54 protein-coding genes and 1 pseudogene (1 of these 55 only partly in view) are annotated in these 56,730 nt (G+C 68.5%); 30 read left to right on the top strand and 25 right to left on the bottom strand.

The genetic code is table 11. The annotated features are described in order from the left end of the window. From AC0685_RS35250 to AC0685_RS35235, 4 genes and pseudogenes are all read right to left on the bottom strand, one after another. A protein-coding gene (locus tag AC0685_RS35250) for a beta/gamma crystallin-related protein (protein WP_478229447.1) crosses the window boundary here: on the bottom strand, window positions 1-289 show its 5' portion. 20 nt of this gene lie to the left of the window's left edge; only the first 289 of its 309 coding nucleotides appear in the window; the start codon lies at window positions 287-289; the stop codon falls past the left edge of the window. A 171-nt stretch (window positions 290-460) separates the two neighbouring features. Next, window positions 461-946 carry an NUDIX hydrolase gene (locus AC0685_RS35245; protein WP_478229482.1) on the bottom strand — a complete coding sequence of 162 codons (486 nt, stop codon included), beginning with the start codon at window positions 944-946 and terminating at the stop codon, window positions 461-463. 237 nt (window positions 947-1,183) lie between these two features. Continuing rightward, window positions 1,184-1,343 (bottom strand): annotated as a pseudogene (locus AC0685_RS35240) (M20/M25/M40 family metallo-hydrolase); the annotation flags it as partial. A 63-nt stretch (window positions 1,344-1,406) separates the two neighbouring features. Further along, complete coding sequence (locus AC0685_RS35235; protein ID WP_478229446.1) at window positions 1,407-3,521, bottom strand: acyltransferase family protein; 2,115 nt, start codon at window positions 3,519-3,521, stop codon at window positions 1,407-1,409. Between the two features lie 219 nt (window positions 3,522-3,740). Here AC0685_RS35235 and AC0685_RS35230 point away from each other — a divergent pair, with 219 nt between their 5' ends. The 7 genes from AC0685_RS35230 to AC0685_RS35200 all read left to right on the top strand — a co-directional run bounded on the left by AC0685_RS35230 (window position 3,741) and on the right by AC0685_RS35200 (window position 12,617). After that, window positions 3,741-3,971, top strand: a complete 231-nt coding sequence (locus tag AC0685_RS35230) for a hypothetical protein (RefSeq protein WP_478229445.1) — start codon at window positions 3,741-3,743, stop codon at window positions 3,969-3,971. Window positions 3,972-4,950: 979 nt separating this feature from the next. Continuing rightward, on the top strand, window positions 4,951-7,830 hold the full coding sequence (locus AC0685_RS35225) for a type 2 lanthipeptide synthetase LanM family protein (RefSeq protein ID WP_478229444.1): 2,880 nt from the start codon (window positions 4,951-4,953) through the stop codon (window positions 7,828-7,830). 12 nt (window positions 7,831-7,842) lie between these two features. After that, on the top strand, window positions 7,843-8,037 hold the full coding sequence (locus tag AC0685_RS35220) for a hypothetical protein (protein ID WP_034318598.1): 195 nt from the start codon (window positions 7,843-7,845) through the stop codon (window positions 8,035-8,037). Between the two features lie 197 nt (window positions 8,038-8,234). Then, the gene (locus tag AC0685_RS35215; protein WP_478229443.1) at window positions 8,235-11,123 is read left to right on the top strand and encodes a helix-turn-helix transcriptional regulator; all 2,889 of its coding nucleotides are present in this window, start codon (window positions 8,235-8,237) and stop codon (window positions 11,121-11,123) included. Window positions 11,124-11,126: 3 nt separating this feature from the next. Beyond that, complete coding sequence (locus AC0685_RS35210; protein ID WP_478229442.1) at window positions 11,127-11,366, top strand: glutaredoxin family protein; 240 nt, start codon at window positions 11,127-11,129, stop codon at window positions 11,364-11,366. Further along, window positions 11,363-11,572, top strand: coding sequence for a putative acetyltransferase (locus AC0685_RS35205; protein WP_478229441.1), 210 nt, complete (start codon window positions 11,363-11,365; stop codon window positions 11,570-11,572). The genes AC0685_RS35210 and AC0685_RS35205 overlap by 4 nt, the downstream gene beginning before the upstream one ends. A gap of 58 nt (window positions 11,573-11,630) precedes the next feature. Beyond that, complete coding sequence (locus AC0685_RS35200; RefSeq protein ID WP_478229440.1) at window positions 11,631-12,617, top strand: YihY/virulence factor BrkB family protein; 987 nt, start codon at window positions 11,631-11,633, stop codon at window positions 12,615-12,617. A gap of 89 nt (window positions 12,618-12,706) precedes the next feature. Here AC0685_RS35200 and AC0685_RS35195 read toward each other — a convergent pair whose 3' ends face one another. Together AC0685_RS35195 and AC0685_RS35190 are read right to left on the bottom strand one after the other, a co-directional pair. Next, the gene (locus AC0685_RS35195) at window positions 12,707-13,588 is read right to left on the bottom strand and encodes a manganese catalase (RefSeq protein ID WP_478229439.1); all 882 of its coding nucleotides are present in this window, start codon (window positions 13,586-13,588) and stop codon (window positions 12,707-12,709) included. Between the two features lie 31 nt (window positions 13,589-13,619). After that, window positions 13,620-14,075: a DUF4383 domain-containing protein gene (locus AC0685_RS35190; protein WP_340681753.1), complete on the bottom strand. Its 456-nt coding sequence runs from the start codon at window positions 14,073-14,075 to the stop codon at window positions 13,620-13,622. Window positions 14,076-14,248: 173 nt separating this feature from the next. On the opposite strand from AC0685_RS35190, the gene AC0685_RS35185 reads away from it, so the two are divergent. After that, window positions 14,249-14,929 carry a hypothetical protein gene (locus tag AC0685_RS35185; RefSeq protein WP_478229438.1) on the top strand — a complete coding sequence of 227 codons (681 nt, stop codon included), beginning with the start codon at window positions 14,249-14,251 and terminating at the stop codon, window positions 14,927-14,929. Window positions 14,930-15,791: 862 nt separating this feature from the next. Here AC0685_RS35185 and AC0685_RS35180 read toward each other — a convergent pair. From AC0685_RS35180 to AC0685_RS35170, 3 genes are all read right to left on the bottom strand, one after another. Next, on the bottom strand, window positions 15,792-18,125 hold the full coding sequence (locus AC0685_RS35180; RefSeq protein WP_478229437.1) for a chitobiase/beta-hexosaminidase C-terminal domain-containing protein: 2,334 nt from the start codon (window positions 18,123-18,125) through the stop codon (window positions 15,792-15,794). 124 nt (window positions 18,126-18,249) lie between these two features. After that, window positions 18,250-20,613: an ATP-binding protein gene (locus tag AC0685_RS35175; protein WP_478229436.1), complete on the bottom strand. Its 2,364-nt coding sequence runs from the start codon at window positions 20,611-20,613 to the stop codon at window positions 18,250-18,252. A 77-nt stretch (window positions 20,614-20,690) separates the two neighbouring features. Beyond that, window positions 20,691-21,077 carry a hypothetical protein gene (locus AC0685_RS35170; protein WP_478229435.1) on the bottom strand — a complete coding sequence of 129 codons (387 nt, stop codon included), beginning with the start codon at window positions 21,075-21,077 and terminating at the stop codon, window positions 20,691-20,693. A gap of 248 nt (window positions 21,078-21,325) precedes the next feature. Here AC0685_RS35170 and AC0685_RS35165 point away from each other — a divergent pair, with 248 nt between their 5' ends. From AC0685_RS35165 to AC0685_RS35150, 4 genes are all read left to right on the top strand, one after another. Next, window positions 21,326-22,300: a hypothetical protein gene (locus AC0685_RS35165; RefSeq protein WP_478229434.1), complete on the top strand. Its 975-nt coding sequence runs from the start codon at window positions 21,326-21,328 to the stop codon at window positions 22,298-22,300. Window positions 22,301-22,379: 79 nt separating this feature from the next. Next, window positions 22,380-23,207: a peptidoglycan-binding protein gene (locus AC0685_RS35160; protein ID WP_478229433.1), complete on the top strand. Its 828-nt coding sequence runs from the start codon at window positions 22,380-22,382 to the stop codon at window positions 23,205-23,207. Between the two features lie 121 nt (window positions 23,208-23,328). Continuing rightward, window positions 23,329-23,952 carry a cyclodeaminase/cyclohydrolase family protein gene (locus tag AC0685_RS35155; protein ID WP_478229432.1) on the top strand — a complete coding sequence of 208 codons (624 nt, stop codon included), beginning with the start codon at window positions 23,329-23,331 and terminating at the stop codon, window positions 23,950-23,952. Next, window positions 23,949-24,782, top strand: a complete 834-nt coding sequence (locus tag AC0685_RS35150) for a bifunctional 5,10-methylenetetrahydrofolate dehydrogenase/5,10-methenyltetrahydrofolate cyclohydrolase (protein WP_478229431.1) — start codon at window positions 23,949-23,951, stop codon at window positions 24,780-24,782. Before AC0685_RS35155 ends, AC0685_RS35150 begins: the two co-directional genes overlap by 4 nt. 114 nt (window positions 24,783-24,896) lie before the next feature. On the opposite strand, the gene AC0685_RS35145 is transcribed toward AC0685_RS35150, so the two are convergent. Then, complete coding sequence (locus tag AC0685_RS35145) at window positions 24,897-25,469, bottom strand: TetR/AcrR family transcriptional regulator (RefSeq protein WP_478229430.1); 573 nt, start codon at window positions 25,467-25,469, stop codon at window positions 24,897-24,899. A gap of 50 nt (window positions 25,470-25,519) precedes the next feature. Here AC0685_RS35145 and AC0685_RS35140 point away from each other — a divergent pair, with 50 nt between their 5' ends. After that, complete coding sequence (locus AC0685_RS35140; protein ID WP_478229429.1) at window positions 25,520-26,323, top strand: class I SAM-dependent methyltransferase; 804 nt, start codon at window positions 25,520-25,522, stop codon at window positions 26,321-26,323. Window positions 26,324-26,486: 163 nt separating this feature from the next. Here the strand turns inward: AC0685_RS35140 and AC0685_RS35135 are convergent, their stop codons facing one another. Together AC0685_RS35135 and AC0685_RS35130 are read right to left on the bottom strand one after the other, a co-directional pair. Continuing rightward, window positions 26,487-27,938, bottom strand: a complete 1,452-nt coding sequence (locus AC0685_RS35135; protein WP_478229428.1) for a cellulose binding domain-containing protein — start codon at window positions 27,936-27,938, stop codon at window positions 26,487-26,489. Beyond that, the gene (locus AC0685_RS35130; RefSeq protein ID WP_478229427.1) at window positions 27,935-30,256 is read right to left on the bottom strand and encodes a cellulose binding domain-containing protein; all 2,322 of its coding nucleotides are present in this window, start codon (window positions 30,254-30,256) and stop codon (window positions 27,935-27,937) included. Before AC0685_RS35130 ends, AC0685_RS35135 begins: the two co-directional genes overlap by 4 nt. 227 nt (window positions 30,257-30,483) lie before the next feature. Between AC0685_RS35130 and AC0685_RS35125 the strand changes: the two genes are divergently transcribed. After that, on the top strand, window positions 30,484-30,696 hold the full coding sequence (locus AC0685_RS35125) for an ArsR/SmtB family transcription factor (RefSeq protein WP_478229426.1): 213 nt from the start codon (window positions 30,484-30,486) through the stop codon (window positions 30,694-30,696). Window positions 30,697-30,701: 5 nt separating this feature from the next. On the opposite strand, the gene AC0685_RS35120 is transcribed toward AC0685_RS35125, so the two are convergent. Continuing rightward, complete coding sequence (locus AC0685_RS35120; RefSeq protein WP_340681739.1) at window positions 30,702-31,067, bottom strand: RNA-binding S4 domain-containing protein; 366 nt, start codon at window positions 31,065-31,067, stop codon at window positions 30,702-30,704. Between the two features lie 95 nt (window positions 31,068-31,162). Here AC0685_RS35120 and AC0685_RS35115 point away from each other — a divergent pair, with 95 nt between their 5' ends. After that, window positions 31,163-32,782, top strand: coding sequence for a GMC oxidoreductase (locus AC0685_RS35115; RefSeq protein ID WP_478229425.1), 1,620 nt, complete (start codon window positions 31,163-31,165; stop codon window positions 32,780-32,782). Between the two features lie 58 nt (window positions 32,783-32,840). Here AC0685_RS35115 and AC0685_RS35110 read toward each other — a convergent pair whose 3' ends face one another. Together AC0685_RS35110 and AC0685_RS35105 are read right to left on the bottom strand one after the other, a co-directional pair. After that, the gene (locus tag AC0685_RS35110) at window positions 32,841-33,320 is read right to left on the bottom strand and encodes a carboxymuconolactone decarboxylase family protein (protein ID WP_340681737.1); all 480 of its coding nucleotides are present in this window, start codon (window positions 33,318-33,320) and stop codon (window positions 32,841-32,843) included. Continuing rightward, the gene (locus AC0685_RS35105; protein ID WP_478229424.1) at window positions 33,317-34,396 is read right to left on the bottom strand and encodes an NAD(P)H-dependent amine dehydrogenase family protein; all 1,080 of its coding nucleotides are present in this window, start codon (window positions 34,394-34,396) and stop codon (window positions 33,317-33,319) included. Before AC0685_RS35105 ends, AC0685_RS35110 begins: the two co-directional genes overlap by 4 nt. Before the next feature lie 368 nt (window positions 34,397-34,764). On the opposite strand from AC0685_RS35105, the gene AC0685_RS35100 reads away from it, so the two are divergent. The 3 genes from AC0685_RS35100 to AC0685_RS35090 all read left to right on the top strand — a co-directional run bounded on the left by AC0685_RS35100 (window position 34,765) and on the right by AC0685_RS35090 (window position 36,882). Beyond that, entirely contained in the window at window positions 34,765-35,910 is a 1,146-nt protein-coding gene (locus AC0685_RS35100; RefSeq protein WP_478229423.1) for a Cmx/CmrA family chloramphenicol efflux MFS transporter, read from the top strand. 30 nt (window positions 35,911-35,940) lie between these two features. After that, window positions 35,941-36,537 carry a formylglycine-generating enzyme family protein gene (locus tag AC0685_RS35095; protein WP_478229422.1) on the top strand — a complete coding sequence of 199 codons (597 nt, stop codon included), beginning with the start codon at window positions 35,941-35,943 and terminating at the stop codon, window positions 36,535-36,537. Between the two features lie 81 nt (window positions 36,538-36,618). Continuing rightward, window positions 36,619-36,882, top strand: a complete 264-nt coding sequence (locus AC0685_RS35090) for an amphi-Trp domain-containing protein (RefSeq protein WP_125677397.1) — start codon at window positions 36,619-36,621, stop codon at window positions 36,880-36,882. A 96-nt stretch (window positions 36,883-36,978) separates the two neighbouring features. Here AC0685_RS35090 and AC0685_RS35085 read toward each other — a convergent pair whose 3' ends face one another. Next, window positions 36,979-37,704: an SDR family oxidoreductase gene (locus AC0685_RS35085; protein WP_340681733.1), complete on the bottom strand. Its 726-nt coding sequence runs from the start codon at window positions 37,702-37,704 to the stop codon at window positions 36,979-36,981. 93 nt (window positions 37,705-37,797) lie between these two features. Between AC0685_RS35085 and AC0685_RS35080 the strand changes: the two genes are divergently transcribed. After that, window positions 37,798-38,472 (top strand): TetR/AcrR family transcriptional regulator, encoded by a 675-nt coding sequence (locus AC0685_RS35080; RefSeq protein WP_340681732.1) that lies wholly within the window; start codon window positions 37,798-37,800, stop codon window positions 38,470-38,472. Window position 38,473: 1 nt separating this feature from the next. Here AC0685_RS35080 and AC0685_RS35075 read toward each other — a convergent pair whose 3' ends face one another. Together AC0685_RS35075 and AC0685_RS35070 are read right to left on the bottom strand one after the other, a co-directional pair. Continuing rightward, window positions 38,474-39,322: a fructosamine kinase family protein gene (locus tag AC0685_RS35075; protein ID WP_478229421.1), complete on the bottom strand. Its 849-nt coding sequence runs from the start codon at window positions 39,320-39,322 to the stop codon at window positions 38,474-38,476. Window positions 39,323-39,408: 86 nt separating this feature from the next. Further along, the gene (locus AC0685_RS35070) at window positions 39,409-40,227 is read right to left on the bottom strand and encodes a helix-turn-helix domain-containing protein (RefSeq protein ID WP_478229420.1); all 819 of its coding nucleotides are present in this window, start codon (window positions 40,225-40,227) and stop codon (window positions 39,409-39,411) included. 57 nt (window positions 40,228-40,284) lie between these two features. On the opposite strand from AC0685_RS35070, the gene AC0685_RS35065 reads away from it, so the two are divergent. Further along, entirely contained in the window at window positions 40,285-41,148 is an 864-nt protein-coding gene (locus tag AC0685_RS35065; protein WP_478229419.1) for an alpha/beta fold hydrolase, read from the top strand. Here AC0685_RS35065 and AC0685_RS35060 read toward each other — a convergent pair. Beyond that, window positions 41,145-41,522, bottom strand: coding sequence for a hypothetical protein (locus tag AC0685_RS35060; protein WP_219151665.1), 378 nt, complete (start codon window positions 41,520-41,522; stop codon window positions 41,145-41,147). The genes AC0685_RS35065 and AC0685_RS35060 overlap by 4 nt on opposite strands. Before the next feature lie 161 nt (window positions 41,523-41,683). On the opposite strand from AC0685_RS35060, the gene AC0685_RS35055 reads away from it, so the two are divergent. After that, window positions 41,684-42,439, top strand: coding sequence for a thioesterase II family protein (locus tag AC0685_RS35055; protein ID WP_478229418.1), 756 nt, complete (start codon window positions 41,684-41,686; stop codon window positions 42,437-42,439). A gap of 98 nt (window positions 42,440-42,537) precedes the next feature. Further along, a complete protein-coding gene (locus AC0685_RS35050; protein WP_478229417.1) occupies window positions 42,538-43,554 on the top strand; it encodes an alpha/beta fold hydrolase in 1,017 nt (338 codons plus the stop codon). Here the strand turns inward: AC0685_RS35050 and xylA are convergent. Continuing rightward, window positions 43,551-44,720, bottom strand: coding sequence for a xylose isomerase (gene xylA / locus AC0685_RS35045; protein WP_478229416.1), 1,170 nt, complete (start codon window positions 44,718-44,720; stop codon window positions 43,551-43,553). The two genes, AC0685_RS35050 and xylA, sit on opposite strands and share 4 nt — an antisense overlap. A 93-nt stretch (window positions 44,721-44,813) precedes the next feature. On the opposite strand from xylA, the gene AC0685_RS35040 reads away from it, so the two are divergent. Continuing rightward, window positions 44,814-45,989 carry an ROK family transcriptional regulator gene (locus AC0685_RS35040; RefSeq protein WP_478229415.1) on the top strand — a complete coding sequence of 392 codons (1,176 nt, stop codon included), beginning with the start codon at window positions 44,814-44,816 and terminating at the stop codon, window positions 45,987-45,989. Here AC0685_RS35040 and AC0685_RS35035 read toward each other — a convergent pair. The 4 genes from AC0685_RS35035 to AC0685_RS35020 all read right to left on the bottom strand — a co-directional run bounded on the left by AC0685_RS35035 (window position 45,946) and on the right by AC0685_RS35020 (window position 47,772). Further along, on the bottom strand, window positions 45,946-46,407 hold the full coding sequence (locus tag AC0685_RS35035; protein WP_478229414.1) for a hypothetical protein: 462 nt from the start codon (window positions 46,405-46,407) through the stop codon (window positions 45,946-45,948). The genes AC0685_RS35040 and AC0685_RS35035 overlap by 44 nt on opposite strands. Window positions 46,408-46,547: 140 nt before the next feature. Continuing rightward, a complete protein-coding gene (locus AC0685_RS35030) occupies window positions 46,548-46,823 on the bottom strand; it encodes a hypothetical protein (RefSeq protein WP_478229413.1) in 276 nt (91 codons plus the stop codon). A gap of 141 nt (window positions 46,824-46,964) precedes the next feature. Then, a complete protein-coding gene (locus tag AC0685_RS35025) occupies window positions 46,965-47,195 on the bottom strand; it encodes a hypothetical protein (RefSeq protein WP_478229412.1) in 231 nt (76 codons plus the stop codon). 94 nt (window positions 47,196-47,289) lie between these two features. Further along, window positions 47,290-47,772, bottom strand: a complete 483-nt coding sequence (locus tag AC0685_RS35020) for an Lrp/AsnC family transcriptional regulator (RefSeq protein ID WP_091596826.1) — start codon at window positions 47,770-47,772, stop codon at window positions 47,290-47,292. Window positions 47,773-47,907: 135 nt separating this feature from the next. Between AC0685_RS35020 and pdhA the strand changes: the two genes are divergently transcribed. The 6 genes from pdhA (at window position 47,908) to AC0685_RS34990 (ending at window position 53,680) form a co-directional block, all read left to right on the top strand. Further along, on the top strand, window positions 47,908-48,999 hold the full coding sequence (gene pdhA, locus AC0685_RS35015) for a pyruvate dehydrogenase (acetyl-transferring) E1 component subunit alpha (RefSeq protein ID WP_478229411.1): 1,092 nt from the start codon (window positions 47,908-47,910) through the stop codon (window positions 48,997-48,999). Further along, complete coding sequence (locus tag AC0685_RS35010) at window positions 48,996-49,994, top strand: alpha-ketoacid dehydrogenase subunit beta (RefSeq protein ID WP_478229410.1); 999 nt, start codon at window positions 48,996-48,998, stop codon at window positions 49,992-49,994. Before pdhA ends, AC0685_RS35010 begins: the two co-directional genes overlap by 4 nt. Then, window positions 49,987-51,180 carry a dihydrolipoamide acetyltransferase family protein gene (locus AC0685_RS35005; RefSeq protein ID WP_478229409.1) on the top strand — a complete coding sequence of 398 codons (1,194 nt, stop codon included), beginning with the start codon at window positions 49,987-49,989 and terminating at the stop codon, window positions 51,178-51,180. Before AC0685_RS35010 ends, AC0685_RS35005 begins: the two co-directional genes overlap by 8 nt. An 81-nt stretch (window positions 51,181-51,261) precedes the next feature. Further along, entirely contained in the window at window positions 51,262-52,530 is a 1,269-nt protein-coding gene (locus AC0685_RS35000; RefSeq protein ID WP_478229408.1) for an MFS transporter, read from the top strand. Beyond that, the gene (locus tag AC0685_RS34995; protein ID WP_478229407.1) at window positions 52,484-52,834 is read left to right on the top strand and encodes a VOC family protein; all 351 of its coding nucleotides are present in this window, start codon (window positions 52,484-52,486) and stop codon (window positions 52,832-52,834) included. The genes AC0685_RS35000 and AC0685_RS34995 overlap by 47 nt, the downstream gene beginning before the upstream one ends. Before the next feature lie 72 nt (window positions 52,835-52,906). Next, entirely contained in the window at window positions 52,907-53,680 is a 774-nt protein-coding gene (locus AC0685_RS34990) for a PE-PPE domain-containing protein (RefSeq protein WP_478229406.1), read from the top strand. A gap of 96 nt (window positions 53,681-53,776) precedes the next feature. Here AC0685_RS34990 and fusA read toward each other — a convergent pair whose 3' ends face one another. Beyond that, window positions 53,777-55,816: an elongation factor G gene (gene fusA / locus AC0685_RS34985; RefSeq protein WP_478229405.1), complete on the bottom strand. Its 2,040-nt coding sequence runs from the start codon at window positions 55,814-55,816 to the stop codon at window positions 53,777-53,779. 439 nt (window positions 55,817-56,255) lie between these two features. On the opposite strand from fusA, the gene AC0685_RS34980 reads away from it, so the two are divergent. After that, on the top strand, window positions 56,256-56,730 hold a 475-nt coding region (locus AC0685_RS34980; protein WP_478229481.1), incomplete at its 3' end, for an isocitrate lyase/phosphoenolpyruvate mutase family protein.

Raw genomic sequence — 56,730 nt, 5'->3', positions numbered from 1 at the left:
TCAGACCTTTGTCTGCCTCTGCGCCGAGTGCGGGCCGCAATGACGAGACGGCGTCGTTCGCGATTCCAACATTTTGCAGCGATGGGTAATTGCCTGGCCCGAGAACGCCTAATAGATCACTGAAGTTGCCGTGCCGAAAGAAAGCCCACCTGCCATCTAGAACGACAACCGAAGAGACTTTGTCATTAAAGAACCTGTCGTCTGACGCGTTGAGATTGGGTTCCGCGACGAAGACGTGCTTATGTTCTCCATGAAAACGGACATGCTCGAACAAGATGACATGTGGCATGAAGGTCTCCTGCGCTTGAATCGTAACCGTATGCACCTGCGAGGTGAATTCTTTGCCTTTTCCAAGGGCTGGTTCATCATCATGATCGTACCTGCCTGCCCAGCTGGGAAGTGGCCCTTTCAATGGCCACCGCGCCACCCCTGGTGGCGGTCTGACAGCACGACCGGCCATTCAGCTGGCAGATGATCGGACCACGCGCCTGGCGATCTCCGCGTCCAGCGGGCTCATATCCTCGCTCACCGGTTCCGATGGCGGCCACCAACGAAAGTCCAGCGCTTCACCGTTGACGGTCAGCCGAGGCACGACCTGGAGGTGAACCCGATATACGGCTAGGAGTTCCCGACGCTCCGGCTTCGTGAGATCGAACTCGGCCACGGCGGCGAACGACAGGTCCACGCCGTGGATGCCGGTCTCCTCACCCAGCTCCCGCACCGCGGCCTCGCGCGGGCTCTCACCCGTCTCCCGCATTCCTCCCGGAAGCTCCCACTGCCTCCGCCAGCTATCGAACATCATCAGGACTGCTTCCGCGTGGATGGCGACGACCAACGACGCGGGCACAGCCATGTGCTTGACCAGACGCCCCAGCTCCTCTTCCGCGACAAAACGAAAGTCGACCAAGGCGTTGCCGGCACGATCGCGGATCGGAAGTCCAGCCATGACGCCATTCCACCGCAATACCGACAGAATGCACACCAGACGAACCAACCCCGGCAAAGTCCGCACATCGGCATGAGCGCAGGGTCTGTCAAACGAACGGTGTAACTCGGGTTGAAGGAAACTACTTGCGTCCGGCGGCCAGGCGGCCGTCGAAGGCGTGCAGGGCGGGTTTCCAGCGCGTGGTCCAGCGGGTGCGCGAGATCGGCCAGGAAATACTGCTGCCACAACAGGTGCAGCGCGGCAGGAGCGCGCCGCGCGACGGGTCGGCGCCCGGCAGCCGGACGATCACGTTATGGCGGTCCTTGCCCCCGGACTCGACGTAGGTGATCTCGTAGCCCGCGTCGGTGAGCTTCTCGGCGACGTACTCCGCCGCGGCGCGTTCACCGACCAGCGTGTCGGAGCCCGCCGACCCCCTGCCACCGCCTGGTGGACGGCGTGTGAAGACCCACTCGGGCGCCTGTCATCCCAGGCCGAGTCCCGCGGTCAGGGGTCCGTAGAGAGTACGAACGTACGAGTCCGTGAGGTGATTGTCCCGGTACACCACGACGTTACCGATGACCGCCGGGCACACGTCGCCGACGCACAGCCACGGAGTCAGGTCGACGACCGTCGTGCCCGGCACGCGTTCGGCGGCCTCCACCAACGGGTCCTTGTCCCGGCCGAAGGCGTCACCCACGGCCGTGTCGCAATTCGCGTGCCTGCCGGGGTTGCTTTCCAGGCAACGCGGGGTGTTCTTGGCGGGCTGGGGCACGTCGCGGATCACGCCGGACCGGATACCGGCGTCCGAGATACGCCGCAACAGGGACTCGTAACCGTCCACGGTCCGCGCACGCGACTCCCAACGCCATTTCAGGTCCTTGTCATAGGACTCGGGGGACATCGCGGAGGTCACCACGAGATCCGGCTTCATGGCGAGGATTCCGGCGAGTTCACGTTCGTTCTGGTCGGAGCAGACGGTGAGGCCTGCCGGTGCGACGGCGGTGAAGGGGCAGCCGTTGCGCAGCATCATCTTCACCCGCCACTCAGGATGCTCGCGCACGAATCGCGCGAACACAGTACTGAACATCGCCGCGTGCGAGTCACCGACCAGTACGAGTGTCTTCGGCGCGGTCGCCGTGCCGTAGGCGCATTCGTCACCGGTGGGCGGCCAGTTCTCGATGTCGTATGACGTGCAGTTGACGGTTTGGTCCTGCAGCGGCCAGTCCCGTCCCGCCACAGCCGGGTCAGGGGTCAGCGGGACGCCCTCCGGCGCCGGTCTCGGGTTGTCCCTGTCGAGCGCGAGGGCGCCCGGGTGGCTTTCATCGAGGCCGGTGGCCGACGCGAGGCGATCGAGTTCCGCCGAGGCGTACTGCCACGGCACCGTCGCGACGACCGTCGTGGCGGCGACCAAGGCCGCTCCGAGCAGGTAGGCGCTGCGGAGCCGGGGCGGGCGGCGCCGGAACGGCGGCCGTGCGGTCCTCCCGCCGCGGAAGGCGTCTTCGACCACGTGTTTGGACACCATGGCCAGTGCCAGGCTGAGCACGAAGGCACCCACCGCCTGCCGCCGCGTCAGTTCCGAGCTGCCCGCGAGCTGCAGGACCACCACGATGACGGGCCAGTGCCAGAGGTACAGGCTGTAGGAGATGTCGCCGAGATGGCGCAGCGGTTGGAGACCCAGCACGAAAGCGACTTCCGGGCGTGCCACGCGCTGGTCCGCGGCGACGACCCCGGCCAGCAACAAGCCGACGGTGCCCAGCGTCGGCAGGAGGGCGAGGTAGCCGGGGAACGCCATCGCGGTGGTCAGCACGAACGAACTGACCACCACCGCGACCATCCCACTCCAGCCGACAAGCAGCCGGACCCCACCCTTGAGCCGGATCCGGTGGACGGTCATCGCGGCGAGGCCGCCGAGTCCGAGCTCCCACATACGGGTGGGCGTGACGAAGTAGGCGCGACCGTGGTCGAGCTCGCTGTAGACCACGGAGAACACGAACGACGCGGCGGTGACGATGGCGACCGCGGTGACGGCGTGACGGGCGGCCTTCGGCCCGGCGCGGTGGGCCAGGCGGGCGCAGACGAGCAGGACCAGCGGGATGACGAGATAGAACTGCTCTTCGACACTGAGCGACCAGAAGTGCTGGACCGGTGACGCGGCGGCGGTGGCGTGGGCGTAGTCGGCGGATTGGGCGGCCAGCGCCCAGTTCTGGACGTTCAGCGCGGACGTGAGGACATCGCTCATGATGGCGGGCCAGCGTGAGATCGGCAGGACCAGCCAGGTCACGAGCACGGTGCTCAGCAGGACCACCGACGCGGCGGGCAAGAGGCGCCGGATGCGGCGAGCGTAGAACTCGCGCAGGCGGATGGTGCCGGTGCGGCGCAGCTCGCCGGCGAGGGTGCCGATGATGAGGTAGCCGGAGATGACGAAGAAGACGTCGACACCGACGAAGCCGCCAGGCAGCCATTCCGGCCGAAGGTGGTAGACGATCACGAAACCGACCGCCAGCGCGCGCAACCCCTGGATATCCGGACGCTGGACGCGTGGCTCGGCCGGCTCCGGTCTCAGCGGAACCGTCTCCTCGACCTGCGCGAGCGCCATCGCGACCCCCTTGCCCCCCATCGCTACGGCCGCGCGGGACAAGGCGGCCACTCAGCCAAGAGCGTAGAACACCCGGTCGACCACCTGTTTTCAGCCTCCCGAGTGAGTCGGGCAGTGCCGCCAGGACCCGGCGAAACCACCCATTCGGCAGACAAGCGAGTCCGATTCATGATTATTTGGGCACGCACGTGTTCCAAGAAGAGAACTGGGGTTACACAAGTGAAGAAGAAGATCGCGGCGACCGCCGTCGTCCTGGGCGCGCTCGCGTCGACGATCGCGTTCGCGCAGCCTGCCGGCGCGGGTGTCGATCCGAAGTATTACTACGAGTCCAGTTGGTCGACGGAGGGCGACTGCCGGATCAACGGCCACTCCGGCCAGCAGAGTGGCCGATGGTCGGCCTACTTCTGCTCCGCCTCGACCTGGTCGTGGGACCTCTACATCAAGCGGTAGCCCGCGATACTCGCTCCGGCGGCGCGGATTCGCGCCGCCGGAGACAGGGCGCGAACCCGCGGCGCTGTCAGTTCACCGTCCCGGTGACGACCACCCGGCGGCACCGGACACGTCTTCCCTTGTGCGATCGGAAGCGATCCTTTCCCACTCGCTCGTCACCCGTATCAGTGATTCTCGCCGACTCACCATTCGTGGCATGTGGATCACCGGTTCGTGTCACGCGCCCGCCCACTTGCCGTAGCGGAGGCCCAGCTTCCACATCGGCTCGCCTCGGGCTCGCTACACACAGTGTCAACGCCCGTGAAGCCCACCCCTGGCGCAAAACACGAAAGACTTACGTGTTTATCGTAGGAAGATTCACGAGTCGCCGATGGCCCGGGAAATCGTTTTTTGACAGAGCGCCAACCTGGTGAAAATCTTCGGTCGCTCCTCGCGAGAGCACAACCGAACACGAAATCCGAAACAAGGAGCCCCTCAATGCAGATGTTCACCCAGCACGTGCACCACGGCCACGACCTGATCTCGGGTCTGCTCGCGCACCTGGCCCACGTGCTCGGATGGCTGGTCTGACGCTCTGAGCAACAGGGATTGACGGGGGCCAATCTGTTGGCGCGGGTCGGCCCCTCGTGTTTGCGACCCGGTAAAGGGACACACCCGTGTCCCTTTACCGGGTTCCGGTTTTCCACCGCAGAAAAAGCTGACCGTCGATTCTCGGATTCTTCTTTCGCCCGGCCCACAGGCGGCGCGGGCCGGACCCCCAGTAACCGGCCCGCGCCCGGCACCGCGGTGATCCCCCCTGGCGACCACCGCGCCACCCGACCATGGTGCGGCCGGGACCGGACCCCGCGCATGGGGGCCGGGACCCCATATTCCGGTGAGGGCCCGCCAGGGTGCCCGGCCGTCACTCTCCGGACATCTTCGTGCGTGCGCTGAATGTGGGGGTGCCACCCCCATGTGCGTGCCCCGCCGAACTGAAACCATGACCGCCGTGACGCCCCCACCATCGGCGACGTCCCTGCCGCCGAGGTGGTGGGTGCACGGCCAGACCCCGCGCGAACGGACAGCGGACAAGCCCGCATGGGCGGATTTCGCCGAACACGCGGTCACCGCGCTTCTGCCGGAGCGTCCCCCAGCCGGTGACTGGCGTGTCGAGTTCGCCGGGGTCTTCAGGTCGCTCGTCCACACCGCTTCGCGTGACGCGATCCCGGACGACCTTCCCGGAGCCGATGTCGAAGCCCTCCGTCGGGGTTTCGCGGCCCAACTCGGCCAGCATCTGCTCAAACTCGCGATCCGCACACTGGTCCTCGAACTCCACCGCGACCGCACGGCCGGAAAACTCCGGGGAGAGACTCCCGAAGAGCGCTTCTCCGATTTCGTGCGCAGGCAAGCCACTCCGGCCGGGCTCGTCCGGTTGTTCGGCGAGTACCCGGTCCTGGCCCGGCTCGTCGCCCAGGCGTGCCTCCATGCCGCCGAGGCCCACGCCGAAACGCTAGCCAGGTTCTCGGCCGACGCCGCCTTGCTGCCCTGTTCGGTCGTCGACGGCGAACTCGGCACGCTCGTCGAGGTCGCGGGCGGGATCGGTGACTCGCACGCACGCGGGCGTTCGGTCAGGCTGCTCCGGTTCTCCAGCGGCGCCAAGGTGATCTACAAACCCCGGCCGCTGATCCTGCACGAACGGTTCACCGACATCGTCGCGCGGCTGAACAAACGACTGCCCGGGCTCGAACTGCGGACCGCGGACGCGTTACCGCGTGCGGGCTACGGCTGGCTCCGGTTCGTCGAGCACCGGCCGTGCGCCGATATCGGCGACGTCGACCGCTTCTACCGGCGGCAAGGCATCCTCCTGGCGCTCCTGTACGCGCTCGACGCCACCGACGTCCATTACGAGAACATCATCGCCTGCGGCGACCAGCCGGTGCTGATCGACATCGAGACGCTGTTCCAGCCGTCGCCCCCCGATCCGCCGTCGGGCGACCCCGCGGCGGCGATGCTGGCGCGATCGGTCCAGCGCACGCTGCTGCTCCCCCAGCTCTTCGCCGGCGAACACGGCGCCGTCGACATCTCCGGTCTCGCCGGCCGCGGCGGCAAGCTTCCCACCGACCGCGTCGAGTGGGCCGATCCGGGCACCGACCGCATGCGGCTGGTCCGGGTGCCCGGCGAACTCGCGGGCGGGAACAACCTGCCGCGGCTCGACGGCCGCGACATCACGCCCGCCGAGCACAGCGCCGCGCTGCTGGCCGGATTCCGCCTCGGCTACGACGCGATCTCCACCGGGCGGGACGAACTCGCCGAGCACCTCCGGCGCTGCGCCGAGGATCCCATCCGGGTGCTCGTCCGGCCGACGAACTTCTACTTCCGGCTGCTGGACGAGACCACCCATCCCGATCTGCTTCGCGACGCCGCCGACCGCGACCACGCGTTCGACCTGCTCGAAGAGGATTCCGCCGACGAGAAGAAGCTGCTCCGCCTCGTGCCACACGAGCGGGACGACCTCTGGGCGGGCGACGTGCCGATGTTCACCTCGAACCCCGGCTCGACGTCGCTGCTGGATTCACGCGGCGAGAGCGTCGAGGGGGTGGTCGACCGGGCGTCGCTGGACACCGTGCTGGCGAAGCTCGCCGACATGGACCCCCTCGACCAACGCGACCAGGAATGGCTGATCTCGGCCACCCTCGCCATCAGCACGGCGACCGAGGGTCATCACGGTGTCGGCGAGACCGCGGAAACGGCGACGCCGAACCAGGCGCCCGACGCGGAACGACTGCTGGTCACCGCGTGCGGTATCGCCGACCAGATCGTCGCCAACGCCTTCTCCGACGAACACCGCTCCAACTGGCTCGGGATCGAACTCGTCGACGACCGCTACTGGACCGTGCTGCCGATGGGCGCCGGGCTCGGTGAGGGCTACTGCGGTGTCGCGTTGTTCCTCGCCCAGCTCGCCGAACTGACCGGGATCGCGCGATACCGCGATCTGGCCGCGTATGCGATCAGCCCGCTCCCCGGCCTTTTCGCCACGCTCCGCGCGGACCGCGAGCTGGCCGCCACCGCCGGCTGCGGCGGCCTTCTCGGGCTCGGCGGCGTCGCGTACACGATCGCGCGGCTCAGCACGCTGGTCGGTCTTCCCACCGGCGATCTCATCGAACAGGCCGTCGACCTGATGCCCGACGCGACCCCCGAAACACCCTCCGGGTTCACGACGGGGCTGGCGGGCGGTGTCGCGTCGATGCGGTCGGTGTATGTCCAAACAGGACTGGACTCGGCACTGGCACGAGCGGACCGGTACGCCGGAGAACTGCTCGGCCGCGAACGTCCACAAGAGAAGTCGTTCGCCCGAGGTTCGGCCGGCGTCGACTGGGTACTGCGGGCGCACGATCGTTCCGGCGAAGAACCACCCGGAAGGGCGGACGATCGGGCGGAAAGCACCGGCGGATGGTGCGCCGGTCTCGCGGGTGCCACGCTCGGCCTTGCCGCTCACCTGCCCGATCCCGGACACGCCAGGGATCTCGACCGGACGGTCAAGCGGCTGGCCGACGGGGCACCGTTGAAGGATCTCAGCCTCTGCCACGGCGAGTCCGGAGTGGTGGACGTGTTGTGCGTATTGGCGGAGAACGGGCACACTGGCGCCGCCGCCGCGGTCCGCCGCCGGACCGGTCATCTGCTCGCCGCCATCGACCAGCGCGGTGCCCGCTGCGGGACACCTGGCGCGGTCCCCTCGCCAGGGCTGCTGAGCGGTCTGGCGGGAATCGGTTACGGCCTGCTGCGGCTGGGATTCGGTGACCGGGTCCCCTCCGCGCTCCTGCTCCGCCCCGACCGGCCGCATCCCGCGGCCACCGTTGTTCCGCCGGTAAATCGAGTATGAGGAGAAACCCGCATGTACGAAAGAGATCTGCCCGCCACCGAAGACGTCCTCGGCGCCGTGAACCTGCCGCGCGCCCTCGAGGTCGGCTCGCGCAACCACGCGCTGGCGGGCGGCAAGCCGCGGCTGAGCGCCAACCCGCTCGCCACCCTGTCCACGGACCCCGGTTCTCCGTCCGTCGTCAGCGTCTTCACCGGCGGCTGGATCTGAGTAGCCGCCGGTGAACCCGCGACCGCGATAGCCGGGCCTTTCGGCCGGGCGGGTTCACGCGTTCGGTCACTTTTGCGCTACATCCTCAGCTCCGCCTATCGGATCTGAGACAGGCTCACGAAGGCGGGTTTGCGCCGCCCGCCTTCGTGATCATTTATTGGCCGTGGCGGGGAAATCCGCTCGCTATAGTCACGGCGGTGGGGATCCGTTCGTCGCGGGTGATCGGCCGCGACGCCGAACTGGCCGAGCTCTCCGGAGCTCTCGATCGCGCCATCGCAGGCCGCGGCGGCGCGATCTTCCTCGTGGGCGAAGGCGGCATCGGCAAATCGCGGCTCGCCATCGAGGCCGCCTCACGAGCGGTCGCCGCCGACATCCCGGTCTTGCAAGGCCGGGCCAGTTCGATCGGCCCGCTCGTCCCGTTCCGGCCGCTGGCCCAGGCGCTGTGGTCGCATTTCCGTGGCGGCGGCCCGCCGGCGGCCGCCGAACTCGACCCGTTCATCCCCGTGCTCGCCCAGCTCGTCCCCGACTGGGGCCGGGGCGACCGGCCGCGGGAATCGGGCTCCCTGCTGGTGCTCGCCGAAGCGGTGTTCCGGCTGCTGGCCGTCACGAGCCGCGACCGCGGTGCGCTCCTGGTCCTCGACGATCTCCAGGACGCCGACGCCGAGACGCTGTTCATTCTCGAATACCTCGTCGACAACCTGCCCGCGGCGCAGGCCCTGTTCGTCGGCACCCTCCGCAACGAGCCCTCCGACGCCCTGCGCCTGGCGACCTCCGGCGCGCAGCGGATGAGCTGCGCCCTCGTCGAACTGGGCAGGCTCGGCCTCGCCGACACCCGCGCCCTCGCCGCCGCCTGCCTCGAGACCGAGCCGGGACTGCTTCCGTCGGCCGCGGCGGAACTGTTGTGGCGCAACAGTGCCGGCCTTCCGTTCATCGTCGAGGAACTGCTCCACGGCATGGTGAACGACGGACTGCTGGTCGAGGGCCGCGACGGCTGGCGCGTCATCGGCGAGCTCCGCGCCCGCGTTCCCGCCGCACTGGTCACCAGCATCGGCGTCCGGATGGAGCAACTCGGCGAGCAGGCGGGCGAGCTGCTGTCGGTCGCGGCGATCATCGGCCGCCGCTTCCCGCTGACGGTGGTCCAGACGGTCACCGGCACGAACGACCGCACCCTGCACAACCACCTGAGCGCCGCGGTCTCGGCGAACCTGGTGACCACCGACGAGACGACGCCCGGCTGGTACGCCTTCCGTCATCCGCTGACCGCGGAAGCGTTACTGGCACGCCAGTCACCGGCACGGAAGGCGGCGCTCGCGCGTCAGACCGCCGACGCCGTCGAAAAGCTGTACCCGGGGCTGCCGGGCGACCTGTGCGCGCTCGTCGCGTCGCTCCGGCTGACCGCGCTGGACGAACAGGCGGCCGGCCGTCTGTTCGCGGAAACCGGTCGCCGTGCCCTCGACGCGGGAGCCGCCGACTCGGCGGTCACGATGCTCACCAAGGCCGTCGACCTGCTCGCCGGGGCCGACGCGGGTGATCGGGCCGAGGTGCTGGAGACGCTGGTGCACGCGCTCGGGCAGACCGGTCAATTCGACCGCGCCGTCGAGCTTTCCGCCGGATTCGGCGAGATCGGCACTCTGGAACGGGCCGCGAAACTGCATACCCAGCTGGCCTGGGCCGCCTACATCGCCGGACGGCACGACGAATGCCTCGGCCAGATCGAACGCGCCCGCGCTCCACTCGGTTCGGCGATCTCGCCTGCTCAGCAGGCCGCGCTCGACGCTGTCGAAGCGAACCTCTGGCTGGACGTGCCCGGCCGGGCGGGCACGGCGGAACGGCTCGCCCGTCAGGCCTGGAAGGTGGCCGAGGCCACCGAGCAGCCGTTCGTCGTCTGCCAGGCGCTGCAGGTGCTCGGCATGCTCGCGCTGTCGCGGGACCTCACCGAATCCGAGCGCTACATGCAGCTCGCACGGCGGACCGCGGAGGACAACCATCTCCACCACCTGCGCACCCAGGCGCTGGTCCGGCTGGGCGGGCATCGCGTGCTGATGAACGGCGACGAGCAGACCCTGCTGCTCGCCCGCGCGGACGCCCAGCGCACCGGGTCGATCACCCTGCACTGCGCGGTCGATTCCGTGCGCACCATGCACGCGATCCTGCGCTGCGAATTCGGCACCGCGCACGCGCTGCTGGCGGAGAACCTCGCCGTGCTGGGCAGGCTCCGGCTGACCGCGTTGCTGCAGTACGCCCATATGACGAGGGCGATGTCCGCCGGGCACCGGGCCGACCGCCCCGCGATGGAGCAGGCGCTCGACGACTTCCGGGAGAGCGGCGGTGAGAACGCGCAGGAGATGGTGCTCAGCATCGGGCTGGCGCGGGTCTTCTGTTCACTGCTCGAAGAGGACTTCGAGCGGGTTCGCCGCGAACTCGACCAGGTCATCGAGCTGGAGGACCGGCGGCCGAGCCGGTTCCACCTCGCCGGCCAGCACGGGCTCCGGACGCTCGTCGACACCCTCGGCGGCGCGCCCTGCCCGGAGAACGGATCCGCCGTGAGCGGGATGCGGTGGAACCGGCAGTTCGTCGAATTCGCGCACGCGGTCGAGCACGGCAGGCGAGGTGACGCGGCGGCGGCAGGACAGGCGGTGGCCGCCGCGCTGGAGACGTCGGCGCCCTATCCCCTGGCCCGCCATCTCGGGCTCCGGCTCATCGCCGAACCGGCCGCCGCCGACGGCTGGGGTGATCCGGCGGGCTGGCTCAAAGAGGCCGAAGAATACTTCCACCGCAGGGACATCCCAGCGGTCGCGGCCGCCTGCCGGAGTCTCCTGCGCAAACTCGGCGCACCCGTCCGGCAGCGCCGCTCCGGGGTCGACCGGGTCCCCGGCGACCTACGAGCGTCCGGCGTCACCGTGCGCGAGTACGAGGTCCTGGTGCTGCTCGCCGAGCGGATGGGCAACAAGGACATCGGCGCCCGCCTGCACATCTCGCCGCGGACGGTCGAGAAGCACGTCGCGAGCCTGCTCGCCAAGACCGGGCTCGCCGACCGGGCGGCCCTCGCCGAACGCGCCGCCGGATCACGACCTGGCATGCTGTGATCCATGAGTGACCTCATCGTGTACGGCGCCGGCTGGTGCCCCGACGTCAAACGCAGCCGTGCCCTCCTCGATTCGAAGGGCATCGAGTACGACTACATCGACGTCGAAGCGGATTCCGGCGCCGAGGAGACCGTGCGGGCGCTGCAGAACGGTGCGCGGCGCATCCCGACCATCGTCTGGCCGGACGGCACCCACCTGGTCGAGCCGAGCGACGACGAGCTCACCGCCCACCTGAACCGGTGACCCTTCCGGACGTCCCGCCCGGCACGAGGGTCGTCGTCCGGTACCGGATCGAGGGCGGGTTCACCGACGCGCTCGGCTACCTCCGTTCCCGTGGCGACACGGAGTGCACCGTGGAGACCAAACGCGGACTCGCGACGATCCGGCTGGCGGACATCGTGCTGGCGAAGACTGTCCCGCCACCACCATCGCGGCCACGCCGGGCCTGACCACCCGTTTCGCCCCGGCACCACCGGGTAAGCCAAGGAATCCCAGCAGGAGGTTCCCGTGGCTGCCACAGCGAAAGACCCGGACGGTCCCACCGAGTTGTCCCGACGATCGTGGTGGGCGGTGCTCAAACGGACGTTCGTCCAGTTCAACCGCGACAACATGCTGGACTGGGCCGCCGCGCTCACCTACTACGGCGTGCTCTCGCTTTTTCCCGGTCTGCTCGTGCTGACCGGAATCCTCGGTCTACTCGGTCCGTCGGCCACCCAGGCCCTGGTCGAAAACGTCGGCCGGATAGCACCCGGTCAGGGCCGGGACATCCTGATCGGTGCGATCGAAGAGCTGTCCCAGACCGGCGGCCTTGCCGGACCGGCGGCGATCCTCGGCACCGCAGGCGCGTTGTGGTCCGCGTCCGGCTACATCGGCGCGTTCATGCGGGCGTCCAACGTCCTCTATTCGATGCCCGAAGGCCGCCCGATCTGGAAGACCGTGCCGTTGCGGGTCGGACTCACCATCGCCGTGCTGGTCGTGCTCGCCTTGTGCGCCGCCGGAGTGGTGGCGACCGGCGGGATCGCCCGCTACCTCGGCGACCTGATCGGCCTCGGTTCGACCGGCGTCCTCGTCTGGGACATCGCGAAATGGCCGGTGATCGTGCTGCTCGCGGGGCTGGCGTTCGCGATGCTCTACTGGGTGAGCCCCAACGTGCGGCAGCCGAAATTCCGCTGGCTGACCCCGGGCGGCCTCGTGGCCGTACTGCTCTGGGCCGCGGCCACCGCCGGGTTCGCCTTCTACGTCGGCAATTTCGGGTCGTACAACAAGGTCTACGGTTCGCTCGCCGGTGTCATCGTGTTCCTGATCTGGCTGTGGATCTCGAATATCGCCGTCCTCCTCGGCGCCGAACTGGACGCCGAACTCGCGCGTGGCAAGGAGCGCGCCGCCGGATCCCCCGCCGACGACGAACCCTTCCTCCCGCCGCGTGACACCAAGGCGATGGACGACGACGAAGCAGCCGCGGTCGCCGAAGCCGAAACGAAGACCACCGACTGATCATCTATGCGCCTGGCCGTGAAGGCCTCCTTCCCTACTTTCAGGGTAGGGAAGGAGGCCTTCACGGACTTTCCTTACTGAAGGGATGCCTAGCTCTTGCTCGACTTGGTGGCCTTCTTCTTGGCGTCCTTGACCTTCCCCTTGACGGTCCCGACCGCGTCCTGCAGCGGCGCGTACGTGCCGTAAAGCGCCGGATCGGGCTTCGGGGCGGTGCCCGGTCCGCCGAGTGGCTCGGGTTCCATCAGGTACTCGATCCCGTCCTCACCGAAGCTCCAGCCGCCCTTCGAACCGTCCGGACCGTCGGACAGGTGCCAAACGGTGTTGTTGTGCTCCTGGTTCTCCTCTTCGAACAACGCCGTCGGGGCGATGTCGCTTTCCAGGCCGTCGGCCTTGAGTTCCTCGATCGCGGCGAGCCACTGCTTCTGGTGCACCGTGTCCCGCGCGAGGTTGAACTGCAGCATCGCCTTCACACCGGGGTCGTCGGTCATGTTGTACAACCGGGCCGTCTGCAAGCGGCCCTGCGCCTCGGCCGCGACGTTCGCCCGGAAGTCGGCCAGCAGATTGCCGGACGCCACGACATAGCGGCCGTTCCAGGGATAGCCCTGGCTGTCGCTGGGCGTGGCGCCGCCACCGGAGATGATCGCCTGCTGGGGATCCATCCCGCCCAGGATCGCCGCGGTGGCCGGATCCTTCGCGGCTTCGGCCACCGTGGTGGCGGGCGCCCCTTCGAGGAGCCGGGCGACCATCGTCGCGAGCATTTCCACGTGACCGATCTCCTCGGTCGCCGTGTCCATGATCAAATCCTTGTACTTGCCCTCGATCCGGCAGTTCCAGCCCTGGAACAGGTACTGCATGGTGACGGTCATTTCACCGTAGGCGCCGCCGATGAGCTCCTGCAGCTTACGGGCGTACAAAGCGTCCGGCTTTTCCGGTTTGGCCTCGAATTGGAGCGATTTGGTATGACGGAACACTGACAACCTCCAGAGAATTCAGGGGAACGGACTAGCGCGAGTCGGCAATCGGCGCCTTCGAACCGGAGAGCGGAATGAGCCCGAGGGCGATCATCCCGACGGCGAGCCCGAGGTGCAGCCAGTTGTCGGCGGTGTTGACCGGCACGAAATTCGCCGCCGACCCGTGGTCGATCAGCAGCCCGTACAGCCAGAGCACGAGGTAGATCACCCCGCCGCCGACGAGGAACGCTTTCGCACCCGTCGCCGTCCGGGCCAGCAGAATGCCCGCGACGCCGAACGCCAGGTGGACGATGTTGTGCAGGATCGACACCTGGAACACGCCCAGCAGCAACGCGCCGGATTGGTGCCCGGCACCGCTCAGCTGCTCGTAGTTCGTCGTGATGCCGGGGATGAAGCCGAGAATGCCGACGAGCAGGAAGACCGCGCCCACGCCGAGGGCGATGAGCTGGCGCGGAGCCCGCCGAACCGTGGCCGGCGATGCAGTCATGGATTTCCTCCGATCCAGGTGGAACACGATGAGCGAACAGCACGTCGAGTACCCGGGCGGAAGCCGCTCACACCGGAAAACCGGCGTTCTCGATTCCGTGGGAATTCCCGTGTAATCCGGCTCGCCCGGGGTAGCCCCCGCGGAGCACACACGTCACCAGGAGGGTGGAAATCGTGGCCGAGGACAACGCACCGCAGGCAGGGCCGGTCGGCAGGCTTTTCCACGCCGGATTTCACGCGCTGGCGGCGCTTCGCGGCGCGAGGGCCTTCCACCCGAACGGACTACTACTCAAAGGAGAACTTCAGGCTTTGAGGCGCGATGACCTCACACTTCCGGAAGAGCCGGTCGCCGTCACCGTGCGGATGTCCAAGGGAGCCGGTCTGCCGGGGCGCGTGCCTGACGCGCTCGGGCTGGCGGTGCGGATCCCGGCCGTCGGGGGCCACCCGTGGGATCTCACGTTGACCACTTCGGGCACCGGCCTCGCCGGCCGCGTGTTGCCGCGGCCGACTCGCGCCTGGACCACCGGTCGCTACAGCACGTTGCTGCCCTATCGCACAAAGGGTGAACTGGTCTGGTTGTCGGCCCGCGCGGAGACGTCACGGCACGCCGAAGCGTCGCTGGGCGGATTGAGACGGCTGGTGGCCGAAGGGCCGGTGACCTACCTTGTCGAGACCGTCCGCGCGAACGGCCATCGGAAGCCCTGCGCGACACTGATCCTCCACGAGGTCGACGAAGACTCCCCTCGTCCCGCCTTCGATCCGATGCTCAACCCACCGCCAGGCTGGGAGCTGCGGCCCGGCTGGCTCTCCGGGCTACGCGAGCGGGCCTATGAAGGCAGCCGGAAGGGTCGCTGAGTCACCCCGCGGGCGGCTTGTCCAGCGCGGCGCCGAACACCAGTCCGCTCGGCGGCGGCTTGGGCATCCTTGCTGATCACGGATTTGAGCCTGATCGAGGACGTCTTCCGCCGCGTGGTATAGAGCGTTATACAGAAACCGTTTCAGGGAATAGACTTTGACCGTCCGCAAGGGACTTAATCGAGACCCGCCTGCCCGATTCGAGTACTTTGCACGGCTTCGCGACGGGGGCGGCGAGCGGCAAAGAGCGTTCCAACCCAAGGCCACGTAGCTTAAGTTGATCTTGGATGGGGGTCTTGATCGTAAGCGGTGAGGATTGCCGCAGGTCACGCGTTCGGCTGCCCTGGCCGACAGGAGCCGACTGTGCCCCTGAATGTCCACCAAGGACACTTTTCGCCGACTCAATGTCTGAGTGATGCCGGGAGGGGCGATTTCACGAGGGGGTCGTGAGTGGCGTTTCGGGTTAGAACCCGAAACGCCACTCACGACCAACCCGACCCACGACCAGGCGCCCCCTTCGTCGCATCAGACGCAGTGAAGGGAGCCTTCACCCCACCTGTCAACCTCGTCCAAGATCAACTTAAGCTACGTGACATTGGGTTCTAACCCTCATTACCACTTCACGACCCGTTGCAGAACTGTACATATCGGCACAAATCAGGCATTCAGTGACCGAAGAGTGTCCCAGCGGACACAAGACACGGCCGCCCTGCCGGCGTCCAGAATCACGCCGCGAGGACTTCTTTGACAAGTCCACTCCCCTGGCAGAGGAAGCCTCCTTCCCGACTACATGAAGGACCCCTTCATTGCGCCTAGCGCCGTGAAGGGGTCCTTCATGTACTTCGCGAGACGTGGCCCGGCCTTACGGGTAGCTCACCAGGTTGCTCGGCCGTGTGTCCGGTGGCGTCACCGCCCCGGCGTCGTTGATCACGTGCGTGATGGTCCCCTTGTAGTTCAACGAAACCGTCACCATGTTGTGGAACCGGACGCCGGAGCGGTTCGGCACCTCGAACGCGTGATACAGGTTCACCGAAGGGTTGTCGTTGAAGAAGCAGTAGCTGCCCAGTCCCCACGCCTCGTGGGAGGTCACATTGTCCCCCACCTTGTACGCGGCGTACCCGTTCAGCCCGTTGGGACTCTTCCAGCCTGCCTGATCCGGGACGTCGTACGGGATCTCGTTCTGGAAGAAGATCGTCCTGCCGTTCTGGCCGTTCCAGATCACCTGGTACTTCTGGTAATGCTCGACGAACAGGCCGGTGGCCAGCACGTTGTCGCCGTTGACGACCACGCCGGTGTCACCGGTGTTGATCGTCCAGCCGTAGGTGCCGGCGTTCCCGTGGTCGGCCCGCCACGCCCAGATGTGGTCGATGATCGTGTCACGGCTGTTGACGATAAGGCTGTTCGTCGCCTTCCCCGCGATCTGGCCGCCGATCCGGAAGAACACGTCCTGCAAGGTCGTCGGGTTCGCGGAGTGATTCGCCGTCGAGCCCGCCTGCCCGACCGTGAGCAGCGACTGCGAGTTGGTCGTCCCGGCGTCGAACAGGAGGCCCTTGATCCGGACGCCGTCCACGTCGGCGACCTTCATGGCATCGACACCGTTGTCCGGCACCAGAGTCGGGTAACCGATGCCGAGGACGACGGTGTTCGCCTTCGTCACGTTGAGCGTCTGGTTCAGGTGATAGACGCCCGGAGTGAAGAACAGGTTGCAGCCCTGCGAGAGCGCGGTGTTGATCGACGCCGCCGTGTCCCCTGCCTTCACCACGTAGAACTGGCTCATCGGCAGCGAGCCGCCCTGAGTGCCGCCGTTGGCCCAGCTCGGCCCGGAAGCGTTGGTGCGCAGCGAAGGCAGGAACACGCGGTACTTGCCGGAGCCGTCGAGGTACAGGTACGGGACGTCGCGGGACACCGGCGTGGTGCCGAGCGTCGTCTCCGGCGGGTTGGGGAAAGTGTTCGCGGGAGCGCCGCTCGTCCCGGAAAAGACCATGTTCCAGACCCCGCCGTCCCAGCTGCCGTAGCTGCTGTCCCGGGTGTACCACTGCTGCTGCGAGATCGACGCGGCCTGCCCGGACACCTTGCTGTCGGCCGTGTAACCACCGCTGGCGAACCCGTAGCTGGCCGGGTACAGCTGCAGCCCGCCGCGGATGTCCATCCGGCGGAACGGCGCGGCCTGCGCGACGGCCCAGCGGGTCGATCCGCTGCTCGGTACGACGGCCAGGTTCTCCGCCGAGCGCCAGAAGTTCTGCAGCGCCACGCCCTTGTCCGACTCGTTGAACGCGTCGACGGTCACGTCGCCGTTGATCACGACGTCGCCCGGGTTCTGCCCGAGGCCCGCGACCGAGGTGTAGTAGCCGACGTTGTCGTGGATGCCGTTGTACACGCCGGGCTTGAACAGGTGCGCGTACCGGCGCTCGGTGAACTGCGCGGTCAGGGTGTCCTTCTGCGCGTTGAAGTCCGCGTCGAGCCGGGACTGGATCGACGCCGCGGACATCCCCGGGTCGAAGATCCGCACGTTCGGGCCGAAGTCCGGGACCTCAGCCTGAGCCGGGCAGGTCGCCTGCGTGGATCCGATCGTGTAGCTCGCCGACGTCACCGGGGAATTCGCCGAACCGGACTTGAGTGCGATCGCGGAGATCGTCGAGGACGCGGAGACCGTGACCGGCCCGGTGTACAGAGTGGACGATGCCGTCGGCGCGGAACCGTCCACTGTGTACCGGATGGTCGCACCCGCGGTCGCGCTCGACAGGGTCACCGAGCGGGCGCTCGGGTAACTGCCGCCCGGCGGATCGAACGTCGGTGACGCGACGGTCGTGCCGCTGCCGCCGTGGGTGTACGTGAAGTGCGGGGTGTCGTACTGCGGCCCGTTCTTCTCGTAGGTGAACCAGTAGTCGAGCACCGTGCCCGCCGACAGCGAGCCGACGGTGTGCCGCCACGTGCCCCCGTTGTCGGTCATGCGGACGTTCTGCTGCCCCACTCCCGGAACGCCGGTGTAGTGGATGTCGACGTAGCGCGCGGGGGTCGCCGGCGTGAAGGAGAACTGCGCCTGGGTCGCGTTCAAGGACGCGGCGCTCTGGCTGTAGTCGGCGGCCGCGGCGGTGGCACCGCCGAGCCCGGCAGAGATCAGGAGCGCGGAAAGGCCGAGGGCGAGCGCGCCCCGGACCCCTTTCCGCCGTTTGGGCTGCACGAAGATCCGGTTCACGTCGTGACACCTCCGGCGTTGGAAATCCACGGGCGAAGCAATTCGTTGCGCGCCACAACAAAGTAGCGGTCCGCGCGATATGCCCAGATCAAGCTTCGGTAACAGTGGTGGTCCAAACCACCGACTACTCCGGACGGCCCCCTCGGACGCTGCCATTCCGCTCGCTTCGCACCGCCGTCTGGGTCACCCAGGCCGCGATCTGCGCACGGGAATCGAAGCTCAGTTTCCGCAGGATGCGCTGGACGTGGCCCTCGGCGGTGCGGCGGGAGATCACCAGCCGATCGGCGATCTCCTGGTTGGACAGGCCGTCGGTGATCAAGACCGCGACCTCGTGCTCTCGGTCGGTGAGTACCGTCTCGACCGCGGCGACGGGAGCGCTCTCCGCCACCTCGGCCTCGTCGAGCGCGAAGGCGACGGCCTCTTCCAAGGTGAACTCGCTCCCGTACCGAGACAGGACCGCGTACCGGCTGTCACCGAGCGCCTCACGGGTCGCCGCCTCACAGTCACCGTGCGGGGCGCCGAAGTACTTCGAGCCGAACATCGGGTAGCCGACCGATTGCCAGATCCGCCCCGCACAGCCGAGCAGGGTCGCCGCGCGCACCCAGTGCCGCAGCGACGACTCGATCCACGCGAGCACCTCGATCGACAGCACCATGCCGAGCAGGTCGTTGAAGGTGCGCTTGATCGTCAGGCAGTTGCGCGCGTAACCGGTCGCCAGCTCGAATTCGCCCCGGTTCAGCGCCACGAGCGCCAGTACGTAGATCGCGTAGGCGTAGGCCCATTCCTCGCCATGCGCGGCACCGATCGCGCGCGCCTCTTCGCACAGCGCCGCGGCCTCCTCCAATTCGCCGAGGAAGATCGATGCGATCGCCATCTCGATTCCGGCCAGCATCACGTTGCCGTTCATCTCGCCCAGCCGCCGATAGCGGATTCGGGCGTCCTCGAACAGGTCCTTCGCGTAGCCGACGTCGTCGCCGACCAGCGCGTTGCAACCCAGGCGGTGGGTCGCGTAGGCGAGCGCCGCCTCGTCCCCGACCCTGCCCGCTTCCGTGCGGCACTCCCCCAACAAGGTCACCGCATGCGAGACGTCACCCTGCAGGGTTGAGACGTATCCGTTGACCCACAATGCTTTCAAGCGGTCTTCGCCGCCGTCTGGGACGGCTTCGAGCGCGTGGTCGAGCCAGTGTCTCCCCTCCCCCAGCACACCGCAACCCGCCCAGTAGAACCACAACGTGCCCGCCAGCTTCAACCCGGTCCTGCCTTCGGACGGCGTGGCGAGGCAATAGTCGAGCGCGGCGCGCAGGTTCGCGTGCTCCAGTTTGGTCCGCGTGAAGATCTCCGCCTGATTCGGCCCGAACCATTCCTGCTCGCTCTGCTCGGCCTGCGCGAGGTAGTAGTCCCGATGACGGCGCAGGATCGAGTCCTCGTCACCCATGTCGCGGAGCTTCGCCCCGCCGAACTGGCGAAGCGGCTCCAGCAGCCGGTACCTCGTCCGGTCACCGTCGCGTTCGAAGAGCAGGACCGACTTGTCCACCAACCCGGCCAGGTGCCCGAGCACCGAACGAGCGGGCAGCCCGTCCCCCGCGCAGACGGATTCGGCCGCGTGCAAGCTGAACCCACCCCCGAAGACCGACGCCCGCGCCCAGAGGACCCGCTCGGCGGCTCCGCACAGGTCGTGGCTCCATTCCACCGCTGCCAGCAGTGTCTGGTGCCTGGGCAGTCCGCCGCGTTCACCCTTGGCGAGTAAGTGGAAGCTGTCCGCCAGCCGGGTCTCCAGCTCTTCGAGCGACAGCGCCCGGACCCGGACCGCGGCCAGCTCGATCGCCAACGGTATCCCCGCGAGCATCCGGCACACGTTCGCGACCAAAGCCTGGTTTTCGTCGGTGACGACGAACGCCGGCTCGACGGCGGCCGCCCGTTCGGCGAACAACGTCATCGCGGGATAGCCACGCCAAGCCTCCGAGCGCAGCGGGACCAGCGGCTCAGGCAGCGGTAACGGCGCGACCTGCCAGAGGTGCTCTCCCGGAATCCCGAGCCGTTCCCTGCTGGTGGCGAGGAAGCGGAGCCCCGGCGACACCCTCAGCAGCCGGTCCGCCGACGCCGCACAGACCTCGATCAGATGTTCGCAGTTGTCCAGGATCACCAGGATCCGGCGCTCCCTCAGGTGATCCGCGAGCACGTCCGCCTGGTCGCGGCCCGTGTCGTCGCGGACGCCCAGCGCCTCCAGTACCGTGTGAGCCATCAAGTCCGGGTCGGACAGATCCGCGAGTTCGACGAGCCAGGCACCGTCGGGGAAGGCCCGGCGCAGTTCGGCGGCGGTACGCAGGGCCAGCCTCGTCTTGCCGACCCCACCGACCCCGGTCAAGGTGACCAGCCTCGCCTTGGACAGAAGTCTCTTGACCTCGGCGATGTCCTTCTTTCGACCCACGAAACTCGTGGTCCCGGCGGGGATGTTGCCCGGCCGGCCTGCTGCGGCCGCAGTGCCCACCCCTGAACCGTACGGACGCCTGCGACCGGCGGTCAACGAGGCCTGGGGCCCGTTCGCTCGGTCAGCCCAATCCGAATTCAGCTGTCTGGCACCACATAGAGCGTCGATGCTTCGCCTCCGTGCATGGCCATCAGGCTGCTCCGGCAGGCGAAGAGCACTTCGCGGTTCGCGACCGTGTCCGGCGGGACACCACAGCCGTCGCAATAGAGTTCGACCGATCCCGGAATGGTCTCGTCGATCTCGACGTCGACCGTGCGGTCGCAGCGCCTGCACCAGCGGTGCCCGGTGACGACCAGTACGTGCAACGGATCGGAGATGCACTGGTGCACCCAGCAGCGGTGCGTGTAACAGGTCGTGCGCGTGTGTGCGCTCAGCCCGTACTCCTCCGCCACGTCCTCGGCGGCGAGGATCGCGGCCAGCCGCCGGTCGGCGATCTCGCCGTACCGATCCAGACGGCCGCCCACCCGGGGTGTCTTACGCGCCTCCTCCGAGGAGACCAGTCGGAGACGGGCTCGCGAAGGCGGTGAAACACGCAGCACCATATGGGTCTCGACCTTTCGGCATCCACTGGAAGTCTTATCAGGTTGCGCTTGTTCCGGCTGGACGACACCCGTACAACTACCTGTCTTCGTACCTGAGTGCGCGTTGACGTTCGGGTAGGCTTTGAAACCACGAAACTCGCGCTGGGGGTTACGTCAGGGGCTGAATGACCATGACAAATCCTGAAGGCACCGCTCGCCGCCACCTCACTCCGGACCGGGTGGGGAACCGCGATGTCGAGGCGCTGGAAACGCAGACGAAGGCGCTCCGTGCCGTCGACTACCAATTCGGGGGCGGGATGTGCCGCGACGCCGTCGTGGTCCGGATCCATCGCGGCCACCGGATGCTCGCGATGTCGATCTCGGAACCGTTGCGGGCCAGGCTTTTCTCCGCGGTCGCGGATCTGCACAACCTCGCCGGGTGGACCTGTTTCGACAGCGGTCACGTCGGCGCCGCGCAGCACCATCTCGATGTCGCGCTGGAGCTCGCCGCCGACGGCGAGAACGCCGAGTTGATCGCGAACATCCATTACCGGCGGGGCCGGATCGATCTGCATTACGGCGTCACGGACGAAGCCCTCGCCCGATTCGAGCTGGGCAGGCTCGCCGCGAAGCGTGCCGGTTCGAAGCTGGCCGCGAGTATCCTGAGCGCGAACCAAGGCTGGGCCTACGCCAAGAAAGGCGACGCGAACCTCGCTGTCGGACTGGTGGATCAAGCAGGTGAGGAATTCGCCGAAAAGGATGAAGCCGAGCCACCCGACTGGGCCAGGTTCTTCACCGAGGTCGACGTTTCCGCGATGGCGGGCTCGGTGCACACCGACCTGGCTTTGCGCAAGGGTGGCCGTCATGTCGGACTGGCCATCGCCGCACTCACCGACGCCGTTCGCGGCTACGGTCCGGATATGGCGCGCAGCCGTTCACTGTGCCTGGCCATGCTGGCCACGGGGCATATTCTCGACGGGGACGGCGACCAGGCGCTGTCCGTCGGCATCCAAGCGATCGAAAGCGCCGAAACGGTCAAATCGGTCCGCACGAGAGACCGGCTGCGCCCACTCGAGCGGGAAGCCGCCCAACACCCCGATGACGCCCATTGCCGGACTTTGTCCGAGGCGGTGACCTTGTTCGTCACCGGCCCGGACCAGACCTGAAGAACGTTCGTTTGTACGGCCCTTGTATTCACGCTGCCCATGCTGTCCGGACAAACCGAATCCGCTCAGGAGGCAGGAATTGTTGACCAAGGTAGCCGTGCTCGCGACAGCGACCGCGCTCTCCCTCGGCGTGGCCGCCGCACCGGCCGGCGCCGAAGTGACCGCGTTGCCCACGGCCAGCATGGAAGCGGTGCTCAAGGCCGCGCAGATCGACCCGCGCCGGGCCGACAGCGCCCTGACCCCCGGGGCCAAGGACAGCGTGCTGCTGGTGGAGCAGGCGCTCGCCGCCAAGGGACTGCTCGCCCAGCAGTACGTCGACGGCCATTTCGGGACGTCGACCATCACCGCGTACTCCAGCTACCAGAAGTCGCTGGGCTACACCGGGATCGACGCCTCCGGCCTGCCGGGCAAGACGTCGCTCGAGAAGCTGGGCGAGGGCCGGTACACCGTCACCGCGGTGGTCTCGGCGGGTAGCCGCCTGACCTACCACGGCAAGACGATGAACACGCGGACCAAGGCGATGCTGGTGAAGGCCGAGGGTCTGCTCGGCAGGCAGCTCACCATCACGCAGGGCTCGTACAACCCCGGCGGCGTCGGCGCTTCGGCCGGGACTCACGACGGTGGTGGTGCGCTCGACATCGGCGTCGAGGGCATGTCCTCGACCACGCGGACCGACGTCGCACGGAAGCTGCGTCAGGTGGGCTTCGCGGCTTGGGTCCGGACCCCGGCCCAGGGTTTCGCCTACCACATCCACGCCATCGCACTGTCCGATCCGGACCTGTCGTCGGGCGCGCAGCACCAGGCCGGTGACTACTACCTCGGCTACAACGGCCTCGCCGGCCGCGGTTCCGACGACGGCCCTGCCGTCACGCCGAAGCTCACGTGGGAGGAGTACCAGCGGTCTTGACCCCGCTGACCGGATGCCACCTTCGCCGATGTCGATCGTCGCGAAGGTGGCCTTCGGGCTGTCCGGGAACCCCCAGGTAGGCTTCGGCGCGACGGCAAAACCAGCGGGAAGGGAACATCGCGTGGAGGCTCAACCGGTCGGTCAGTGGCTCGACGAGCTGGCATCGAAGGCCTCGACGCCCGGTGGTGGCGCGGGTGCCGCGATGAACGCCGCGGTCGGTGCCGCCCTGGTCTCCATGGTGTGCAACCTGACCATCGGCAAGCCGAAGTACGCCGAGCACGAGGCCACCATGACCGAGGCGCTCGCGAAGGCCGAAGACCTCCGGACGCGCGCGCTCGGCCTCGCCGCCGACGATGCCGCCGCGTTCGACGCCGTGGTCGCCGCGTACAAGCTCCCCAAGGCCACCGACGAGGAGAAGCAGGCGCGCACCACCGCGATCCAGGCCGCGCTGGTCGGCGCCGCCGAGGTTCCGCTGCGCACGGCCGCCCTCGCCGCCGAGGTCATCGACGTCGCCGCCTCGATCCTCGAAGGCGCCAACACCAACGTCATCTCCGACATCGCGGTCGCGGCTTCGTCCGCCAAGTCCGCCCTCGAATCGGGCGTGGTCAACGTCGAGGTCAACCTCGCGTCCATGTCGGACGAGCAGCTCCGCAGGGAGGCCGAGGCCCGCCTCGCCGAGTACACCCCCGCCGCCGGGCGCGCCGACGCCCTCATCACCCAGGTTCGCGAAAGGCTCGCCCGATGACCCTGATCGACGGGCGCGCGATCGCCGCCGCCATCACCGCCGAGGTCACCGAGACCGCCGCCAAGCTCCGCGAATCGGGCACCACCCCGACGCTCGCCGTGCTCGTGCCGACCGACGACGACGCCACCGCCTGGTACGTGCGCTCGATCGAGCGTGCCGCGAAGAAGGTCGGCGTCGACTGCCGCGTGGTCCAACTCGAGAAGCCGACCGGCGAGGACGTCACCCGCGAGCTCGACAAGCTCTCCGCGGACCCGTCGGTCCACGGCATCATCTGCCAGACCCCGCTGCCCGAAGGCGTGACGCTCGACGACGTCGGCGCGCACATCGATCCGCGCAAGGACGTCGACGGCGCCAACCCGGTCAGCCTCGGCCGTCTCACCGCGGGCCTCCCGACCTACGCGCCCGCCACCGCCGCCGCGGTGCTGGAGATCCTGAAGCGCGAGCAGGTCGCTCTGTCCGGCGCCCAGGTCGCCGTCGTGGGCCGCTCGACCATCGTCGGCAAGCCCGCCGCGCTGCTGCTGCTCGGCGAGCACGCGACGGTCACCGTCTGTCACTCCCGCACCAAGGACCTCGCGGCGGTCACCAAGACCGCGGACGTCCTGGTCGTCGCCGTCGGCCGCGCGCATTTCATCGGCGCGGACCACGTCAAGCCCGGTGCCGTGGTGATCGACGTCGGCACGAACCCGACTCCCGAAGGCGGGCTCGTCGGCGACGTCGACCAAGCCGCGGTCGAGGAGATCGCGGGGGCGATCACGCCGGTCCCCGGTGGCGTCGGCCCGGTCACGACGTCGCTGCTGCTGCGGCACACCGTCACCGCCGCGCAGTCCTGATCCACCGAAAAGGCGGCGAGTCCACTGAGGACTCGCCGCCTTTTCGCGTCCTGAGGCAAGGTGGCGTGTTGCGAAAGTGGCTTTCGCAACGTCGGCAGCGGCGTCACCGCGCTGTCAAGTCCCGATCACCGTCTCCACCACCTTCCGCACCTGCGCCGTTTCCGGCGCGGGCGCGGTGCGGTCGGCATAGAGCAGGTGTGTGGCGCCGATGAGCGTGGCCGCGAGGGTCTCGACGTCGGCGTCCGCCGCGATCCTGTCCTGCGCCCGTTCCGCGTCGAGGTAGCCACCGATCATGATGGCGGCCTGGGTCAGCACCGGGACCCCGGCGGGCCACTCGCGGCGCAACCGGGCACGCAGCTCGTCGCGGAAGATCACGAGCGGGACGATCGCGACCGCGACCGACTCGAACACCGCGATGAGCGCCGAGGTGAGGTTGTCCACGACCGTTCCGGTACCGACGGCTTCCCGAAGACCCTTCTCGTCCAGCTTCTCGATCCGGTCCATCACGAACTCGGCCAGGAATCCGTCGAAGTCGTCGAAATGCCGGTGAAGGACACCTTTCGCGCAGTCCGCCTCCGTGGTCACCGCGCGGCTCGTGAGCCCGCTCGGCCCCTCCCGCAGCAGGACACGCTCCGCCGCGTCGAACAACTGCGCGCGGACGGCGCGCAGGGCTACCCCGGTCGGCATACGGCTCCCTTGCGTTGACGAGTGGGCAATCGCCCACTTAAGGTGGGCGCATGCCCACTCTACCTTCGGGGCAAGAGCCTCATCGCTATCGACAGGCCGCGGATTCCTTCGGCGCGGACGTCGAGCGCTACGACCGCACCCGGCCCGCCTATCCCCCGGAACTCATCGATCACCTCATCGCCGCCGCGCCCGGCCGCGGTGTCCTCGATGTGGGCGCAGGCACCGGAATCGAAGCGCGCCAGTTCCAGGCGGCGGGTTGTCACGTCCTTGGCGTCGAGCCGGACTCGCGGATGGCGGAGTTCGCCCGCCGGAGCGGCGTCGACGTCGAGGTCGCGAAGTTCGAGGAATGGGACCCCGCCGGACGCCGGTTCGATCTGCTCGTCTCCGGGCAGGCCTGGCACTGGGTCGACCCGGTGGCGGGCGCCGCCAAGGCCGCCGAAGTGCTACGGCCCGGCGGGCTCTTGGCCGCGTTCTGGCACGTACCCGAACCGCCGGAAAAGGTCGCGAACGCCTTGGCGGACGCTTACCGGCGGCTCGTGCCGGATTCCCCGATCGATCTCGACAGCGTGCCGAAACAACCCTCTGACCCGTACGGGCCACTCATCGTGAAGGTCGCCGACGGCCTGCGCGAAGCAGGCGGGTTCGGCGAACCGGAACGAAGCCGCCACGACTGGGCCAGGGTCTACACCCGGGACGAATGGCTGGACCAACTCCCCACGTTCGGCTCGCTCACCTGGGTCGAATCCACAGTGCGCCAAGAGATCCTCGCTGAAGTCGGCGCGGTGATCGACGGGATGGGCGGGCGGTTCACCGTGCGCTACGCCACCGTCGCGATCACCGCGGTCCGGGACTGATGAGAGGAAAGGCAGTTGTCACCCACCTGACCGGCTCGCCGGCGAATGTCACTGTGGCTTTCGCGACGCCCTCCAGCCGACGGGCCGACCGCACGCCACCTTCGCCTTACCCCTCGAAACCCGCCGGGGACGGGAGCCGTGGAGCTCCCGTCCCCGGCGTCTGTCAAGGCGTGACGGGAATGTTGGTCAGCCCGTTCACCGCCCTCGACACGGTGTTGGACGCGTGGACGACGTTGGGCCGATCCGAGCACTTCGACGTCGACGTGATCTTGATGGCGTACTGGCCGACCCCGCCGAGATCGGACTTGTTGTCCCGCCACACGTTCCCGCACCCGTTCGGGAACGACGGGGTGGTGCCGGGATTGTGCGTCTCGTAGCCGTTCGCGAACGTCCCCGGCGAAGCGAAGGTGCCGGTGTTGCCCTCGATCACGTACCCGGACCCCTTGACGTCGACCCAGGAATCGGCCGAATTCTGCCCGGAAACCCCTTGACCGTCGAAGGTGTTGCCCCGGATGACGCCGTCCACGGTGCCCTCTTTGACATCGATGGCCTCCGCGGAGACGTACGGCCCGATGTGGTTGTCGAGCACCTGGATCCGGTCGCTGCGGTCGACCCCGCCCGAGTTCCCGTGGCACGCCCAGTTCGAGTTCGCGGAGCCCAGGTAGACGCCCTCGCCGTAACCCGCCTGCACGAGACCGGTGTGGCTGATCGTCGAATCACGGATGACACTGTCCGCCGAGGAACGGCGGAAGTGCACGGCCTCCTCGTCGATCCGGTGTACTCGCACTCCCTCGATCACGGTGTGGTGCGAGTTGTCCGCGACGACGCCCTTCTTCGACTCCTGCACGGTGAAGCCCTTCAGGTGCCAGTACGGCGCACCGTAGAGCCAGAAGCCGTACCCGGAGTCCCAGCCCGCGGTCGGCGCCGGGCAGGAAGGCGCCTCACCGGACGGGCCGTCGTTGATCAGGATCGCCGTCGACGGTCCGGTCACCGTGATCGGCGCGCCCGCCGTGCCGGGTTTCGTGGCCACGAAGGAACCCCGATAGGTTCCGGCGGCCAGCCGGATGGTCCGGCCGGGGCTCGCGACGGCCAGCGCGGCCCGCAGCTCCGCCGCCGTGCTCACGTCGATCACGTCTCCCGCGGGAACACTGGTGGTCGTCGTCGGCGGTTTGCTCGTGGTCGTGGTGGTGGGCGGGGTCGTGGTGGTGCTCGGCGCCCCTCCCCCGCACGGGCTGCCGTTGATCGTGCAGCCGGTCGGCAGGCCGAGCCCCGAGGTGTTGAAGCCGAACGACGCGGTGCCGCCGGGTTTGATCGTGCCGTTGAAGCCGGCGTTGGTGACCTTGTAGTGCTGGCCGGTCCTGGTGAGCACCGAACTCCACGACGTCGTGATCGCGGTGCCTTCGGGGAGATCGAACTCGATCGTCCACTGCGTACTGTTCGCGTCGCCCGCGTTGGTCAGCGTGTACTTACCGCCGTATCCGCTGTCCCACACCGAGCTCTGGGCGAAGGCCGCGGTCAGGCTGGGCGCGGCGGCCTCGGCGGTGACGACGGCGCCGAACAGGCCCGCCGCCGACGCCGTGGCCGCGATCGCGGCGTGCAGTCGTTTCCTCGTCATTCCGTGCCTCCGCATTTGGTTCCGGCGATCGAGCACGCGACCGGGAGTCCCTGACCGGCGGCGTTGAAGCCGAACGTCGCCGTGCCGCCGGGTTTGACGCTCCCGTTGTGGGCCGCGTTCCCGAACCGGTAGTGCTGTCCGGTCCTCGCCAGCACCGAACTCCACGATCCGGTGATGGTCGTCCCGGCGGGCAGGTCGAACTCGACCGCCCATGAACCGACGGCGGCCGAACAGGTGTTGGTGACGGTGAAGCCGGCACCGTAGCCGCTGTCCCACACCGACTTACGGGTGAACGTCGCGTTCAGGCACGCACTCGGGGTCTGGGTCGTCGTGGTGGTCGGTGTCGTCGTGGTGGGGCTCTGGCTCGCCGGCGAGGACGGCGGGGTCCCGTCGACGGACTTCAGGAAGAGTGACGAAGCGGCGTCGGTCTTGGTGGCGTCGACCCCGTGCCCTCCGGTGTAGTCCCGCTGCTCGTTCTTCGCCCAGTCGGCGATCGGTGTGCCGCCGATATCGAGGTGTTTGTACGCGGTGCCGTCCCAGCCGAAGGAGTGGACGCGGTGCCGGTCGGCGTAGAAGTCGTTATACGGCCCGTTGTCCGCGACCTGCTTGGTCATGGCGTTGTTGAAGAACACGTTGCGGTAGCCGGAAGCGCCCGACCACTTGACCGCCTTCTTGCCCGCGCCCCACCAGATCGGGAACCAGTTCGAGTCGTCGGGACCGCCGCCACCCTCCTCGCCGCAGTTGGCCCGGCAGTTCCCGGAGCGGTGCGCGTACGAGACCTTGACGGTGTTGAGTTCGAACAGGTTGTTGCGTTCCCAGCCGCCGTGCAGGTTGAGGTCGGAGTCGAACGAGTTGCCGATCACCACGTTGCCCGCGGCGGACCATTGGAAGGTGAAATGCCGCAGCAGGGTCGAAGTGTTGCCGGCGTAGAGCGAATCCCAGACGCGGGAGCCGCGGAAGTAGCCGTTGCCGCCCTTGCCCTTGTTCCACGAACCGTTGAGTTCGTTGTCGACGATCTGGAGGTTCTTGGCCTCCTCGGTGACGATCGGATGTGATCCGGTCATCTCCGCGCGGACGCCGCGGACCCAGGAGTTCGCCGCCCATTTGAAGACGATCCCGTGCATCTCCGCGGCGGGCGCCATGTTCCCGTAGTTGTTGTCCGCCTCCGCGGGGTTCAGCCCCGGCATGTCCTGGGTGAAGCCGAGGTTCTCGAATCCGACTCCGAGCACCGGGTCGACCAGCGGCGCCGCCTTCGAGTCGTAGGTGGCGCCGTCGATCGGGGCCGAACCGTCCGAAGTGGAGTTCACCGGGACGTCGTACTCGAGCGGTTTGTCCAGGGTGATCGTGCGGGCGGACGTGTCGAGCGCCGCGATCGTGAAGATCTGCTGGCGCATGTGCATGTTCAGCAACGGGAACGTGGTCGGCGTCGCCTGCTGCTGCTCGTAGAACTTCAGCGAGTTGGCCGCCCTGATGTTGACCAGGTTCCCGGCGGCGAGCGCGGTCAGCGCGCCGCTGCTCGCCAAGTGGACGACCTTGTCCCCCATCCGCGCGGCGAACGCGGTGTCGCCCGGCTTGCCCCGCAGCTTCACCCCGGCCTTCCAATGGACGTTGATGGTGCCCTCGAAGATGTCCTTGCGGTTCGCGGGCGCCGAGGCGTAGTCGCTGGAGTAGGACGTGTGCACTCCCCTGGACTGGACACGGAACAGCCCGCGACCGGGCCACAGCCAGCCGCCCTTGCCCGCGCCCGAGGTCATCCCGTCCTCGTCCCAGTCGGAACCGTCCGGGGTGAGGGTGTCGTAGAGGGTGTTCGCGTCGGGTTTGTAGACGAACTTCGTGGCGTCCTTGCCCGCGCCGCGCAGGATCAGGTAGTCGGCGTCGACGTGGATCTCGTGCGTGACGTCGAATCGGCCCGCCGGGAAGGTGATCGTGCTGAGCTTGGTGTAGCTCCCGGACGGCGAGCACGCGCTCTTGATCCCGTCGATCGCCGCCTGGATACCGTTCGTGTCGTCGGCGCCGTCGTCGGGTTTGACGTTGTACTGGCTCGCCAGCTCGGCCGCGGTGACCTGGCAGGTGGCATTCGGATTCACCTCACCGGAGCCGGGCAGCGCGGCACCGCCGCGATACCCGGCTTTGGACCAGTCGTAGAGCCCCGCGACCGGCGCGCGGCGGTTCGCCGCTCCGAGGTCGAGGCCGGTCAGCGCGCCGGGTCCCGGTGCCGCGTCCGCCACCTGGGGCGGTACCTGCAGGAGTGCGGCGGTGGCGACCACGGCGGCGACCGCCGGGAGGACGGCACGACGAAGAGGACTTTTTCGGGACACCCGAAACCTCCGTGACGGACTGACGGAAGGTGTTGCGGCGTGTACACCCGGACCCCGTCTTTATAGTTCACGTCCCTGTTGCTCGTCAACGGATGTGAATCATGTCCACGTATGTGAACGGACGAAGGTCGAGATATGGATGGAGAACGCCTCCAGGTAGCGACGAACGAACGCCTCCGTTACGTCGTCCGTCACGCCTCCGGCCTGCCCGGCACCGGGGAGTTGCCTTGATCGGGCGGACGCGCGCCCGCGTCCTCGTGGCCATCGCCGACGCGGTGACGACGACCGCGCTCGCCCACCGGCTGTCCATGGCGCCCGGCGCGGTCAGTCAGCACCTGAAGGTCCTGCACGACACCGGCTTGATCACGCGCCATCGGACCGGACGCGAAGTGTTCTACGCGCGCTCGGCGCTCGGTGACACCTTGTGCGCCAACGGGTAGGCAGGTCAGCCCTCACCCGAACGGAACCGGTCGAGCACGCGGCGCTCCCGCTTCGTCGGACGCCCCGCGCCCCGCTCTCGCCGCGCGACCGGGATGGCGGCCTCGGGCGGCGGCGCCGGCGTCCGGTCGATGAAGCAGGTGGCGGCGTCGGCGGCACCGACCCTTTTCTGGATCACGCGCGTCACTTCCAGGATCCGCGTCGTGTCGTGCACCCGCGCACGCACTTCGTCACCCGCCACGACCGTGGTCGCGGGTTTGGCCGGTTTGCCGTTCACGCGGACATGGCCGCCACGGCATGCCGCCGCGGCGTCCGGGCGCGTCTTGGTCAGCCGGACGGCCCACAGCCAGCGATCAACTCGAGTGGACTCCACAGCAGTACATAGTGGCCTATCGGCCATCTTTATTGCCACCCGGCATAGCCGCAGGTATAACTTGTTCTAAATCCCTCAACGGTGAGGAAGATCACGTGAGCGACGAAACCATGCGGAGAAGCGCTTCCGGACAGTTATCCCGCCGCCTCTTTATTGCTGGAACTGGTTCTATCCTGGGAGCGGCTGCCCTCGGCGGGACCGCTTCCGCGAAAAGTTCGATCGCCGACGCCGCCCGAATCCCGGCACTCGTCATCGGTTCCGGATACGGCGGCTGTGTCGCCGCGCTCCGGCTCGCCGAGGCCGGCGTCGACGTCCATCTCGTCGAGCTCGGCATGGCCTGGGACACCCCGGGCACGGATGGCAAGATCTTCGCCAACACCACCAAACCCGACTACCGCTCCTTCTGGCTGAGGACGAGGACAAAGCAGCCGTTGAGCAACTTCCTCGGCTTCCCGCTGGACAAGGACGTCCCGCGTCACACCGGGATCCTCGACGCCGAGGACTTCAGCGGCATCACCGTCTACCAGGGCCGCGGCGTCGGTGGCGGCTCGCTCGTGAACGGCGGCATGGCCGTCACGCCGAAACGGGAGAACTTCGGCGCCGTCCTGCCCACGGTCAACGCCGACGAGATGTACGGCGTTTACTACCCGCGCGCCAACGCGGGTCTCGGCGTCGCCACCATCGACCCGAACTGGTTCGAGACCGCCGAGTGCTACCAGTACGCGCGAGTCGGCCGGAAACACGCGCAGCGGTCCGGTTTCCCGTTCCTGTTCGTCCCGGACGTGTACGACTGGGACTACATGAAGAAGGAACAGGCGGGCACGGTTCCGAGGTCGGCGCTGGCCGGAGAGATCCTCTACGGCAACAACGCCGGAAAGAAGTCGTTGCAGCAGACCTATCTCCCGCGGATCAAGGCGACGGGGCGGGTGACGATCTCGGCGCTGCACCGCGTCACCTCGGTGACGCCCGCGTCCGGCGGCGGGTACACCGTGGTGATGGAGCAGCTCGACACCGGCGGCACCGTGACGGCGACGAAGTCCGTCACCGCGGACAAGGTGTTCTTCGCCGCCGGCAGCGTCGGCACGAGCAAACTGCTGGTCAAGCTCAGGGCCACCGGTGCGCTGCCCAACCTCAGCAACGAGGTCGGAAAAGGCTGGGGCGACAACGGGAACGTCATGTGCGGACGAGCCAACCACATGTGGGACGCCACCGGGGCGTTGCAGTCGTCCATCCCCACCGCGGGTATCGACAACTGGGCGGCGGGTGGCGCGTTCGCCGAGGTCGCACCCCTGCCGACCGGCATCGAGACCTACGCTTCGTTCTACCTGTCGATCACCAAGAACCCCCACCGCGCGTCGTTCTCCTGGAACCCGAGCGCGAACAGGGTCGACCTCGACTGGCAGACCGCGTGGAAGCAGCCGTCGATCGAGATGGCGAAGACGATCTTCGACAAGATCAATTCCAAAGAGGGCACGATCTACCGGACCGACCTCTTCGGCACGTACAAGATCTGGGGCGACCACCTCACGTACCACCCGCTCGGCGGCGCGGTACTCGGCAAGGCGACCGACAATTACGGCAGGCTCCACGGATATCCGGGGCTTTACGTGATCGACGGCGCGCTGATTCCGGGGAACACCTCGGTGAACCCGTTCGTCACCATCACCGCGCTGGCGGAAAGGAACATCGAAAAGATCGTCGCCACCGATCTGTGACGACGATCTACAATAGGCCGGGGGCGGCACCCCCGGCCTATTCTTTGAACAAGCACTGTCATATCTTCGGCAGAACGCAGACGGTGTCGATCCCCAAAACGTGGTTCAGCCGTCCGAAGGCGAGCCAGGAACCGATGCTCATGCTCAACTCGACGATTTCCTTCTGGCTGTAATGCTCGGACATCCGCTTCCAGAATTCGTCGTCGATGCCGTGGTGGTCGAGCGCGTAGCGTTCGGCGTACTCGGCGGCCAGCCGGGTCCGCTCGTCGAACGCGTCGGTGGTCCGCCACTCGGTCACCGCGTCGGCGAACTCCTCCTCGACCTTCACCCCGTCACGCTCGGTCCGCCAGTCCAGGCAGAAGACGCAACCGTTGATCTGCGCGATCCGCAACCGGGCCGCCTCGAACTCGCGGAGCCCCAGTGTGGTGTGCGAGTACACCGCGAGCGAGAGTTGCGACGCCGCGACACCGATCCCGGGCACCATCTCGCCCCACACGTAGCCGATCGGGTCCTTGCCCTCGGGAATGTCGATGTTCATCGCGCGCTCCTTCCGAGCTTGCCGGTCGCCGGTCTCAGGGGGACGTCGAGTGCGTCGTAGAGGCCCGGTTTCGCGTCCACGAGCCAGTCGATGGCGCCGACCAGCCTGCCGACCGCGGTCGCGTTACCGCCGGCGGACCGGTTCTCGCCCTCGTCGGTGGCCTCGACCGAGACTTCGATCCGGGGACGGCCCTCGATGATCACCTTGTGCGCCCCGTCGCCGCTGGGCGGCATCGGCCAGTCCCGCGCGCACGACGAGTGGATCCGCGTGACGTGCTCGATGACGATCCGGGGCTCGCCGTCCACGATTCCCTGCACTTCGAAGCGGACCGCGCCCTGCGTGCCGGCTTCGAACTCGCCCATCGCCCGCGTGGTCACGGTCGTCTCCAGCGGACGGCGGTGGAGCGTCTCCCGGATCTCGTCCAGGTCGACCCCGAGACCACGGGCGATCAGCCGCACCTGCCCACCCCACACCATCGTGGGCACCGACGGGGCGAGCATCGGCGGCTCGTAGTCCATCGGCTGCCCCATCCCGACCAGGTAGCGGACGGAGTCCGGCTGGTCGTAGGTGGAGTAGTCGAAGATCTCCTGGCAGCGGACCACGTCGACGGTGGTGCCGAGCCCGCTGATCAGCAACGGCAGGATGTCGTTGCCCCATCCCGGATCCACTCCGGAGACGAACAGCGACCCGCCGCCCTCCGCGATCGCCGCGAGCACCGGCTCGCGCAGTTCTTCGGGCGCGTTGCGCTGGTCGTACAACGCGTAGAGCGCGGGCGTCACCACCACCGCCCCGGCCCGGATCGCGCGGACGATGTCGGCCAGCGCGTCGGCGGGCCGGATGTCGCCGGACGCCGCGTACACCACCGCTCGCGGACCCGCCGCCAGAATCGCTTCGACGTCATCGGTCGCCGCCACACCCAGTTCGCCGTCGATTCCCGCGAGCGCGGCCGCGTCGCGGCCGACCTTCGCGGGATCGTGCACGAGCACACCGGTGAGTTCCAGCGCCGGATGCGCGTCGACGGCCCGGATGGAGGCGCGGCCGATGTTGCCTGTACCCCAGACAACAGTGGGAATCATGAAGTCGAGATTAACCGAATCCCAGTACCGAAACAATCACGAAAACCGCAGGTCAGAGTGCATTACTCGGGTTCAATCCAGCGGGCAACGAAAGCGTTCCGGTACGCGGAACGGACATCGTTTTCCGCGGTGACAGGCAATCGGGTTGAGGGGCGGCGGCGGGCGTGTGTAGTGTGCGTTCCCGTGACGAGCCCCGAGTCGGACAGAACCCAGCCGCCGGTCATCCGGCGGCGAGTCGTCGTGTCCGGCCGTTAGGCGTCGGCCCTCTCGCTTCCCGGTGACCGGAGCGCTGTTCCGTGCGTCCGGCCGGGTTTCCTCCTGCCCCGCGCACGGCTTCCTCCTGCTCACTTTTCCTTGGGAGTCGTCTGTTGCCCCTGTTCGTCTATGTCCTCGGCCTTGCCGTCTTCGCGCAAGGCACCTCCGAATTCATGGCTTCCGGCCTCGTGCCGGGGATCGCCGGTGAACTGTCCGTCCCGGTGGGCGCGGCCGCCGCGCTGACGTCGGCCTACGCCGTCGGAATGATCGTCGGCGCGCCCGCCATGGCCGTGCTCAGCGCACACTGGCCTCGCCGCCGGGCCTTGGCCGGGTTCCTGGCCGCCTTCGTCGTGGTGCACGTCATCGGCGCCGTGACGACGAGTTTCCCGCTGCTGTTCGGCACCCGGATCGTCGCGGCGATCGTCAACGCCGGATTCCTCGCCGTGGCCATGCCCGTGGCGGTCGCCCTGGCACCTCAGGGAAAGCAGGCGCGGGCGACGGCGGTCCTGTTGGCGGGTATCACGCTGTCGTGTGTCGCCGGAGTGCCGGCGGGCGCCGTACTGGGCGACCTCGCGGGCTGGCGGTCGGCGTTCTGGGCCGTCGCCGCGTTGTGCCTTCCCGCGCTGGTGCTGGTGTTCCGTTCCGCACCGGCCGGCGCGGCGGATCCGCACGAAGTCTCGATCAGGCGCGAAGCCCGTGAACTGAAAGCAACTCCCGTGCGGCAGGCGATGCTCCTCGGCGCGTTGGTGAACGGCGCCACCTTCGCGACCTTCGCCTTCCTCGCGGTCATCGCGACGGATGTCGCCCACCTCCCCGCCAGAGCGGTTTCCGGGCTGCTGGCGGCTTTCGGCGTCGGCGCGTTCCTCGGTGTCACAGTGGCGGGCCGCACGGGAGACGGCGAACTCCGGCGCGGCCTGGTGCTCGGGTTGTGTGCGCTGCCGGTGGGCTGGGCGGTGCTGGCGATGGTCGGGACGCAGCCGATCGCCCTGTTCGTCGTGACGGCCGTCCAAGGTGGACTGTCGTTCGGCTGCGGTTCCGCACTGGTGGCCCGGGTCATGCACGTGACCCCGGGAGCTCCGACGCTGAGTGGCTCGTTCGCGACCGTCGCGCTGAACGCGGGCGCGTTCCTTGGCCCGGTGCTCGCCGGTTTCGTCACGGAGTCGACCGGCGACTACCGCTACGCCATCTGGATCAGCGCGGCGATCACCCTCCTCGCGCTTCCGCTCGTCCTGCGGCCCGCCCGCGTGCGTCATCGATGAACGCGGGGGGTGGGTACCATCGGCCGTACCATGGAGATGATCACTGTGCCCGCGGGCGAGGTGCCGCTGTCGGACCGCCGGACACAGCGGAACTGGACCGTCGATGTCGCGTCCTTTCTGCTCGCCTCGGTTCCGGTCACCCGCGAGCCCGGCCGGCTTCCTCTCGTCGACGTCTCGTGGCAGGACGCCCTCGAGTTCTGCAACGCCCTGTCCGAACGCGAAGGTCTGACTCCCGTCTACCAGCTGGATTCCCTGGTCTGGGACCGGACCGCGAACGGCTATCGGCTGCCCTCCGAAGCGGAATGGGAGCACGCCTGTCGCGCTGGCACGAGCGGTCCGCGCTACGGGCCGCTCGACGAGATCGCCTGGTACCGCGAGAACTCCGCGGAGACCGTGCACGAAGTCGGCGGCAAGGCGCCCAACGCGTGGGGCCTGCACGACATGCTCGGCAACGTCTGGGAATGGTGCTGGGACGTGTACGACGCCGAGGTGTACGGCGAATACCGGGTCCTCAAGGGCGGTGGCTGGTTCGACGAGCACTGGAGCTGCCGGGCTTCGGTACGGCGCCGCAGCCACCCGACCTTCCGTGTCGACGACGTCGGCTTCCGCCTCGCCCGGTCACTGTGACCCCGCCTCCACGACGTGATGATCACGCGATTGAATGACGGCACGGACACCCGGCCAGGGTGTCGGACACTGGAGGAAATCGTGACCGGAACCGCTCCCCGAGACGTCGAACGCGTCTACTCCACCGCCGACGTCGTCGCGAAACTGCGCCGGCTCGCCGACGCGCTCGAGTCCGAGACCTCTTTCCGCATCCAGATCGCCGGGGAACGGTTCCGTGTCCCCGCTCGTGCGCAGTTCTCGATCGAGCACGAGCGCGGTGACGGCGAGGAAGAGGTCGAGTTCCAGCTGAAGTGGAAGATCGAAGAGACCGACTCGGACGACGACTCCGAAGGAACCGTCGTCTGATCTTCTGTCCATAAAGGACTGGGGCGGGCTCGTCATTCGTCGGCGGGCCCGCCCCTTTCGCAACGCGCCACCACTGCTACCTCTGATCCAAGAAGCTCAGACGATTCCGCCGTTGGCGCGAAGGACCTGACCGTTGACCCAGCGGGCCGGGCCGGCGAGGAACGAGACGACCTCCGCGATGTCGGACGGGGTGCCGAGGCGTTCGAGCGGGGGCTGCGCCGCCATGCTCGCGATGGTCGCCTCGTCCTTGCCGTCGAGGAACAGCGCCGTGGCGGTCGGGCCGGGGGCGACCGCGTTCACGGTGATGTCGCGGCCGCGTAATTCGCGGGCGAGGACCAGAGTGATCGCCTCGACCGCACCCTTCGAGGCGGCATAGGCGGCGTATCCCGGCAGCGCGAGGCCGAGTACCGACGTGGAGAAGTTGATGATCGCGCCACCGTCGCGGACTCGGCGGGCGGCCTGCTGGTCGACCACGAAGGTGCCGCGGATGTTGGTGCGGTGCAACCGGTCCAGCCGGTCGAGGTCCAGTTCGGCCACCGGCGCCAGGTACATGGCACCGGCGGCGTGGACCACGACGTCGACTCCGCCGAAGGTCTTCTCCGCGGTGTCGAACACGGCCGCGACGGCCTGCTCGTCGGCGACGTCGGCCTGTGCCGCGATCGCCTGACCTCCGCCGTCGGTGATCGCGTCGACCGCGGCCTGCGCCTCGTCCTTGTTGCCGCCGTATACGACGACGACCGCGAACCCGTCGGACGCAAGCCGCTCGGCCGACTGCCTGCCAATGCCCCGCGAACCGCCGGTGACGATCGCTACGCGTGCCATGCAAGTGCTCCCATCAGGGGTTTCCATTGCTAACGAGATCACTGTATCAGCGATATCGAACCAGTGATACCGCGTGAGTGTTATCGTTGATACATGACGTTGACCACGAAGGACCGGTTGATCCGCGCGGCGGCGGAACTCTTGGAGGAGGGCGGACGCGAGGCGTTGTCGACGCGTGCGGTCAGCGCCGCCGCCGGAGTGCAGGCGCCGACGCTCTACCGGACCTTCGGCGACAAGGACGGTCTTCTCGATGCCGTCGCCACGTACGGCTTCAAGAGCTACCTGGAGGGAAAGCACGCTCTCGGAGAGACCGGCGACCCGGTGCGCGACCTCCGGCGAGGCTGGGACCTCCACGTCGAGTTCGGCCTGCACCAGCCCGCCTTCTACATGCTCATGTACGGCGAGCCCCGCGTTCGCGAAGCACGCAAGGAGGCCGACGCGATACTCCGCCGGATCATCGAACGCATCGCCGAGGCGGGCAGGCTGCGCGTCCCGGTCGAGCAAGCCGCGCAGCTGGTGCACGCGACCGGAATGGGGGTGATACTGTCGTTCCTCGCGAGCCCGCCGGAGCAGCGCGATCCGGACCTCATCACCGCCGCTCGCGAACACGTGATCGCGGCGATCACCACCGACAGCGCGGACAAGGCTTCGGACATCCCCAGCCGCGCCATCGCGCTCAAAGCCGCATTGGAGAAGGAACCCGGCAATGTCCTGACCTCCGCCGAGCAGGCGATGCTCGCCGAATGGCTCGACCGCCTCGCGCGCTGAATCACCGGCCGACGGCCTTCGCCGCCGCGACCGCCTGCCCGGCGTAGGACCGTCCGAAAAGGACGGTGTGGACCAGTAGCGGGAACAACTGGTGCGCGCCGATCCGGTCGGCCCAGCCGTCGGCGAGCGGGGCGACCTCCTGGTAGGCGGCGAGCACCCGGTCGAGCAGCGGGCAGCCGAACAACTGCAGCATCGCCAGATCGGTTTCACGATGGCCGCCGTGGGCGGCCGGATCGATGAGCGAGGCCTCGACGGCTCCCCACAGCACGTTGCCGTTCCACAGGTCACCGTGCAGGCGCGCCGGAGGTTCGGACACCTCGGGGAGCCGTGCGCAAGCCTGCTCGATGGCAGCGGCTTCGTCACCGTTCAGGATGCCCTCGTCGACCGCGCGACGGACGTAGGGCAGGACCCGGTGCTCGGCGTACCACGTCGGCCAGTCCTCGCCCGGCGTGTTCTCCATCGGGGCCAGGCCGATCCACGCGTCGGCGGGCCCGTCCGGCGGCGCCGCGCCGAACGCCGGCGCACCGGCCGCGTGCAACTCCGCGAGCCCACGCCCCAGCCGCTCCGCCGCGTGATGCGTCGGCCGTCCGCCGCCGACCAGTTCCGTGACCAGCCATTCACCGTCGTGGCCGCGAACCTCGGGCACCCGTACCGCACCGGGCTCCCCCAGCCACCGCAGGCCCGCGGCCTCGGCCGGTGTCGCGTTCCGGGCGTGGCCCCGTTTGACGACCACCGTGTCGCCGCTGTCGAGTACCACTTCGGTCACCCCGCTCGACAGGCTCCTCTGCCCGGCGACGGCGCGTCCGGTGATCTTCATGGCAGCCTCGGCAGGCGTCGAAACCTGGGTCATGCCCCGCAACCTACCTCCGCCGATCGGGTGAACGCTCGTTGTCCCGCGGAAATTCGCGTGCGTGCGCTTTCGAGAGACGAACGGCCTTACCGGGGCGGAACGAACAGCCCCGCCGGCTTCCCGACCTCGGCCGGGGTGCGTCCGGTCAACGCCCGAAACTCACGGATGAGATGCGCCTGGTCGCTGTAACCGCCCGAATGCGCGACCTCCGCCCAGGAAAGCGACGACGTCCGGTCCAGCAGGGCCAGCACGCGATTGAGCCGGGCGATCCGTCCGACCGTGCGAGGATTCAGCCCGATCTGCTCGCGGAACCGGACGTTGAGGTGCTGCCTACTCCAGCCGATCTCGTCCGCGAGGACGTCGACGCGGACCGGGCCCGCGCAAAGCCGGTCCCACGCGTACCGGACAGGTGCGGCCAGCTCGGGGCCGCGAGCGAGCCTCGCCGCGAGGTAGTCGTCCAGCAGCCGGAATCTCTCCGGCCAGTCCGCCGCCTCGGCCAGCCGTTCGGTCAACGATCCGGACGGCAGCAGGTCCGACGCCGCGACGACCGAGTTCGCCAGCTCCCGCAACGGGATCCCGAACAACGCGTACGAACCGAGCGGGGGCAGGGTGACGATGATCCCGCGCGAAGCGCCTGCCTGGTCGACTCGCAACGGCCGGTCGCGCAGGCCCAGCACCGGCGACGCGGGAATATCCGGTCCCCTGGCAGGCGCGTCGATGTCGATCACCCAGGTGAGCACGGACAACGGGGTGACCTGCCAGGAGTTCGCGCCCGCGTCGGGAAGATCGTGCGCGACGTAGCTCGCCACATGGGCGGCGAGGCCGGGGTGCGGCCACCGGAGAATCCGCTCGCCGGGTGCGCGGACGATGTCCCGCCGCGGCACCACGAGACCCCACCCGCCCATGCCGTCATCTTACTTTCGTTCAAGACCCGGAAGACGGCTTTGCCTAGCGTTCCGCTCATGAACAAAATCGGAGGCTTCAGGAATCCGGCGGCCGAAAAACGCTATTTCGCCGCCTACGACCGTGCCATGGCCGAATGCCCGGAACCGGGCGCGGTCTTCGACGTCGAAACGCGCCATGGCACCACGCGGGTCTACCGCTACGGTGACGGCGGCAGTCCGATCGCCCTGCTGCCGGGCCTTCTGGCGACCTCGGCCTGCTTCGCGGCGCTGATCCCCGCCTTGGCCGAGCGGCACGCCGTCTACGCGATCGACACTCTCGGCGAAGCGGGCCGCAGCGTGCAAAAGGCGCCGTTCAAAGACATCCGCGACCGCGCGAACGCCCTCGACGACGTTCTCGAGAACCTGGAACTGACCGACGTCCGTCTCGTCGGTGGTTCGACCGGCGGCTGGCACGCGGTGAACCAGGCGATCCACGCACCCGGCAGGCTCGCGTCCATCGCGTTGCTCGACGCGACCACCGTCGCCGCGCCGTTCGCCCGGAAGGTGTTCCGGTACAGCTTGGCCGCCGCCGTACTCGACAGCGACCGGCTGTGGCGCCGCTTCGTGACGTGGTCCGCCGGCGAGGACGTCCTCGACCAGCCCGCCGCCCGGCTCGTGCTCGCCGGGATCCGGTGTTATCGCGCCCGAGTGCCGTTCCAGGTCTGCCCGGACGAGGAGGCCTTGCGGTCCATCGAAGTACCCACGCTCGCCCTCTTCGGCGGGCGCAGCGTCGTGCACGATTCCGCCGCTGCCGCCGCACGACTGGAGAGTCTGCTCCCCCATGCCGACGTCGAAATCCTGCCGGACGCCGGCCACTACCTCTATCTCCGCCCGCAGGACCGCGTCCTGATCATCGAGCGGATCCTCGACAAGGTCGCTTAGGCGGCCCGCGCGCCGGAGCCCCGGCGCGCGGCGGCCAGACTGGCGCGGCAAGCGGCGATCAGCCTGGCCGAGGCGGCACTTTCGCCGTGGCCGCACCGAGGACAGGACATCGTGACGTCGCCGGACAATTCGTCGACCGAGACGGTCAACGCGGTCGCGCAAGAACGACACCAGCGGTGGCGGGTGATCGGGTTGACGTGCAGCGGGGAAGCCACGCACTGGTGGATCCAGCGGCCGTGCACGTGGCAGGTCAGGCGGTCGTCCGGGGACAGGCGGCCGACGTCCTCCGCGTCGTCCTCCATCGCCAGCAGAACCGGCAGGGTGCGGCTCACCGGGTTCAGCCGCGTGGTCGAGGCCAGTGTCGTGGTGTTCATCGCTTTCTCCTTCCGGCTCTTTTCAAGACGTCGAACGGGCAGTGCCAGATACGACACGGCCGGGCAGCTTTTCGCCGAAACCTCCCTCAGTAGGGTGAATCGATCTTGGTCGAATCCGAACCGTTACCCCATTCGGGTTAATCGCGCGTATCTTTCGGATCATGACGGCCGCACTCGTTTCACTGTCCACATCAGACAGTCGTGGACCCGGCTACCTGCTGTTTCCGCCCGCCGGCGGTACCAGCCGAGCGTTCGACGCGCTCGCGGGCGCGGTCGATGCGAACATCCGAGCCTTCGAATATCCCGGACACGGGGAACGGCTCGCGGAATCCCCGGCGTCCTCTCTCGAAGAACTCGCCACGCACTTGGCCGCCGCGACACCGAAGGCCTGGTTTTCCCGCTCCGTGACGATCGGATTCGGGATGGGCGCCTTCGTCGCCTTGGAAACCGCTCAACGCCTCGGCGTCGCCCCCGGCGCGCTGGTCGTCGTGGACGCGTGCGCCCCGCAGCGACGCTCACCGGACAAGAACGCCAAGGCGGGCGCGTCGGCGATGGGGCGGGTGTTCGGCCGCACCGGGCTCACTCCCGTCGCGGGTTACCGTGACTCACCCGAAAGCTGGGAGTACGCCCTGGACCTGCTGCTCGGCGACCTCCAGCTGCTGAACGCCTACCGTGGGCCCGCCAGGACCCGGCTCCCGTGCCCGATCGCGGCGATCCGCGGCACCGACGATCCCGCGTCCGCTTCGGGCGACGACGCCACCGGCGGCTGGCGGGTGTGGACGTCCGGTGCGTTCGTGGGGCGCGTCGTACCCGGTGGGTATCTGGGCGTTCTCGAGCCCGGCAGGGAGGCCGAGTTCTGGGCCCGGATCCGCAGGCTGGAAGCGGCCTTCGTGACCGCCGAACCTGAAGTCGCCTAGTAGATGACGTACACCGGTGACGTCGTCCGACGGTCGCCGCGCCAGGAGCCTGCCCCCTAATTTCGTCCCGTACCAGGCGTTTCGCGGGAGGAATCAGGATGCTCAGCAGGAGAAGGTTCGCGCAGGCCATCGTCGCCGCGACAGCGGGAGTCACTGTGGCGGGCTGCTCGGCCCAGCCCGCGGCTGCCCCGGCGGCGACGCCCGCCACGACCGGCGGGAACACCTCGTTCGGGCCGATCAAGCAGATCGACGCCGGGGAACTGAGCATCGGTTACGCCGAAGCCGGCCCCGCCGGCGGTCCGGTGGTGGTCCTCCTGCACGGCTGGCCCTACGACATCCACAGCTACGTCGACGTCACCCCGCGTCTGGTCGCGGCCGGGTACCGGGTGATCGTGCCGTTCCTGCGCGGCTACGGGCCGACACGGTTCCTGTCGAAGGACACGTTCCGCAACGGCCAGCAGTCCGCGATCGCCGCCGACATCGTCGCGTTACTGGACGCCCTCAAGATCGACAAGGCCGTCTTCGGCGGCTTCGACTGGGGCGCACGCACGGCCGTGATCATCGCCGCGCTGTGGCCCGAACGGTGCAAGGCGCTCGTCTCGGTGAGCGGCTACCTGGTGACCAACCGGGAGACGAACAAGCAGCCGCTTTCCCCGGCCGCCGAGCTCGGCTGGTGGTACCAGTACTACTTCGCCACCGAGCGCGGCATCCTCGGCTACACGAAGAACCGCCACGACTTCAACAAGCTGATCTGGAAGATCGCGTCGCCGAAGTGGAGCTTCGACGACGCGACCTACGACCGTTCCGCGGCCTGCTTCGACAACCCGGACCACGTCGCCATCGTGATCCACAACTACCGGTGGCGGCTGAGCCTCGCCGAGGGCGACCCGAAACTCGACGCGCTGGAAGCGAAACTCGCGCAGGGGCCGGCGGTTTCGGTGCCCACAATCACGATCGGCAGCGATTTCGACGGCCCGAACACCGACGGCAAGGCGTACCGGTCGAAGTTCTCCGGCAAATACGAGCACCGCGTCCTGAACGGGATCGGCCACAACGTGCCACAGGAGGCCCCGGCGGAATTCGCCAAGGCCGTCCTCGACGTCGACCGGTTCTAGCGTGCCCCGGTGAGGTGTTCGAGGGCCAGCTGGGACAGGCGGATGAAGCCGTAACCGCGTTCCGCGGCCTTGTCCGGGTCGAAGTCCTCGAACGCCGACCGGTCCGCCAGCAGATCCGCCGCCGTCTCGCCCTCGTCGAGGGTCGGCGTCGCCAGTTCCGGGACGAGGGCGGCGTCCAGCGCGGAACGCACCTCGGGATCGGCGCGGAACGCGCGGGCTCGTTCGGCGAACAGGAGATAGCTGGCCATGTTGGCCTCGGCACTGGCCCAGACGCCGTCCATGTTCTCCGTGCGCAGCGGCTTGTAGTCGAAATGCCGCGGCCCGTCGTAGCCGCCGTGCTCCAGCAGGTCGACCAGGAAGAACGACGACAGCACGTCGCCGTGCCCGAACACGAGGTCCTGGTCGAACCGGGGGCCGCGCTGGCCGTTGAGGTCGACGTGGAACAGCTTGCCCTGCCACAGGGCCTGCCCGATGCCGTGGACGATGTTGAGCCCGGCCATCTGCTCGTGCCCGACCTCCGGGTTCACGCCGACGATCTCGTGGTTGTCCAGCGTGGAGATGAACGCGAGCGCGTGCCCGATGGTCGGCAGCAGGATGTCGCCGCGTGGTTCGTTCGGCTTCGGCTCGAGCGCGAGCCGGAGGCCGTAGCCCTGGTCCAGGACGTACTGGGCGAGGAAATCGATGCCCTCACGGTAACGGTCCATCGCCGCGCGGACGTCCTTCGCGGCGTCGGTCTCGCTGCCTTCCCTGCCGCCCCAGAGCACGAACGTCGACGCGCCGAGTTCGGCGGCGAGGTCGAGGTTCCGGAGCACCTTCCGCAGCGCGTAGCGACGGATATCGCGATCGTTGCTGGTCAGGCCGCCGTCCTTGAAAACGGGGTGGCTGAACAGGTTCGTGGTGACCATCGGGACGACGAGGCCGGTCTCGGCGAGCGCGCCCTGGAAGCGCTTGAGGTGCCGCGCGCGTTCCGCGTCGGCCGAGCCGAATGGGACGAGGTCGTCGTCGTGGAAGGTGATCCCCCAGGCGCCGAGATCCGAGAGACGATGCACGGCTTCGACCGGGTCGAGCGGAGGACGGCTCGCCGGGCCGAACATGTCGTTCGCCTGCCAGCCCACGGTCCACAGCCCGAAGCTGAACTTGTCCTCACGCGTCGGTGCCTGAGCCATCTCGCCTCCCAATTAGTTTGATGCCTGAACTTATCGACGCCACTCCGGCAGGTCAAGGCTTTCGTTCAGGCATCGAACGAATACAATCGCGCGATGATAGGCACGCGCCCGGCGGGACAGCACACCGTGCGGCAGCACAACGCCGCCCTCGTCCTCGGGGCGATCGCGGATGGTCCCGGCACCTCACGGGCAGGCCTGGCCGCCGTCACCGGACTCACGAAGGCGACCGTGTCGAGCGTGGTCGACCGGTTGATCGCGGCGGATCTCGTGGCCGAAGGCGAACCGGAACAGCGCGTTGGCCCCGGGCGGCGCGGCACCGTCGTGTCGCTCTCCCCCACCGGCCCGCACGGGCTCGGCATCGAAATCGGCGTCGACTACCTGGCGTCCTGCCTCGTCGATCTGACCGGCACCGTCCGGGCGCAGGAGGTCCGGTACGCGGACAACCGGACCCCGCGCGTCTTCCAGCGCGTCTCGGCGTTCCTGCGAGGAGCACAGACGCGGGCGGACGCGCTGGGTGTTCCCGTCGGCGGCGTCGGTATCGCGGTTCCGGGCCTGGTCGAATCCGGGCTCGTGCGGCTGGCGCCCAACCTGGGCTGGCGCGACGTCGACCTCGCCGACCGGCTCGGCGAGACGTTCACCGTCGCCAACGAAGCGAACTTCGCTGCGCTCGCCGAACTTTGGCACGGCTCGGCGTTGCCGGATTTCGTCCACGTGTCCGGTGAGATCGGGATCGGCGCGGGCATCGTGCTGGACCGCGCGCTGTTCGAAGGCGTCCGCGGCGCGGGCGGCGAGATCGGCCACCTGCCGGTGGCGCCCGACGGCCCGCCGTGTTCCTGCGGCGCGAACGGCTGCCTGGAACGGATGGCGGGACAGGAGGAGATCCTGCGGCTCGCGGGCGCGGAAACGGTGGACGACCTGGTCTCCGCGCTGGAATCCGGCGACGACGCGGCGGTCTCCGCGGTGACCACCGCCGCGGGACATCTCGGCGTCGGACTGTCCACTGTGGTCAATCTGATGGACGTTCCGGCGGTGGTGCTAGGCGGAACCTACGCCCGGCTGGAGCCGTGGCTTCGTGAGCCACTCCTCGCCGAGCTCGAACGCCGCGTGCCCAGCACGGCGTGGTCGCCGGTGCGGGTCGTCCGCTCGGCGCTCGGCACGGGAGCCGCCGTACGCGGGGCCGCCGGATCGGTGATCCGCGGCATCCTCGCTGACCCGGAGCACTATCTCACGACTCACTGGCCATCCGATCAGGACGCTCAGGGCCGCTGACCCCGGGCAGCAACGGCTCGATGGCCTGCGCCCGGCGTTCGATGTCGGGCCTCCGAGCCCGTCGCGCGTAGTCGATGAGGGCTTCACGGTCGTCCTGGGGAAGCCAGCCCTGCTCGCTCCCGGTCTCCAACCGCACGAGGTACTGCACCAGCTCCACCGACTCGGCACCGAACTCCCGCATCCGGCGCGTCAGCAGCTCCGCCGCCGCGAGATAGCCGTTGTTCCACGCGTGGACCGCCAGCAGCTGCGCGGTCGCGGCGAGGATGTCGCCGAGGTGGAACCCGCCCTCCGCCGCGAGATGCCCCGCGAGGCGGAAACTGCGTCTGCCCTCACCGACCGGCCCCTCCTCGCGAATCGCTTCGAGCAGAGCCCCGATCTGCCGCGTCAGGTAGTCCTGACCCGCGCACTCCACCGTCACCGCATTCCTCCACCCAGTCGCCGCGATCGTAGGAAGGTGTCAATGGGGAGCAGGTCAGATACATCGAATGCCGAACCGTTATCACCCGAATGGGGTGTTCGGCGGTGCGTCTCGGTCAACAGGGCGCCACGGCTCCGGTCTCACCCGAGGCGCACCAACCCCGGATGCCGACGAAGCCACTCGTCGCGCCGCTTCTCGACGTCCCGTTGCGTCATCCCCCGCCCGGCGTTCACGCAACCGCCGGTCCGGCCCTTGATGGTCGTCCCCGGCTCGTGGCACTGATCCTCGTCTTCGCGGCAAGCCGCCTGTACCTTCGTCTTGGCCGGCACCTTGCTCGTCGTCGGAGCCGAACTCGCGCAGGCGACCGCCACGAAGCACGCCACGGCGACCGGCAGCAGGAGCAGGACACGCACCATGATTCCTCCGCCTCCGCCATCGAACCCGACTGTATTCGGTGGGAGGGCGAAGAGCGTTACAGCGTCACCGCCCGGCGAACGTGTCAGAAACCGTCGCCATCCGGCGGACATCGACGCGCGCATCAAGCGCATACGCCGCACTCACGCCACCAGCCGCTCGACGACCAGGAGTGCTCCCACCGGGATCATCGAGGCGCCGGAGATCCGGGAAACGGTCCGTGACACGGCAGGGCGTGCGCGCAACAGGGATTGCGCTCCCGCCCCGACGCACGGGTAGACCACCGCGCAGGTGCCGACGAAGGTCAGGCCTAGAACACTCATCTGGAGCAGCACCGGCCAGCGCACCGCCGGGTCGGTGAATTGCGGCAGCATCGCGACGAAGATCGCAGGAGCGTCTATGAAGGATCTGGGACACTCACCGTCCCAAATCCTTCATAGACGCGAGACCTCCGGCCGGCACACGTCCTCACCATTCACGAGGGGCGACGCCCGGCTGTTCTTCGAAGATCAGCCAAGTCCGCGTCGACCGCACGCCGTCCAGCGCCTGCAACCGTTCCAGTACGACATCCCGCAGCGAAGCGTTGTCCGGTGTCCGCACCAGCAGCAGGATGTCGAAGTCGCCGCCGACGAGCGAAACGTGCTCGACGAACGGGATCTGCCGCAGCTCGGCCGACATCGTCCGCCATGACGTCTGCTCGACGGTGATCAGGATGTACGCGCTCGTCCCGAGTCCGGCCCGCCGCGGGTCGATCCGGGCGCCGAAGCCGGTGATGACGCCTTCGGACATCAGCCGGTCCAGTCTCGCGTAGGCGTTCGTACGCGAGATGTGCAGGCGCTCCGCCAGCGCGCGGACGGCGAGCCTGCCGTCGGCGGTCAGTTCGGCGAGGATCGCGCGATCGATGTCGTCGAGGGCAAGGACCGTTCGTCCCGGATCGCGGCCGTGAGCCACGCCACTACTGGACGGTTGGCCCGGCTGAACCGATCCGACGGACAATTTGTCGCTCATTCCGCGCGCCTCTTGAACACTGGGACTCCGGAAACCACCATCTCAGCATCATATGTCTGTGAAAGGTGGTGCTGCGCCATGTCGCGGGAGACCCCTGCCGCCGCGTTGCTGCCGTCCGGGATCCCGGTGCGGTTCCTCGCCGAGGACGGCACACGCGTCGACGAGCACGGCGGCTATTCGGCGCCTCCGCCCGAACGGCTCGTCGAGGCCTACCGGCTGATGGTGCTCGGCCGCCGGTTCGACGCCCAGGCGACCGCGCTGACCAAGCAGGGCCGTCTCGCGGTCTACCCGTCGAGTGCCGGCCAGGAGGCCTGCCAGGTCGCGAGCGCACTGGCCCTCACCGACGCGGATTGGCTCTTTCCCACCTACCGCGACTCCGTCGCGCTCGTCGCCCGCGGCCTTGAACCGGGCGAGATCCTGACGCTTCTTCGCGGCGACGCGCACTGCGGCTACGACCCCGCCAAGACCCGTGTCGCTCCGCAGTGCACCCCGCTGGCCACCCAGACCCTCCACGCGGCCGGGCTCGCCCACGCGATGCAGCGCCGCGGCGAGGACAGCGTCGCGTTCGCGCTCATCGGGGACGGCGCCACCAGCGAGGGCGACTTCCACGAGGCGCTCAACTTCGCGGCCGTGTTCAAGGCGCCGGTGGTGTTCTTCGTGCAGAACAACGGCTTCGCGATCTCCGTGCCGTTCGAGAAGCAGAGCGCCGCCCCCGCGCTGGCGTACAAGGGTGTCGGCTACGGCGTGCGCTCCGAGCAGGTCGACGGCAACGACGCCGTCGCGGTCCTCTCAGTGCTGGACGACGCCGTCGCGCACGCGCGCTCCGGCCTCGGCCCCGTCCTGGTCGAGGCGCACACCTACCGGATCGACGCGCACACCAACGCCGACGACGCCACCCGCTACCGCGATCAGGCCGAGGTCGAGAAGTGGCGCGCGGCCGACCCGGTGCGCCGTCTCGAAACGTATCTGACCACCGAGAATCTGCTGTCCACCAACGATATCGAGCGCTTCCAGGCCGAGGCTGAGACGTTCGCCGCCGGGGTGCGCGACACCCTCAACGCCGACGTCGAGCCGGATCCGATGTCGCTGTTCGAGCACGTGTACGCCGTCCCGACCCGCCAACTCGCCGCCCAGCGGGCGCTGGTCGCCGCCGAACTGGAGGCCCGATGACCGAGATCTCGATGGCACAGGCGCTCAACGCCGCTCTGCGCGACGCTGTCAAGGACGACGACCGCGTACTCATCTTCGGCGAAGACGTCGGCCCGCTCGGCGGCGTGTTCCGGGTGACCGACGGCATCACCGCCGACTTCGGCGAGGAACGCTGTTTCGACACGCCGCTGGCCGAGTCCGGCATCGTCGGTTTCGCGGTCGGGATGGCGATGGGCGGGTTCCGCCCGGTGGTCGAAATGCAGTTCGACGCCTTCGCCTATCCCGCCTTCGAGCAGATCACCTCGCACGTCGCGAAACTGCGTAACCGCACCCGCGGCGCGCTGTCGCTGCCGATGGTCATCCGCATCCCCTACGCGGGCGGGATCGGCGGCGTCGAGCACCACTGCGATTCGAGCGAGGCCTACTACACGCACACCCCCGGCCTGCGCGTCGTCACGCCCGGCACTCCCCAGGACGCCTACGACCTCCTGCGTGACGCGATCGACTCACCGGACCCGGTGATCTTCCTCGAACCCAAATGCCGCTACTGGTCGAAGGAACCTGTGTCCTTCACCCGGGACGGCGCGGCCATGGACCGCGCGGTCGTGCGCCGCGGGGGCAAGGACGTCACGCTGATCGCGTACGGCCCGATGGTCGCCACCGCGCTGGAGACCGCGGAGGCCGCGACCGCCGAAGGCTGGGACGTCGAGGTCGTCGATCTCCGGTCGCTCAGCCCGTTCGACGACGAGACGGTGACCGCTTCGGTGCGCCGCACCGGACGTGCGGTCGTCGTCCACGAGGCCGCCGGGTTCGGCGGCTACGGCGCCGAGGTGGTCGCCCGGGTCACCGAGCAGTGCTTCCACCAGCTGCACGCGCCGGTCCTTCGGGTCACCGGCCTCGACATCCCTTACCCGCCACCGAAACTGGAGCGCCATCAGCTTCCGGACGTCGACCGGATCCTGGACACCGTCGCCCGGCTGCAGTGGAACGACGAACCGGTGGTGGCCGGTGCCTGACTTCCTGCTCCCGGACCTCGGCGAAGGGCTCACCGAAGGCACCATCGTCACCTGGCTGGTCGCGGAGGGCGACTCAGTCGGTGTCGACCAGCCCGTCGTCGAAGTGGAAACCGCGAAGGCCGCGGTCGAGGTGCCGGTGCCGTTCGCCGGCGTCGTCACCCGCCTCCACGGCGAACCCGGCCAGTCGCTTCCGGTCGGCGCTCCGCTGCTCACCATCGGCCCCGGTTTCACCGAACCCGGCGTGACGACCGCGAGCGAAGGCAGTGGCAACGTCCTCATCGGCTACGGCACGACCACCACGACGAGGCGCCGCCGGACGCGCACCGTCGTCGCCACACCCGAGAAGCCGTCGAAAGCGCCGGGCGTGATCTCCCCGTTCGTCCGCAAGATGGCCGCGGACAACAAGATCGACCTGACGAAGCTGACCGGCAGCGGTCCGGGCGGGATCATCCGGCGCGCCGACGTCGAGGCGGCGCTCGCCGTCCCCGAGCAGCGGGACGGCGAGACGCGGATCCCGCTGACCGGCGTTCGCAAGGCGGTCGCCGACAAGCTGACGACCTCGCGCCGTCAGATCCCCGAAGCGACGGTCTGGGTCGACGTCGACGCGACCGAACTCGTCGCGGCGCGCAAGTCGCTCAACGCCTCGGCACCGGATCGCCCGGTGAGCCTTTTGGGCCTCGTCGCCCGGTTCGCCGTGGCGGGCCTGCGGAAGTACCCGGAGCTGAACTCGCGTGTCGAGGGCGACGAGATCGTGCAGCTGCGGGACATCAACCTCGGTTTCGCCGCGCAGACCGACCGGGGTCTCGTCGTACCGGTGGTCCGCGACGCGGGCTCACTGTCCACAAGGGAGCTTTCGGCCGCGATCGGAGATCGCACCACACAAGCCAGGGAAGGAAAACTCGGCCCGGCTGGTCTCACCGGCGGGACTTTCACGGTCAACAACTACGGCGTGTTCGGGGTCGACGGCTCGGCCGCGATCATCAATCACCCGGAAGCGGCGATCCTCGGCATCGGCCGGATCATCGACCGCGCCTGGGTGGTCGACGGCGCGCTCGTGGCGCGCAAAATCTGCGAGCTGACCCTGGCGTTCGACCACCGGGTGTGCGACGGCGGGACCGCCGGCGGATTCCTGCGGTTCGTCGCCGACTGCGTCGAGTCGCCGGTCACCGCGCTCGGGGAGCTGTGAGCGGGTCGCACAACCCGCGGTTGTGACCCGCCAACGACCCGTTGTTCGACTTCGAGGTCCCGGCTTGCTTTGATCTCGCGGGTGGGTGGGAGATCACTGGGACGACGGTTCGGCTGGCTGTGGGCGGCGTACGCGGCGAGCGCTTTCGGCACGAGGTTCGCGTTCGACGCGTTCAGCCTGATCGCCATCGTGGCGCTGGGCGCGGGCACCACGGAGGTCTCGCTGCTGGCGGCCGCCGGTCTCGTCGTCGGCGCCGTGGTCGCGCTGCCGCTCGGCCCCTGGGTCGAGTTCCGCCGCAAACGGCCGGTGATGATCGCGATGGATCTGATCCGGTGTGCGGCGCTGCTGACCGTCCCGGTGGCGTACGCGTTCGGCTTGCTCGGGTTCGGTCAGCTTCTCGCTGTGTCCGTCATCGTCGCCGCAGCCGACATCACGTTCCTGGCCGCCAGTGGGGCGTTCCTCAAAACCCTGCTGCCACCCGAAGATCTGCTGATCGCGAACGGCCGATTCGAATCGACGACCTGGACCGCGACCGTGCTCGGTCCGCCGCTCGGCGGTTTCGCCGTCGGCCTCTTCGGGCCGGTGATCACGATCGCCGCCGACGCGGTCAGCTATCTGCTCTCGGCGCTCGGGATCCGTGCGGTCGGTGGTGCGGAGCCGCCACCCACCGAACGGGAGAGGCCGCGGCTGACCGGCCGCGACCTGCGGGAAGGCTGGCGGTTCATCCTCACCCACCCGTTGCTGCGCCCGCTGTTCGTCAACACGATCGTGGTCAACGGGTTGATCATGGCGACCGCGCCGTTGATGGCCGTCCTGATGCTGGGGCAACTCGGCTTCGCTCCATGGGAGTACGCGGTCGCCTTCGCCGTGCCCTGCCTCGGTGGGCTGATCGGGGCGAGGCTCTCCCGGACCGTGGTCGCCCGGTACGGCCGGGACCGCGTCCTCTTCACCGCCGGTTGGCTGCGGGTCTGCTGGCCCGTCGGGCTGGTCTTCATCCAGCCCGGTGTGCCCGGGCTGATCCTGGTCATCGTCGTCGAATTCTGCCTGATCACCTGCATCGGCGTGTTCAACCCGGTGCTCGCCACCAGCAGGCTCGAACAGGTTCCCCTCGACCGAGCGGCGCGCACGCTGTCGGCCTGGTCGATCGCCGGGAAACTCACCACCGCTTCGCTGACCGCCCTGTGGGGCCTGCTCGCCGCGTTCACCGGACCGCGCGCGGCGGTCGGCATCGCCGGAGCGCTCATGCTCGCGACCCCGCTCCTGCTCCCCCGAAACCGTCGGAGGGCTGTGCCAGTATCGGCGCATGGCGATCAAGAGAGTGGTAGCCGACCTCGAGACCAAGTCCCTTGAGCAGGCGAGAACCTTCTACGAGCGGGTGCTCGGTTTCGAAGTGGTGATGGATCACGGCTGGATCGTGACCCTGGCCGATCCGGATCGGCCGGAGGTGCAGCTGAGCCTCATGACCCACGACGAGACGGCGCCCGTCGTCCCGGCCGTCTCGATCCAGGTGGACGACGTCGACGCGGCGTACGACGAAGCGAAGGCGTCCGGCGCCGAGATCGTGCACGAACTGACCGACGAGCCCTGGGGTGTCCGGCGGTTCTTCGTCCGTGATCCCGGCGGTCACGTGGTCAACGTGCTGTCCCATCGCTGAAGCCTGTTTCATCGAAATTTCATGACTCGTCCCTAGCGTTCGAACACGCACCGTAGTCGAACGAAAGGGACGATGAATGTGAAGAAGCTCAGGGGGGTCCTGGCGGCGGCCGCGCTGGCCGCCGGGCTGATCGGCGTCACGGCGCCGGCTGCCCAGGCCGACCAGGCGCGCTACTACATCCTCATCGGCGGCACCTGCGATGGGGCCGCGACCGTCTACAACGACGCCTGGTTGCGGGGCGGGATCAAGAAGGTGGTCCACTACCCGGCAGGGGCCGCCGGAGCACCGAACTGCGACCAGACGCCGATGGACCAGAGCGTCGCGCGCGGGCACGAGGAAGCCCGTCGTGTCGCCCAAAGCTCCTTCGACGAGAACCCCGGCGCGGAATTCACCGTCGTCGGCTACTCGCAGGGCGCACTGGTCGCGAACCTGGTGCTGAACGACATCGCCGACGGGAAGCTGGCCGTGGACAGGTCACGGTTCAGGGCGAAGATCTTCGCCGACCCGATGCAGCCCGTCGGCCCGCCGGGACGCGGGATCAGCGCGGTGCTCCCGCCGGGCACCGGGGCACCGTCGCCGTTCGGCGGCTACGTGTCGTTCGGTCCCGGCCGCACCGACTTCGGCGGTATCCCGTACATCCGCTACTGCATCGAAACCGACGGTGTCTGCCACTTCGACACCCTCGAAGCGCCGGGCGGGTACTTCGCCCAGCACTTGTGTTACCAGTGGGCCCGGCCCACCGATCACCGCTCGATCATGGAGGACACGATCGCGGACGGCGTGTACACCAACGGATCGCACGCGTTGCCGCGGCAGAACTGCCGTCCGCCGTGGCCGGTGGCGTGATCGGCTGAAGACGGCTGCCGCCCGGCGCCCGATCGCCGGGTGACAGCGGTTCGGGCGATGGCCCGCCCACAATGTCGTGGGCGGGCCATCGTCGATCTACCGGACCGGCTGTCCCTCCGGTGCCGGGGCGTGGCCGGTCGGCCGGGCCGTGAACGTGCCCCGCCCCTGGGTGCGGCTGCGCAGCCGTGTCGCGTAGCCGAACAGTTCGGCCAGCGGCACGGTCGCGGTGACCACGGTCGTTCCCGCGCGCACCACCGACCCCAGCACCCGGCCACGCCGGGCGGCGAGGTCGCCGAGCACCACGCCGACAGCACTTTCGGGCACGGTGACGGTCACTTCGGCGACCGGCTCCAGCAGGGTGACCGTGCCGGCGGCCAAAGCGGCCCGGAGCGCGAATCGCCCGGCCGTCCGGAACGCCATCTCCGACGAGTCCTTCGCATGGGTGGCCCCGTCGGTCAGCGTGACCCGCACACCGGTCACCGGATGCCCGCCGAGCGGGCCTTCCACCAGCGCGTCACGGCAACCGGCTTCGACAGCGCGGACGTATTCCCGCGGCACCCGGCCACCGACCACAGTGGACTCGAACTCGAACTCCCCTTCCTCCAACGGTTCCGTGTCGATGACGACGTGGGCGAACTGCCCGGCGCCGCCGTCTTGCTTGACATGCCGGTAGACGAAACCGGACACGCCCCGAGCCACCGTCTCGCGGTAGGCGACACGAGGCCGCCCGACGCCGACGGCCAGGCCGTGGTCGCGCCGGATCTTCTCCACCGCCACCTCCAGATGCAGCTCGCCCATTCCCGAGAGCAGGGTCTGGCCGGTCTCGCGATCGGTCCGGATGACCAGCGACGGATCCTCCTCGACCAGCCGCGCCAACGCCGCCATCAGCCGTTCCGTGTCGGTTCCCGTCCGTGCCTCGACGGCGACCGACACGACCGGATCGGCCACGACGGGCGGCTCGAGCAGGAGCGGCTCCGACGGCGTGCACAGTGTCGCGCCGGCGCGGGCCGTCTTCAGCCCGACCACCGCGACGATGTCGCCCGCGACGGCGCTGTCCACCCTGGTGTGCCGGTCCGCCTGGACCCGCAGGATGCGGCCGACGCGCTCGATACGACCGCTGCCCACGTCGATCACCGCCTCCGAAGTCCGGATCGTGCCCGAGTACACCCGCAGGTACGTCAACCGCCCGGTGGCGGTCGAGGTCACCTTGAACACCAGTGCCGCGAACGGCGCCGACGGATCGGCGGGCCGTTCGTGGGCCGTGCCTCCGTACTCGCCCTGGACCGGCGGAACATCCGACGGCGAGGGCAGATACGCCACCACGGCTTCCAGCAACGGCTCCACACCGCGGTTGCGGTACGCCGAGCCGCATAGCACCACGACGCCCTCCCCGGTGCGGGTCAGTTCGCGCAGCGCCGAGACCAGCGTCTCCGTCGAAACCGCCGAAGACTCGCAGAACTCGTCCAGCGCGGCCGGATGGAGTTCCGCCACGGTCTCTTCGAGCAGACGGCGACGCCGGTTCGCTTCGTCCACAAGGGACTCCGGAACCGGTCCTTCCTCGGCCCTCTCGGCGCCGTCGGCCCAGACGAGCGACCGCATCCGCAGCAGGTCGACGACACCCACGAAGCCGTCCTCCGCCCCGATCGGCAGCTGGACCACCAGCGGACGAGGATGCAGCCGCTCCCGGATGGACTCCACGGCCGCGTCCAGATCGGCGCCCGCGCGGTCGAGTTTGTTGACGAACGCGATCCGCGGTACGCCGTGGCGGTCGGCCTGGCGCCACACCGATTCGCTCTGCGGTTCGACCCCGGCGACGCCGTCGAACACCGCGATCGCGCCGTCGAGGACGCGGAGCGACCGTTCGACCTCGTCGGAGAAGTCGACGTGGCCGGGGGTGTCGATCAGGTTGACGAGATGGCCGTCCCACGTACAGCTGACGGCGGCGGCGAAGATGGTGATGCCACGGTCTCGCTCGTGGGAATCGAAGTCGGTCACGGTCGTGCCGTCATGGACCTCACCACGTTTGTAAGTGGTTCCGGTGACGTACAGGATCCGTTCGGTCAGCGTGGTCTTGCCCGCGTCGACATGGGCGAGGATGCCCAGATTGCGGACGGCGGACAAGGGGACGGTGCGCATGGCGCGGGCCTTTCGAAAGTGATCTCCGGAGCTCGGACTGCGCGATTCGGGCGAACGCGGGCAGGCGCCCTCGCCGTCGTGAGACGACGGGAAGCGGGCGCGAGAAAGTCAGGCGTTCGTCAACGGGCCGGTGCTAGCCGCGCGGCAGGCACCGGACGCGCGGAGACACGAGGATCACCTCGTAGCGGGCCGAGGGGACGACGACGGCGTGGTGATGACGCACTGTCCTGTCCTTCCTCGCCGGGATGATTCGCGGCGAGTGTAGCCACCGGAGACGCGGACCGGGAACTGGTTTTCCGCGGATCCGGAGGAAACTGGGCGAAGACCGACCGGTTTCCGGCGACGGCGGTGTCCATCCTTTCGAGGGACACCACAGGAGGAAGGAACCGGGCATGGGGGCGGACGAGCTGCTGGGCTTGGCGAAGACCGGCGCCGTCGGCTGCAACCTGGAGGACACCGATCACCGGACCGGCAAGCTGGGCGTGCCGATCGGCACGCCCAGCGGCTCGCGGACATCCGCTCGGCCGCGACCGAGGCCGGCGTCCCGATCGTCGTCAACGCCCGGGTCGACGCGTTCCTGGGCGACCGCGGGATCCCGGAGCCGGAAAGGCTTGCCAAGGCCATCCGGCGGGGCAGGCTCTACCGGGAGGCCGGCGCCGACTGCGTGTATCCGATCGGGGTGCGCCGCCGGGACGACGTCGCCGCGCTGGTCCGCGAACTCGCGTGCCCGGTGAACGGCAACTTCGGCGAGGAACTGGATCTGGCCGCGCTCCGGGAACTCGGCGTGGCCCTGAGTGCCCCGGTCGTGGGGGGGGGGGGGGGGGGGGGGGAGGGGGGGGGGCCGGCCGGGGGGCACCCCACCCCTCCCCTTTCCCCCCAGGTCTCCCCAGGGAAAGAGGACCTGTGTGTTCCTC

The sequence above is a fragment of the Amycolatopsis sp. NPDC043889 genome (genome assembly GCF_056435645.1).
The sequence above is the reverse complement of the archived record's forward strand: the minus strand, read 5'-3'. Positions and strand labels throughout refer to the sequence as shown.

Bases quoted from the DNA above. Each gene is read 5' to 3' on its own strand.
- AC0685_RS35225 (WP_478229444.1), top strand. From the start codon at position 4,951: ATGACCGCCGTGACGCCCCCACCATCGGCGACGTCCCTGCCGCCGAGG.
- pdhA (WP_478229411.1), top strand. From the start codon at position 47,908: ATGTCGCGGGAGACCCCTGCCGCCGCGTTGCTGCCGTCCGGGATCCCG.
- AC0685_RS35140 (WP_478229429.1), top strand. From the start codon at position 25,520: ATGCCCACTCTACCTTCGGGGCAAGAGCCTCATCGCTATCGACAGGCC.
- AC0685_RS35105 (WP_478229424.1), bottom strand. From the start codon at position 34,396: ATGATTCCCACTGTTGTCTGGGGTACAGGCAACATCGGCCGCGCCTCC.
- AC0685_RS35095 (WP_478229422.1), top strand. From the start codon at position 35,941: ATGGAGATGATCACTGTGCCCGCGGGCGAGGTGCCGCTGTCGGACCGC.
- AC0685_RS35030 (WP_478229413.1), bottom strand. From the start codon at position 46,823: ATGGTGCGTGTCCTGCTCCTGCTGCCGGTCGCCGTGGCGTGCTTCGTG.
- fusA (WP_478229405.1), bottom strand. From the start codon at position 55,816: ATGCGCACCGTCCCCTTGTCCGCCGTCCGCAATCTGGGCATCCTCGCC.
- AC0685_RS35220 (WP_034318598.1), top strand. From the start codon at position 7,843: ATGTACGAAAGAGATCTGCCCGCCACCGAAGACGTCCTCGGCGCCGTG.
- AC0685_RS35165 (WP_478229434.1), top strand. From the start codon at position 21,326: ATGACAAATCCTGAAGGCACCGCTCGCCGCCACCTCACTCCGGACCGG.
- AC0685_RS35010 (WP_478229410.1), top strand. From the start codon at position 48,996: ATGACCGAGATCTCGATGGCACAGGCGCTCAACGCCGCTCTGCGCGAC.
- AC0685_RS35085 (WP_340681733.1), bottom strand. From the start codon at position 37,704: ATGGCACGCGTAGCGATCGTCACCGGCGGTTCGCGGGGCATTGGCAGG.
- AC0685_RS35145 (WP_478229430.1), bottom strand. From the start codon at position 25,469: ATGCCGACCGGGGTAGCCCTGCGCGCCGTCCGCGCGCAGTTGTTCGAC.
- AC0685_RS35110 (WP_340681737.1), bottom strand. From the start codon at position 33,320: ATGAACATCGACATTCCCGAGGGCAAGGACCCGATCGGCTACGTGTGG.
- AC0685_RS35055 (WP_478229418.1), top strand. From the start codon at position 41,684: ATGACGGCCGCACTCGTTTCACTGTCCACATCAGACAGTCGTGGACCC.
- AC0685_RS34995 (WP_478229407.1), top strand. From the start codon at position 52,484: ATGGCGATCAAGAGAGTGGTAGCCGACCTCGAGACCAAGTCCCTTGAG.
- xylA (WP_478229416.1), bottom strand. From the start codon at position 44,720: ATGGCTCAGGCACCGACGCGTGAGGACAAGTTCAGCTTCGGGCTGTGG.
- AC0685_RS35150 (WP_478229431.1), top strand. From the start codon at position 23,949: ATGACCCTGATCGACGGGCGCGCGATCGCCGCCGCCATCACCGCCGAG.
- AC0685_RS35025 (WP_478229412.1), bottom strand. From the start codon at position 47,195: ATGCTGCCGCAATTCACCGACCCGGCGGTGCGCTGGCCGGTGCTGCTC.
- AC0685_RS35135 (WP_478229428.1), bottom strand. From the start codon at position 27,938: ATGACGAGGAAACGACTGCACGCCGCGATCGCGGCCACGGCGTCGGCG.
- AC0685_RS35190 (WP_340681753.1), bottom strand. From the start codon at position 14,075: ATGACTGCATCGCCGGCCACGGTTCGGCGGGCTCCGCGCCAGCTCATC.
- AC0685_RS35040 (WP_478229415.1), top strand. From the start codon at position 44,814: ATGATAGGCACGCGCCCGGCGGGACAGCACACCGTGCGGCAGCACAAC.
- AC0685_RS35070 (WP_478229420.1), bottom strand. From the start codon at position 40,227: ATGGGCGGGTGGGGTCTCGTGGTGCCGCGGCGGGACATCGTCCGCGCA.
- AC0685_RS35050 (WP_478229417.1), top strand. From the start codon at position 42,538: ATGCTCAGCAGGAGAAGGTTCGCGCAGGCCATCGTCGCCGCGACAGCG.
- AC0685_RS35060 (WP_219151665.1), bottom strand. From the start codon at position 41,522: ATGAACACCACGACACTGGCCTCGACCACGCGGCTGAACCCGGTGAGC.
- AC0685_RS35245 (WP_478229482.1), bottom strand. From the start codon at position 946: ATGGCTGGACTTCCGATCCGCGATCGTGCCGGCAACGCCTTGGTCGAC.
- AC0685_RS35075 (WP_478229421.1), bottom strand. From the start codon at position 39,322: ATGACCCAGGTTTCGACGCCTGCCGAGGCTGCCATGAAGATCACCGGA.
- AC0685_RS34990 (WP_478229406.1), top strand. From the start codon at position 52,907: ATGAATGTGAAGAAGCTCAGGGGGGTCCTGGCGGCGGCCGCGCTGGCC.
- AC0685_RS35210 (WP_478229442.1), top strand. From the start codon at position 11,127: ATGAGTGACCTCATCGTGTACGGCGCCGGCTGGTGCCCCGACGTCAAA.
- AC0685_RS35065 (WP_478229419.1), top strand. From the start codon at position 40,285: ATGAACAAAATCGGAGGCTTCAGGAATCCGGCGGCCGAAAAACGCTAT.
- AC0685_RS35235 (WP_478229446.1), bottom strand. From the start codon at position 3,521: ATGGCGCTCGCGCAGGTCGAGGAGACGGTTCCGCTGAGACCGGAGCCG.
- AC0685_RS35080 (WP_340681732.1), top strand. From the start codon at position 37,798: ATGACGTTGACCACGAAGGACCGGTTGATCCGCGCGGCGGCGGAACTC.